Source organism: Pseudoxanthomonas composti, assembly GCF_004122095.1.
GTDB classification, from domain to species: Bacteria; Pseudomonadota; Gammaproteobacteria; order Xanthomonadales; family Xanthomonadaceae; genus Pseudoxanthomonas_A; species Pseudoxanthomonas_A composti.
The window spans coordinates 365,599-421,640 of sequence record NZ_SAWZ01000003.1 but is presented as its reverse complement, the minus strand read 5'-3'; the positions used below and the strand labels follow the sequence as shown (position 1 = coordinate 421,640).

Below are 56,042 nucleotides of genomic sequence, written 5' to 3'. Positions count from 1 at the left end.
CTGTGCTGCCTGCCGTTGATCGAGTTCGGGCCGACCGGGCTGCGTGGCTGGTCGCAGTTGCTGGTCTATCCAGAGGCCTTCCGCGTCCAGCGCAGCCATGTCGATGCCGCCGGCGTGCTGCACGAGTGGGAAGACGAGCTGATCGGCGAATCCTGGGACAGCGGGCCGCTGATCCTGTCCTGGGCTGACATCCAGGCCGATATCGCCGAGCCTGACGCCGGCTTCTGCGTGGCGGTGCATGAGATGGCGCACAAGCTGGACGCGCTCGACGGCGCGATCGATGGCACGCCGCCGCTGCCACGCCCCTGGCATGGGCAGTGGGCACGCGATTTCCAGCAGGCCTTCGATGCCTTCCAGGCCCAGGCCGATGGCGGCCATGAGACCGCGATCGATCCGTATGCGGCCGAGTCGCCCGAGGAGTTTTTCGCGGTGACCAGCGAGTACCACTGGTCCGATCCCCACACGCTGGCGCGGGCCATGCCGCAGGTGGCCGCCCACCTGGAACGGCTCTACGGTCCCTCGCCCATGGCTGGGGCGGTCCGCTGAGCGCGCCCCCGCGCCCTGCGCAGGTCAGCCCAGTCCGGGCGGCAGTTGCACTTCGAAGCGCGAGCCGCCCAGCTCCTGCGAGCGGCCGACGGTCAGCTCGCCGCGATAGCCCTTGACCAGGTCCTGCACGATCGCCAGGCCAATGCCGTGGCCCTGCACGCGCTCGTCGCCGCGCACGCCGCGCTGGAGGATGCGGGCCACGTCTTCCTCGGCGATGCCCGGGCCGTCATCGTCCACCGCAAGCAGCAGGCCGGCGCGCCGGTTGGCCGAACTGGGCAGCACCGCCACGGTCAGCAGCACGCGCGAGCGCGCCCACTTGAAGGCGTTCTCCAGCAGGTTACCCATCAGCTCCTGCAGGTCGCCGGGCTCGCCGTAGAAGCGCGCTTCCGGGTCCAGCTCGAACTCGCAGACCACGCCCTTGGAGGCGTAGACCTTCTCCAGCCCCAGCACGATCTCCTCGGCATGCGGCTCCACCGCGATCGGCGCGGCGAACAAGGCATGGCCGCTGGAGGCCGCCCGCGCCAGCTGGTAGGACACCAGGTCGTTCATGCGGCGCAGCTGGCGATCCAGCTCCTCGCGCAGCGCGTTGGCGTGCACGCCCTCCTCCAGCTGCGCACGCAGGACTGCCAGCGGGGTCTTCAGGCTGTGCGCCAGGTCGGCCAGCGTGTTGCGCTGGCGGTCCAGGTTCTCGCGCTCGGATTCGATGAAGGCGTTGATGCTTTCGGTCAGCGGCTCGAGCTCGGGCGGATGGCGCTCGCTCATGCGGCTGGCCTGGCCACGCTGGATCTTCTTGACCTCGTTGGTCACCCGCTGCAGCGGGCGCAGGCTCCAGTTGAGGATCAACCCTTGCAGCAGGGCCAGCACCAGGCCGGCGCCGCCCAGCGAAACCCACAGCGCGCGCCGGAACGTGGCCAGCTGGCTGTCCAGGATCTGCGTGTCTTCCAGGATGTAGATCGTGTAGGGGAACTCGCTCTCCGGGTCGCGTTCGGCCGCCCACACCGTGCCCAGGCCCAGGCGGTAGACCTCGCCCTCGGTGCCATCGATCTTGGTGATCGCGATGGGCCCGTCGAACTTCTCCTGCAGCGGGTCGAGCATGGGCTCGTCCGGCAGGCGCAGGCCCAAGGTGGAATCAGAGCTCCACGAGCCGTTGGGCAGCACGATTTCCGCGTACAGGCCACTGCCCGGCCCGCCGAAGCGCGGGTCCACCGGCGGCTCGGGCGGGATCAGGTTGCCGCCGCGGTCGAAGTCGACCTTGTTGGCATAGGCCATCGCAAAGCCCTGCAGGCGATGGCGCTGGTTCTCCTGCGCGGTGCGCACGAAGGCGATGTTCAGCGCATAGCCCGCCCCGGCCAGGAAGGCCAGCAGGAAAATGCTCGCCGCCAGCAGCTGCCGGGCCCGCAACGAGCGCGGGCGCAGCCGTCGGATGACGTTGCGCCCGCGTCGGGCCAGCCTGGAGGCGAAGGTCGGCTCCTTGGGCATCAACCTTCGTTGCGCGGAATGGCGAAGCGATAGCCGCGGCCGCGCACGGTCTCGATCGGCTTGAGCTCACCATCCGGGTCCAGCTTCTTGCGCAGGCGACCGATGAAGACCTCCAACACGTTGGAGTCGCGGTCGAAATCCTGCTGGTAGATGTGCTCGGTCAGGTCGGCCTTGGAGACCAGTTCGCCGGCATGCATCATCAGATACTCGAGCACCTTGTACTCGTAGCTGGTGAGGTCGACATTGCTGCCGCCGACGCTGACGGTCTGCGCCGCCAGGTCCAGCGCCACCGGGCCGCATTCCAGGGTCGGCTTGGACCAGCCGGCGGCGCGGCGCACCAGCGCGTTCACGCGGGCCAGCAGCTCCTCCACGTGGAAGGGCTTGACCAGGTAGTCGTCGGCGCCCTGCTTGAGGCCCTCGACCTTGTCCTGCCAGCTCGAACGCGCGGTCAGGATCAGCACCGGGAACTTCTTGCCCTCATCGCGCAGCGCCTTGATCAGCTCCATGCCCGACATCTTGGGCAGGCCCAGGTCGATGATGCCCACGTCGAAGGGGACTTCGCGACCCATGTACAGGCCTTCTTCGCCATCCTGGGCGGCATCGACGGCAAAGCCTTCGCGCTTGAGGCGCGCAGCCAGGGTCTCGCGCAGCGGCGCTTCGTCTTCGACAAGCAAAATACGCATGAAAACTCCGGTTAAGGCGGCGGCTGGGGCCGCACGAACCTGTTCAGATTACGGCCTGCCGGGGTTAGATGGGCGTGGACTCGGCGCTCGGAAATCGTTTCGTTCAGCTCCGCCACGACGGCGTGTACGCTCCCAAGGGTCGTCATCCACATAGCGCACGCGGCCCCGGTCATCCATCACCTTGACCCGGGTGATGTCGCGGCCATCGAACTGCACGCGCTCGGCCCCCAGGACCTGACCGCCGACGGAGCGCTGCACCCGACGCACCGACTCGGACATGGCCCGCACGCGCTGGGTCCGTGACGGGAAGGATTCGGCCTGCGGCGCGGCCTCCGGCATTCCCGGCGGCGGCGGGCCCTGCTGGGCCCAGGCAGTCGAAGGCCGCACCGCCACCAGGGCCAGTGCAGCCAAGGCCGCGGCCAGTGCCAGGGTCGGGATTGAAGTGCGCCAGGTCATAACAGAATCGTAACGGCTTGGTTGCCGGTGGTACTGAACGGCAGCCGACAGCCGAACGCGTTCCTCTTGAATGTCCCCGCAGTCTGACAGCAGGCATTGAATCGCCACTGAAACCGCAGAGCCCGCACGCGCTGACCTTCAGTGAGGTGAAGGCCCGCGGCCAGCCGCTCAGAAGATCTCGGCGACGCAGCAGCGCAACGAGCCCCCGCCGGCCTCCAGTGCCGACAGGTCCACCGCGCGCACGGCGAAGCCTGCGGCCTGCAGGCCCTGGCGGGTGGCGGGCGTCAAGGCGGACGCGGCCCGCTGGCTCATCCACACCGAATGCGGGCTCAGGCTGATGGCGTTGCCAGCGAAATCGGCATGCTCCTGGCGCGACAGGGCGATGGCATGCGGGCCGTACAGCGCCTGCAGCACCTCGGGCACCGCCGGGTCGGCAAAGCCCGCGGCGCTGAACAGCGCGGCGCGGCCGGCCAGCACGGCGAGCACGACGTTGGTGTGGTACTCGCCCGGCGCCAGATCGAACAGCAGGGTCGCGCGCAGGCCCAGGGCCTCGTGCATCAATGCCGCGCCCTGCGCGTCGCAGCGCTCTGACAGGCCGCAGAAGCCGATCCCGCGGGCGCGATCGATCACCAGGGCGCCGGTCAGTTCGCACACGTGCGGCTGGCCGCTCAGGTCGGTCTCGGCGTAACCCATCACCTGCGAGAAGAAGCCGCGGATGTCGGCGCGCTCGGCCTCGCGCTGCCGGACCGGATGGCGCATGCGCCCGATCACGGTGCGCCCGGCGACCGTGGCGAAGACATTGTTGGGAAACACCGCGTCCGGCGTTGCCGGTGCACCGGGAAAGCACAGCACCGGGCGTTCGCTGGATAAGGCGGCCTGCAGGTCGTGGTGCTGGGCCAGGGCCGTGCCCGCATCGAAATCGCCGGCGCCGGCCATGTAGCGGTTGTCCTGCGCCGATTCCTCGGCCCGGGCGAAGCCGTCGGGCGAGACCAGGAAGGCGGCCTTGGCCGTGGCCGGGCCGAAGTCGTGGGACAGCCCCTGCACGTGGGCCAGGAAGGCCTCCGGATCACGAGTGAGCATGCTCACGCCGCCCGCCGCGCGTTGGCGGTGACCGCCAGGGCCTGCTCGACCAGGGCCCAGTCCGCGCCGGCGCGATGCGCGCCTTCGCTGAGCACCTGGCGGAACGCGCGCCCGCCGGGGCGGCCGTGGAACAGGCCGAGCACGTGCCGGGTCAGATGCTTCAGCGCAACGCCCTGGGCCAGTTGCGTTTCCACGTAAGGCCGCCAGGCGCGCAGCAGTTCGGCGCGTTCGCGTTCGGCACCCCCGTACAGCGACACGTCGGCCCGATGCAGCAGGTATGGGTCGTGGTAGGCAGCGCGCCCGAGCATCACCCCATCGCCGTGGGCCAGCTGGGCGTGGATGGCCTCCAGCGTGGCGATGCCGCCGTTGATGGCGATCCGCAGCTGTGGGCGCTCGCGCTTGAGCCGGTGCGCCCACTCGTAGCGCAGCGGCGGGATCTCGCGGTTCTCCTTGGGCGACAGGCCCTGCAGCCAGGCCTTGCGCGCATGCACGATGAAGTCCGTGCAGCCGGTGGCTGCCACGGTATCGATGAAGGCCGCGAACAGCGCGTAGTCCTCCTGCTCGTCCACCCCCAGCCGGCACTTGACCGTCACCGGCACGGTCACCGCATCCCGCATGGCCGCGATGCACTCGGCCACCAGCGCCGGCTCTTTCATCAGGCAGGCGCCGAAGCGACCGGCCTGCACGCGGTCGGACGGGCAACCCACGTTGAGGTTGATCTCGTCATAGCCCCAGTCCTGCGCGATGAGGGCCGCCTGCGCCAGATGCGCCGGGTCCGCGCCCCCCAGCTGCAGCGCTACCGGATGCTCACTGGCATCGAAGCCCAGCAGCCGCTGCCGGTCGCCGTGGATCACCGCCTGCGCATGCACCATTTCGGTATACAGCCGCGCATGCGGCGCCAGCACGCGATGGAACGCCCGGCAATGGCGGTCGGTCCAGTCCATCATCGGCGCGACGGACAGGCGGAAGGAGTCTTCGAAGCGATCGGCGGCGGTCATGCGGCCATTATCGGCCATGGGCGGGGAGGCGATCAGCCTTTCGGCAGCGGGCGCGCCCAGTGGCGGTAGCTGCGCTCGGACAGTTCGCGCAGGGCCTGCTGCTGGCGGCGGTCCAGGGGCGCGTCCAGGGCTTGGGCGACCTCGCTCCAGTCGGCCTGCGGCAGGCGGCTGCGGGTGCGGACCACAGCGCGACAGGGCTGGCCGATGACCTTGCCCAGGGCGCAGGCGTACCAGATATCGCCGGCCTGCCAACCCTGCTGGTTCAGCAGGGCCTCGGCGTAGCCGCGCGGCACGTCGAGGTAGCGGCCGACTTCGTCGATGAAGGCCTGCGGATAGGTGCCTGCGTAGACGTCGATGTCCGCCAGCCGCGCATCCATCGCCTTGTCACCGGTGGCGCGCGTGTCCACGGGCGCCTGCATGTCGGCCTTGGCGCCGGCCGGTGCCCGCTGGGCCAGGGCAGGGGCGGCGATCAGCACACCGCACAGCATCGCCAGCCGTGGCCAGTGGCGCATCACGCCGCCGCCAGCTCGATGCGCGCCAGCGCCTCGGGCAAGGCGCTGGCCGTGGCCACCTGCAGCATGCGCGGGTGATCCTCGGCCAGGTCGTGCTCGGCTTCGTGCGCCCAGGTGATGTGGTAGGGCACGTGCACGCCCCAGCCGCCCAGGCCGACCACCGGGGCGATGTCCGAGCGCATGGAGTTGCCGACCATGGCGAACTGCGCCGGCTCGACGCCGAGCTCGCCGATGACGCGCGCATAGGTCTGGGTGTCCTTCTCCGAGACGATCTCGATGCGATGGAACAGATCGGACAGTCCGGATTGCTGGATCTTGGCTTCCTGGTGGAACAGATCGCCCTTGGTGACCAGCACGATCTCGTGCGTGGCGGCGATGGCTTCCACGGCCTGGCGCACGCCATCGATCAACTCCACCGGATGATCCAGCGTGGCCCGGCCAATCTCCAGGATACGCTGGATGTCCCGCGCGGAGATGCGGGCCTGGGTCAGCTCGATGGCCGCCTCGATCATCGACAGGGTCATGCCCTTGGCGCCATAGCCGAACACGCGCAGGTTGCGCCGCTCTACCGCCAGCAGATGCGCGCTGGTGCGCTGGTCGCTCAGGTCGATGTAGTGGCCCAGCACGGCCTCAAAAGACGACTCCGCGGCGCGGTAATAATCCTCGCTCTTCCAGAGCGTGTCGTCACCGTCGAAGCCGACCCAACGGATGGCATGCATGACTTGCGTCCACTTTGAGGAAGGTCGCCATTCTATCGTGGGCGCTCGACGCCAAAGAAAGACGGGACCGCCGAAGCGGTCCCGTCCTGTCTTGCACATGATGCAATCGATCAGCTGGCCGGCTTGCTACCGTCGGCGGGCGGCGTCTCCGCTGGCGGGGTTTCCGGCGGCGGCGACGGTGCTGCCGGATCGGTCGCCGGCGAATTCATCGGATCCGCGGCCGGCGGCGCTGCCGGGTCGGTCGGCGGCGGGGTCTGCGGTGGTGGCGTTTCAGCCGGTGTCGTCTCGCCTGCCGGCGGCGTCGCGGGCTCTTCGGGCTTGTTGCAGGCGCTCAGCACAAAGGGTGTTGCCAAGGCCAGGCACAGCGCAAACGGGGTTGCCAGGTATTTGTTCGACTTCATCGTACTCTCCTTGAATGGCGCATGCGTTCGGCACAGCAGTGGAGGAAATGCCGATAACGGGTGCGCGTTCTCACGAGCGGGAGCGAGAGGGATCTTCGCCGGGCGGCACGATTGCCGCCCATGTGTTCTACCTCAGTATCCGGCGCGCGTCATCAATTCTGGCTGCCGGGCTGGGTCTGCTGCTGCGGCTGGCCGGCACCTGCGCCCGCTGCACCGCCGTAGTTCTTGGAGATGAACGACTTGTACTCATCCGGCGTCAGTTCGCCGTTGGTGTCGGCATCAGCCTGATCGAAGATCTGCGTCAACCCGGCGTTCGCCGTGGCTTCCTGCTTGCTGATGGTGCCGTTGCCGTCGGTGTCCACATCCGCCCAGCCCTGCTGGCCCTGACCGGACGATGCGCCACTCTGCTGCGCGGCCTGGGTTGCAGCGCCGGTCGCCTGCGGGCTGGCGGCATTGCGCTGCTGCTCGGCGGCACGCGACTGCGCCTCGACCTGCGCCTGCTGCTGCATGGCCGACTGCTGCACCTCGTCCTGCGTGGCCATGGACGCGCTCTGGGCGAAGGCCAACGGCGTGGTCGCGGCGGCGGCCATGGCGATCAGGGCGATGACGGCGTTGCGCGGGGTCCGAGTGTTCATATCGAATTCTCCTTGCGTCGAAGGGTGGTCGTGCTGCTTTGCACGGGCTCACCCTGCGCGTCGCAGGCTGAATCGATCAGGGTGGGCAATCGCGCAGGCGACACGCGCTTAACCCACTTCGCAAGGCTTCGCGCTAGCTGCTTGTTAGCCGTCCATGAGAGCGCTGTAAGCGATCACTTCAATGCAGCAAAAAGGCGTTGGATCAGCGTTTCTTTTCCGTGGAAACGTGCGCTGCATCCCCGGGCTTTTCTTCAGAACGCAGGCTGAACCATGACGCTCCACAGCCCACAGCGGCACCGGCAGCCAGGGCTTCGCAAAAGGCGCGGATGGCCACCGAGTCCGCATCGTGGATGCGCTTGAGCGCAAGTCGCGCATACAGCGGCGACTCCAGCTTTATCACGCCCAGGTACAGCATGTTCCACAGATCCACCCCGGCGGAGATGGCGATGGCGATGATGGCAGCCCAGCCGATGACATGACCCGGGCTCCAGCCGTTGCGCGCGCCGATCCAGCGCAGCAGCAGATACACCAGCAGTCCGATCGCGAAAGCGATCGCCGAGGCTTCGAGCACGCCCAGCAGGCCGTAGTGCAACGGCAGATTCATCGGTCCACTCCATCAGGGAAGTCGCGCCACCAGCGATGCCGCGCGCTCCATGGTAGCGGTGCGGCGGCAGCAGCGGTCCCTGCCGGCCGAAAATCTCCGCTTCCTCGTCAGTCGTCCTGCGACCTGGCGCTCAGCTGGATCTCGCCGGTGTCAGGGTCCAGCGAAACGCTCATCCACATCGGCTTGCAGCAGATCTGGCAGTCCTCGAAATACTGCTGGTCGCCCGCGGTGTCGTCCACGGCCACGTCCTGCGGTTCGCCACAGTAGGGGCAATTCACGGTCAGGAACGGGAGCATGCCGGTATGGTCGCCCGGCACCCGTCGATGCGCCGTCACGGGTGAGTAACTGCCCCCCACTAAAGCTGCGCGCACACGCCCTGCGAGAGCTCCCGATGAAGAAGCGCCGCGTCTACCGCACCCACGATGTCACCAGCGCCCAGCGCGCCCTCCAGGCCGCACGCGCCGGAGGCATTCCCGACGACGACCTGTCCCTGATCGCCCGGTCGGATATCGAACTGGAAAACATTCCCGAGCATCGCAAGGACGCGGCCACCGACTTCAAGCCTGCAGCGCTGAAAGGCGCGCTGGGCGGTGGCGCTGCCGGCCTGTTGGCCGGACTGGTCGCCATTGCGGTGCCGCCGCTGGGGTTGACCCTGGCAGGTGCCGGCGTCACCGCCCTGGCCGGGGCCGCGGTAGGCGGTTGGGCCTCGGCGCTGGTGGGCTCGTCCATCCCCGACCCGGTGCGGCGTGCCTTCGAGGAGGAAATAGAGGCCGGCCGTATCCTGCTGGTGGTCGATGGCGAGGACGAGGCACTGGATCGGGTCGAGCCGGCGATCACCGGCGCCGGCGCCCAGCCGTTGCCGTTCGAGCAGCCCAGCGCGCTGAGCTGAGCCCGATAGAACCGATGACTCAGCCTGCCAGTGTAGAGGCGCGGCGCAGCGCGCGCATGCGCAGCCACAGACCCAGGGAATGGGTCAGCCCGTAGGCCAGCAGCGCCACCGCCAGCGCCATGGTGACCGGATCGAAATCATGGTGCGGCGCGGTCGGCACCACTGGCTTGCCGGCCGACACATGCCAGACCAGCTGTCCGATCATCAGGGCCGCCAGCAGGCCGCCGATCCAGGGGTTGGGGGTGTAATGGCCACCGCGGCTGTCCCAACGCGGCGCCGCGTGCCGCAGGTTGGCCAGTCCCAGGGCCACGCCGCCCAACGCGCCCACCAGCTCACCCATGCCCACGCTCCAGGGCAGGGCCGCGGTGGCGATTCCGAACAACAGCAGCACCAGCGCCAGCAGCACTACCCGGATCAGGTTCTGGCCGGGCTCCCACGCTTGTTGCGGTGCCTCGCTTCCCAGGCGCCGATAGAAGAAGTAGGCGATTCCGGCGACGCCGAGCACCGGACCGAGAAAGGCCAACTGGGCGGGGAACGGAGTCATGCAGCGGTGTTTCCGAAGGGCTGGCCCGCAGCGTAGCGCGAGCGCCGTCATGGCCGCATGCCGCACTGCGTCGTCATTTTATGCGCTGTGAACATTTGCCTGGCCGCAGTTGGGTACAAGGGCGTTCTCGCCATCGGCACCCTGGCCGTGGCCTATCTTTTCGGAGAGTAGCGATGCGCATGACGTCCCTGGCCATGGCCAGCCTGGCCTTGGTGTTGTCCGCGTGCGGCGGCGGATCTTCCTCTGCCGCGCCCGCACCGGCCCCGGCGCCGGCCGCGCCCACCCCACCCACCACGCCGCCGCCGCAGACCAACCAGCCGCCGGAGACCGGGCTGCCCTTCCTGGTCAAGCCCGTGGCGCAGTTCGACGAGCCATGGGCCATGACGTTCCTGCCCGATGGCCGGCTGCTGGTGACCGAGAAGAAAGGCAAGCTGAAGCTGTACGACTTCAAGACCTCGCGCGCCGGCGATATCGCCGGGGTGCCAGAGGTGGCCTTCGGCGGCCAGGGCGGCCTGGGCGATGTGGTGATCCATCCGAATTTCGCCAAGAACCAGTGGGTGTACCTCAGCTATGCCGAGGCGGGGCAGAACGGCACCTCGGGCGCTGCCATCGCCCGCGCCAAGCTGGTGCTGGACCAGGCCGGGGGCGGCAAGCTGGAGGACCTGAAGGTCATCTGGCGCCAGGAGCCCAAGGTCGAAGGGCAGGGCCACTACAGCCATCGCATGGCCTTTGGACAGGATGGGCACCTGTGGGTCAGCTCGGGCGAGCGCCAGAAATTCAACCCGGCGCAGGACATGAACACCAACCTGGGCAAGATCCTGCGCCTGCATGACGATGGCACCGCGCCCGCGGACAACCCTTTCGCCGATCGCGGCGGCGTGGCCGCACAGGTGTGGTCGCTGGGCCATCGCAGCATCCTGGGGCTGGCCTTCGATGCGCAGGGCCGGCTGTGGGAGCACGAGATGGGCCCCAAGGGCGGCGATGAGCTCAACCTGATCGAGCGCGGCGGCAACTACGGCTGGCCGATCGTGTCCAACGGCGACCACTACGATGGCCGCGACATTCCCGACCACCCGACCCAGCCGCAGTTCACCGCGCCGGTGATCACCTGGAATCCGGTGATCTCGCCTGCCGGGTTCGTGATCTACAGCGGGGACCGCTTTCCGGGCTGGAAGGGCAGCGGCTTCATCGGCGGGCTGTCCTCGCAGTCGCTGGTGCGGATCGAGTTCGACGGCGTGGGCGCGCGCGAAGCCGAGCGTTTCGACATGAAGCAGCGCATCCGCGAGGTCGAGCAGGGGCCGGAAGGCGACCTGTGGCTGCTGGAAGACGGGAGCCAGCCCGGTGGCCGCCTGCTGCACCTGGAACCGCGCGGCTGATTCACCCGCACGACCGCATGGCGCGGATTCACCCGCCGCGCCATGCCCCGATCACGAGGCCGTGGTCTGCAGGGTGACCACCTGCGGCGCGGGATGGTCCGAGCAGTCCTCCCGCGCGCACACGCCGCTGATCCAGACCTGGCCATCGCCCAGCATGATGCCCTGCTGATTCACCAAGGCCGCGTCGTAGTCCTGCCCGGCGATGGCACGCGTGATCTCCGGCACCATCAGCTGGGCGTACTGGGCCTGGAACTGCGCGGCATCCTTGACCTCGATCCGGGTCCCGCCGATACGCGCCTGCAGCGGGTAATGCACCATCGCCGCGACCGCGGCGGCATCCTCGGCCGCGACCGCGCGCTTGAGCGAGGCCACCATGGCCCGATACGCGGGTGCCTCACCCAGCACCCGCTCCACGCGCGCATCCATCTCGCGTGCCGCAGCCGGGTCTGCGTTGGCAGGGGCCTGGGCGCGATCGGCCGTATCGGCCGTGTCGGCCGCGGGCGCCTGCACGGGCGTCGCCGAGGCGAGCTGGGCCGTGGAGGCGGGCGCCGCCGCGGAACCGGCGGCCTCCGCGGCGGGCTGCGCCTGTTCGCTGCAGGCGGCAAGCGCCAGACACACCAGCACGGCAACGGACGGAAGGATGCGCATCGTGAGCTCCTGCTTGGGGTGGCCGGCAGTCTGACGCAGGGGACATGGCCGGCAGATGAGCGCTGTGCATGCGTCCCCGCCACGGCGAGCGGGCGATACTGCGCGCATGACCGATGCCTCCTTCCCTGCCCCCCTGCGCGTGGCCCTGGTCGGCTTCGGCCTGGCCGGCCGTGTCTTCCATGCGCCCTTGATCCAGTCCACGCCGGGCCTGCAGCTGGCCTGCGTGGTCTCCAGCGATCCGGCCAAGGTGCGCCAGGCCCTGGGTGAGGTCGAGGTGGTGCCGACGCTGGACCACGCCCTGCAGCGTCATGCGATCGACCTGGTGGCCATCGCCTCGCCCAACGACACCCACGTGGCGCTGGCCCGCCAGGCACTGGCGGCCGGCTGCCATGTCGTCATCGACAAGCCGATGGCGCCGACCCTGGCCGAAGCCGAGGCGCTGGCGGCCGAGGCAGCGCGATGTGGCCGACTGCTCAGCGTGTTCCACAACCGGCGCTGGGATGCGGATTTCCTGGCCTTGCGTGCCGCGATCGGCTCGGGCGCGCTGGGCGAGGTTGCCGAGCTGCACTCGCATTTCGATCGCTTTCGCCCGCAGGTGCAGGCGCGCTGGCGGGAACGCCCGGGCACGGCGACGGGGTTGTGGTTCGACCTGGGCCCGCATCTGGTGGACCAGGCGCTGCAGCTGTTCGGCCTGCCCGCATCAGTGTCGGCCGACATCCTTGCCCAGCGTGCCGGTGCCCAGGTCGATGATGCCTTCCACGTGATCCTGCGCTACGAGCGCCTGCGCGTGCATCTGCATGCCGGTTCGCTGGTGTGCAATGCGCCGCCGCGCTTTGCCGCCCACGGCAGCGGCGGCAGCTGGATCAAGCATGGGCTGGACGCGCAGGAGGCCCAGCTGCGCGATGGCCTGCGCCCGGGCGCCGACGGCTGGGCGCTGGATCCCTCGCCGGCGCTGTACCGCGCCGCCGATGCCGAACATACGATCGAAGCGCCGCTGCCGCCGGGGCGCTGGACCGATTACTACACCGGAATCGCAGGCGCGATCCGCGATGGAACCGCCGCCCCGGTCACCGCGGCTTCGGCCATCGAGACGATGTGGGTGCTGGAGGCTGCGCAGCGCAGCACTGCGCAAGGATGCGTTGTCGCGCTCTGAGCCGCAGCGACGTGCGTCGGCGCTGCTGAGCGCGATTGAAGCGCCTGAGGCATCTGCCGCCCTATACCCCTGGCGCGACTCGAAGCGATCTCGAATGCCCTGTGGAAGCGGCTTCAGCCGTGAAGGGGCTTGTCCGGCTAGGCGGAATCTGTCGGGAAGGCGCCTTCGCGGCTGAAGCCGCTCCCACAAGGGCATCGTCGGCTACGCCTTGCACGCGCTGAGCATCAGTCCAACCTTCCGCTCACTCCTCACTCCTCTCCGCTCACTCCTCGCTCTTCACCTCACTCCCGCACCAGCGTCACATACGCCCCCGTGCCCACCACCTGGAAAGTCTCGTTGTCCACGCGCAGCACCGGGCTGCCGTCCTCCAGGGCGTAGCGCTGCGGGCTGTGGCCGGGAGCGTCGGGGCCGCTGCCATCGGCATCGAGGATGCGCACGCGCTGGCGCTCGCCGGTGCTGTCCTGGGTCATGAAGAACTTGGTGTCCATGTGGACCTCCTGATCGGGAACGTGGCCGCGACCGTAGGCGCGGTGGCATTAAGCGCGTGCGCAGAGCGTCGCACTGGCATGGACCGCTCATCGGATCGGGCGCGCCCCTTTGACGCGCCCCTCTCATGACAGAAGCGTAAGGTAGCGGCGCCATTTTGTGATTCAGTCCTCGGAGATGTCCCCCATGAATGCTTCTTCCGCACCGCGTCGCGGCCGCTGGCCGCTGCTGGCGGTCGGCGCGCTGGTGCTGCTGCTCGGCCTGTACTTCACCATCGCCGGCGGCTGGCTGGCCGCCCTGGGCGGTAGCTGGTACTACCTGCCGGCCGGCCTGGGCCTGGTGATCGCCGGCGTGCAACTGGCCCGCGGCCGCAGCTCGGGCGCGTGGTGGTACGGCGCCGTGTTCGTGCTGACCGTGGTCTGGACCGCCTACGAGAGCGGCCTGGATTACTGGCGCTGGGTGCCGCGGCTGGGACTGATCCTGGCGCTGATGTTCGTCATCGCCCTGTTGCTGCCGCGCCTGGACCGCGGCGCTTCGCGCCGCCTGTCCTTCGGCATCGCCGCGGTGCTGGGGGTGTGCTTCGTGGTCGCCTTCGCGCTGGCGTTCAAGCCGTACTACGTCACAGCGCCAGACGGGCCGCTCCCCACCAGCGCCGGGACCACCCCCACCGGTGATTCGGCCAGCCAGGCCCCGGGCGACTGGGCCGCCTACGGACGCGGCTACGACGCCACGCGCTACTCGCCGCTGTCGCAGATCAACAAGGACAACGTCGGCCAGCTGGCCAAGGCCTGGACCTACCGCACCGGCGACCTGCCCGGCTACCGTTGGGGCGCGGAGACCACGCCGCTCAAGGTCGGCGACACCATATACCTGTGCACCGGCCGCAACGTGCTGATCGCGCTCGATGCGGCCAGCGGCAAGGAGCGGTGGCGCTTCGATCCGAAGGTGGACGAGGCCGCCATCCCCTACACCGCCGCCTGCCGCGGCGTGTCCTACTACGTGGTCCCGGCCGGCGCGCCCGCAACTGCCGCTGCTCCGACGCCGACGTCCGGCGAAGGCATGGCAGCGCCTGCCAGTGGCCCTGCACAGGCGGCGGTGGCCTCCACCGCATCCGCGTGCCGTACGCGCATCATCGAAGGCACGCTCGATGGCCGCGTCATCGCCGTCGATGCCGCCACCGGCAAGCCCTGCGCCGACTTCGGCCGCGATGGCCAGGTGCGCATCACCGACGACATGGGCGACACCTATCCGGGCATGGTCTCCATCACCTCGCCGCCGACCATCGTCCAGGGCGTGGTGGTCACCGGCCACCAGGTGCTCGATGGCCAGTACCGGTATGCGCCCTCGGGCGTGATCAAGGGCTATGACGCGGTCACCGGCGCGCTGCGCTGGGCCTGGGACCTGGCGCGTCCGGAGATCGACACGCGGCCGCCGCAGGGCGAGACCTATACGCGCGGCACGCCCAACATGTGGACCACGGCCTCAGGCGATGAAAAGCTGGGCTATGTCTACCTGCCGATGGGCAACTCGGGGGCGGACTACTTCAGCGGCTCACGCACCGAGGCGGAAAACCGCTACGCCACCTCGCTGGTGGCCATCGACGTCAACACCGGCAAGCCGGTGTGGAACTTCCAGACCACCCATATCGACGTGTGGGATTACGACCAGGGCTCGCAGGCCACGCTGGTGGACTTCCCGGTGGGCAACGGCGCGGTGCCGGCACTGGTGCTGCCGACCAAGCAGGGCGATGTCTACGTGCTCGACCGCGCCACCGGCAAGCCGCTGGTGGGCGTGGAGGAACGGCCCGCACCGGGCGGCGGCGTGGAGCCGGACAAGCGCGCCAGGACCCAGCCGCACTCGCTGTACAACACCCTGGCCAAGGCGCCGCTGACCGAGCGCGACATGTGGGGAATGACGCCGATCGATCAGCTGGTGTGCCGACTGCAGTTCAAGCGGGCCAGCTACGAGGGCATGTACACGCCGCCGAGCGCCGAACGGCATTCCATCGAGTACCCCGGCTACAACGGTGGATCGGACTGGGGCGGCATCGCGGTGGACACCCAGCGCGGCATCATCGTGGCCAACTACAACGACATGCCCAACTACAACCAGCTGGTGCCGCGCGCCGAAGCGAACAAGCTGGGCTGGCTGCCGCGCGACCAGATGAAGGGCAAGCCGAAGGGCAGCGCCGAAGGCGCGGGCGACCCGCAGATCGGCGTGCCCTACGCGGTGGACGTCAACGCCGGTTGGCGCCTGGCCTTCACCAAACTGCTGTGCAAGCAGCCGCCCTACGGTGGCATCCGCGCGATCGCGCTGAAGACCGGCAAGACGCTGTGGGACCGGCCTTTCGGCAGCGCGCGCGGCAATGGGCCCTTCGGTATCCGCTCGGGATTGCCGATCGAGATCGGGACGCCGAACAACGGCGGCGCCGCCGTGACCGCAGGCGGGCTGATCTTCATCGCCGCGGCCACCGACGACCTGATCCGCGCCATCGACATCGAGACGGGCGAGACGGTGTGGCACGACAAGCTTCCGGCCGGCGGCCAGGCCACGCCGATGGTGTACGAAGTCGGTGGGCGCCAGTTCCTGGTGATCATGGCCGGCGGGCATCACTTCCTGGAGACGCCGGAGGGCGACTACGTGGTGGCCTATGCCCTGCCGCAGGGCAAGGGCGCGTCGGCCAAGCCCTAGCGCTTGGATCGGTGCCGACCACCTGGCGTGGTCGGCACCGCACCGGCGACCCTGCGCACAGGATTGCAGATGACACAACGCCCGCTTGCGCGGGCGTTGTGCGTTGAGGCGATCAGGGATGGACGGATCGGCGTGCGATCACGGCGTGGCGGCATCCGGGGCAGCGGCCGGTGCCGGCTCCTGCACGCCAGCGGGTGCGCTAGGCGGCGTCGCTGCCTTCTGCGCCTGTTCCACTTCTTCCACGGTCGGCGCGTCCTTCATCGGCTCGGGCTGCAGGGGCGGCTCATCCTGAGCGTCCTGCATCTGCGGCTCGGGGGCCGGCGGCGGCGGCGGTGCAGGGGCCGGCTTGGCCTCGGCGCGGGCGACCGCTGCGGGCTTCTTGTCTTCCGGCTTGGGGGCCGGCGGCAGGTAGCGCTGGATGAGTGCGAAGAAATGCTTGTAGAAGGCGCCGTCCTGCACCGTGCGGCTGGCCACCTTCACCAGCGAATCATCGGTGCTGCCGAACGGCAGGGACACCGAACCCATCGGCGTGCCCACGCTGGCGGCGGTGGAACTCTTCTTCAGCCCGTAGCGGTCCTGCAGGGCGCTGGCAAAGGCCCAGGAACGCCCGTCGGCCTGCGAAACGCAGGACACGCGCAGTTGCACCTGTTCGTGGATGTCGGCCTCGGGCTGGAAACTCTTGGTGCCTTCCACCACCAGGCCGTCGGCGCGCTGGATCACGTAGCCCTGGCTCATCAGCGCCCGCCGACCGGCCTCGCAGACCTGGTCGGGACCGTTGTCGAAGACTTGGGTGTAGGTGTTGTCCGAATCGAAGGTCTCGCTGGCGCGCATCGGATCCTTGTTCTTGCCAATGGAACCACAGCCCGCCAGGGCGAGCAGGGCGGGGGCAAGAGCAATCAGAAGCGTGGAACGACGCATGAGCGGGACGATGGGTAGCGGCGGGCAAGCCCGAAGGATAGCGCCCTGGGCTGTTCAGGGAGCGTCGCCACCGCCCCTGTCGGGGACTCCGTTAAGGCAGTGGACGCAGCCCCACCCGGCGGCGGCGTACCGGCCCCGGACGCGTGTGGATGCGCGCGGCGCGGATCAGGGTGAGGTCTGCGGACAGGCGTCCGGGGTCTACCGGCAGCGGCGATACCGCAGGCGCCTGGGTGGGCGCCTTGGCCTGCTTGCGTGCGCGGGTGCGCGCGGCGGCCTGCGCCAACGGCCGGGTCAACCAACGCTGCCACCATGCCGCGAGTGGCGCGGTGGATTCTGCGTCCTGGCGGGTGGTGGTGGAGGCCTGGACCGGCACGTCGATCCCCTTTCGAAGCGGTATGGGGCCATCTTCGACACTGCGCCGTGACGCGACGGTGCAGGCTGCGTGCACGTGATGCATGCAATCTTGCGCCTATGCTTTCAGCTGTGTTCGCAACCGGGGTCAGCGCATGCAGGTATTGGTGACAGGCGGCAGTGGATTCGTCGGACAGGCGCTGTGCCCGGCGCTGATGGCCGCCGGCATGCATGTGACGGTGCTGACGCGCAACGCAGAGCGTATTGCCGGCACGCTGGCCGGCGTGCGCCTGATCGAGCGCCTGGACGACATGGCACGCGCCGATGCGGTGGTGAACCTTGCCGGCGCCTCCCTGGCCGGGCAACGCTGGACCGACCGTTACAAGCAGACCCTGCGCGAATCGCGGCTGCGCACCACCGAGGCGCTGCTGGCCTGGATGCAGAAGATGCCGCTGCGCCCACATGTGCTGGTGTCTGGGTCGGCCATCGGCTACTACGGGCCGCATGGCGATGAACCGCTGGTAGAAGACTCGGCCCCAGGCAATGACTTCGCCGCGCAGCTGTGCAGGGACTGGGAGGCCGCCGCCCTGCCCGCGCAGGAATTGGGCGTGCGCGTGTGCCTGCTGCGTACCGGCGTGGTGCTGGGCGCCGACGGCGGTGCGCTGGAACAGATGCTGCTGCCGTATCGGCTGGGCCTGGGCGGGCCGATCAGCGGCGGGGCGCAGTGGATGAGCTGGATCCACCGCCAGGATCTGGTGCGCATGATCCAGTGGCTGCTGCAGGATGCGGCCACGCAGGGGCCTTGCAATGCCACCGCGCCTGAGCCGGTGCGCCAGCGCGATTTCGCCACGCAGCTGGCCCAGGCCGTGCATCGTCCTGCGGTGCTTCCCACCCCTGCCCTGGCGCTGAAGCTGGCCGTGGGTGAGATGGCCGACATGCTGGTCCAGGGGCAGAAGGTGCTGCCGGCGTATGCGCAGCAGCGCGGGTTCCAGTTCCTGTATCCGCGGCTGGAAGATGCGCTGCGGCAGATCCTGCCGCAGGCTTGAGCTGGTGCGCGTTGGGCGCTCGGAGAAGCCTTGGGCCCTACCGCGAAAGTTCTGTAGGAGCGGCGTCAGCCGCGAAGGGGCTTTCCTGGTAAAGCCCCTTCGCGGCTGAAGCCGCTCCCACAAGAGCCCGCTCCCATAAGTGCTGGTCCCACAAGCGCCGCTCTCGGAGCCTCGCGCTCCTTAGATCACCGGCGCGGGTGAGCCAGTGGACGCGGCCACCGCAGCCACTGCGGTTTCGGCATCCTTCTCCAGCGCCAGCAGCGCCAGCGAGCGGCCCACCGCCAGCCACTGCCCGCCTCCCGGCACCACGCTCTGGCCATGGCGCTCGGAGGTATCCAGCAGCACGCGCCAGTGCTCACCCTGCACTTCTGGCAAGGCGAACTGGATCTCCTCCGGATCGGCGTTGACCAGCATCAACAGCGTGGTGTTGGACGCGGCCTCGCGCAGGCCGCTGGCCGGTGCGCGCCCGTCCATGCGCATCATCAGGGCACGCGCCTGCGGGTTGTGCCAGTCGGCATCGCGCATCTCGTGGCCTTCCGGCGCCAGCCAGGTGACATCCTTGATGCCCAGCTCCTGGTCGAACTTGCCGTCAAAGAAGCGCTTGCGATGCAGCAGCGGGTAATGCCGGCGCAACGCGGCCAGCTTGCGCACGAAATCGGTGAGCTCGCGTGCCTCCGGCCGTTGGGCGGCGTCCCAGTCCAGCCAGGTCAGGTCGTTGTCCTGGCAATAGGCGTTGTTGTTGCCCTGCTGGCTGCGGCTGAACTCATCGCCGGCCAGCAGCATCGGCGTGCCCTGGGAGAAGAACAGCGTGGCCAGGAAGTTGCGTTGCTGGCGCAGGCGCAGGTCGTTGATGACTGCATCGTCGGTGTCGCCTTCGGCACCGTAGTTGCAGGAGATGTTGTGGTCGCCACCGTCGCGGTTGCCCTCGCCGTTGGCCTGGTTGTGCTTGTGCTCGTAGCTGACCAGGTCGCGCAGGGTGAAGCCATCGTGCGCGGTCACGAAGTTGATCGAAGCGTTGGGCCGGCGCCCGCGATGGTTGAATAGGTCGGCCGAGCCGGTCAGGCGGGTGGCCAGTTCGGCCAGCTGGCCCTCATCGCCACGCCAGAACGCACGGGTGTTGTCGCGGAACTTGTCGTTCCACTCCGCCCAGCCCGGCGGGAAGCCGCCGACCTGATAACCACCCGGGCCGATGTCCCAGGGCTCGGCAATGAGCTTGGCCTGCGACATCAGCGCATCCTGGCGCACGGCATCGAGGAAGCCGCCGGACGGGTCGAAGCCGTGGTGCTCGCGCCCCAGGATGGTGGCCAGGTCGAAGCGGAAGCCGTCCACGTGCATCTGCGCCAGCCAGTAGCGCAGCGAGTCGTTGACCATGCGCAGGGCGCCGGCATTGGTCAGGTCGAAGGTGTTCCCGGTGCCGGTGTCGTTGATGTAGTAGCGGCGCTCGGGCGCCAGCCGGTAGTAGCTGCTGTTGTCGATGCCCTTGAAGGACAGCGTGGGGCCCAGCTCGTTGCCCTCGGCGGTGTGGTTGTAGACCACGTCCAGGATCACTTCCAGCCCGGCGTGGTGCAGCCGCGCGACCATCTGCTTGAACTCGTTGATCGAGCGGGTGGCCATGTAGCGCGGGTGCGGGGCGAAGAACGCCAGGGTGTTGTAGCCCCAGTAGTTGCGCAGGCCCTGGTCGAGCAGGTACTGGTCATCGACGAAGGCATGTACCGGCATCAGCTCGACCGCGGTCACGCCCAGGCTGCGGATGTGCTCGACCAGCGCATCGGTCTTCAGGCCGGAGAAGGTGCCGCGCATGGCTTCGGGCACATCGGGGTGGCGCATGCTCAGGCCCCGCACATGCGCTTCGTAGATCACCGTTTCGTTCCACGGGATCTGCGGGCGGCGGTCTTCGCCCCAGGTGAAGGCTGGATCGACCACCGCGCACTTGGGCATGTAGGCCGCGCTGTCGCGGCGGTCGAAGCTGAGGTCCTTGTCCTTGTGGCCGATGATGTAGCCGAACAGCTGCGGCGCCCATTTCAGTTCGCCGACCAGCTGCTTGGCGTAGGGGTCCAGCAGCAGCTTGTTGGGATTGAAGCGGTGGCCGGCATGGGGCTCGTACGGCCCGTGCACACGGTAGCCGTACAGCTGTCCAGGGCGCGCGTCGGGCAGGTAGCCGTGCCAGACCTCGTCGGTGTATTCGGGCAGGCTGATGCGCTCCTGCTCGCGGCCGCGCTCGTCGAACAGGCACAGCTCCACGCGCGTGGCGTTGGCCGAATACAGCGCGAAGTTGACGCCCAGGCCGTCCCAGGTGGCGCCCAGCGGGAACGGGCGACCCTCGCGGATGCGCGAGCGGCCGGTGTTGAGCCGATGCGACGCGGAGCGTGGGCGACGTGGGGGCGTGGCGTTCAAGTCGGCGGCGTCCTAGTGGGGATGACAGGCGCGCGGCTTATTCCGGCGCGGGCGGTGCGTCCTGCAGCAGCGACTGGCTGGCCTGGACCTCGGCCTCGACCAGGCGCTCGGCCATGGCCCAGTGCCGTTCGGCGTGGCCGTCGGGCCGCCCTTCTGCCTCCCAGATCTCGCGTGCCAGTTGTTCGATCCGCTGCTTGCGTTGTTCGTCGTCCATCGGGAAGCCGTCAGGCGGTGCCGACCAGCACCGCAATGGGAAACTCGGCCCAGTGCCGCGCCAGCGAGAACGCGCCATCGACCGGCCTGTCGCCGACGACATCGCGCCACGTTCCCGCGGGCAGCGTGACCTGGGTGTCCTGCCAGAACCCGGGCGCGGCCATCGGCATCGCACCGACCTCCGCGCCACGCAGGCCGCGTGGCGCCAGCACTATCAGCGTCTGGCCGTCATGTCGGCGTGTAAAGCCCAATACATGCCGTGCCTTCGCGCCGCGGGCCTGCAGCGGCGTGTAATCGCCGTGGGCGAACAGATCGGGGTGCGCGCGCCGGCACTGCAGCAGGCGCTGCAGCAGCGTCGCCTTGACCTGGCCGCTGCGCCAGTCCTGCAGGCAGGCGGCCGGGGCCGCATCGGCCTGCTGCCAGCGCTGGCGCAGTGCGTAATCCACCGGGCGCCGGTTGTCCGGGTCCACCAGCGACAGGTCCCAGCCCTCGCAGCCCTGGTAGGTGTCGGGCACGCCGGGCACGGTGAGGCGCAAGGTGGCCTGGGCCAGGCCATTGAGCGCACCGGCCGCGGCGATGTGCGCGGCCGCGTCGTGCAGGCGCTGCTGGAGCCCATCGGCGCGCGCGTCCTCCACCACCTGCATCAGCAGCGCCTGCGCCCGTGCTTCGTATTCCTCGTCCACCACCGTCCAGGACGAGCGCAGCTTGGCTTCGCGCAGGGCCTTCTGCTGCCACTGCGCCACGCGCTCGGCGTAGGCCTGCAGGTCCGGCTTGTCTTCCAGCGGCCAGGCACCGACGAGCATCTGCCACAGCATCAGCCGATCGCCGCCATCGACCTGGCCCGCCCAGTCCGGCAGCACGGCTTCGAATCCTTGCACCTGGCGCGTCCACCACTCGGCCTCGGCCGAAAGCACGGCCAGGCGCGCGCGCACGTCCTCGCCACGCTTGTGGTCGTGGGTGGCCGTGGCCAGCAGCGCGCGCCGGTGGCGTGCGGCGCTGGCGGCGTGGAAGTCCTCTGGCGACAGTGCCAGTTCCAGCGGATGGCTGCCGACCTCGTTGCGCGAGATCAGCACGCCGTGGCGATAGAAGGCGGTGTCTTCCACCGACTTGGCGTTGAGCGGCGCGGACAGCAGCTCCAGCCGCAGGCGCAGGCGCCGCCGCGCCGCGGCCTGCGAGGCCGGCAGGTCCTGCGGATCGACCAGCACGGCAAGCAGGGCTTCAATACCCGCGGCCAGGCGCGGATCGGCCTGTGCCTGCGCGCGGGCGGCGGCCTGCTGCCACAGGGCCAGGTCGCGCGCGTCCAGGCCCTGGCTGTGCGCGTAGGTGCGATAGACCGGGAACTGGCGCAGCACCGCGGCGATGGCCTGGGCCAGCAGCGGGACGCCCAGCTCGGCGGTGTCGGCCTGGGCCTGCAGCAGCTCGCTCGCCGCGCGCACGGCGCGATCGAACTCGGCGCGCAAGGGGCCTTCGAGCATCTGCCCGCGCGCCACCCACTCTTCCTGTGCGAAGTCGCCGCTGCGAGCGCTCAGCGCCTGCCACTGCGCGCGCAGCGTCGGCTCGCCCTCGGCCTGGTGCAGCACGCCACCGACCTGATCCATGAAGTCGTAGCCGCTGGTGCCATCGCAGGGCCAGCCCTCCGGCAGGGTTTCGCCCGGCGCCAGGATCTTCTCAAGCCACAGCCCGGCCTGGCCGGGCTTGAGCCCGCGGGTCTTGCCCGCCTTGTCCAGGGCGCGTCGCAGCCGCCGCACATAACCGGCCGGATCGGCCAGGCCGTCGACGTGGTCCACGCGCACGCCATCGATGTGACCCTGCTCCAGCAGGCGCAGCGGCAAGGCGTGCACGGCGTCGAAGACCTCGGCCCGCTCCATGCGCAGGCCGGCCAGCGAGGTGATGTCGAAGAAACGCCGATAGTTGACCTGATCGTTGCCCATGCGCCACCACACCAGGCGATAGGGCTGGGACAGCGCCACCTGCTGCAAGGCATCGGCATCGCCGCCGCGCGCGGCTTCCAGCAGCGCGGCGTCGGTGCCGGCATGCAGGGGATAGCGCGTGCCGTGATGATCCAGCTGCGGGCCTTGCTCGCCCTGCTCCAGGGTCAGCACGCCCTGCGCGATGGCCGCCTGCAGCGGACGGTCCAGGAAGGGCAGCCACAGCTGGCCCCCGTGCCCCGGCGCGCGCCAGTCGATGTCGAACCAGTCGGCATAAGCGCTCTTGCGGCCCTGCGCCAGCACGTCCCACCACCAGCGGTTGGCGGCATGGGTGGCCATGTGGTTGGGCACGATATCCAGCACCAGGCCCATCCCATGCGCCTGCGCACGCTCGGACAAGGCCAGCAGCGCGGCCTCGCCCCCGAGCTCCGGATTGACCTGGGTCGGATCGGTCTGGTCGTAGCCATGGGTCGAGCCGGGCACGGCCGTGCCGATCGGCGAGAGATACAGATGGCTGATGCCCAGCCGCACCAGGTAGGGCACCTGCGCGGCGGCATCGTGCAGGGTGAAGTCGGCGTGCAGCTGCAGGCGGTAGGTCGAACGGATCGGCGTCATACGTCTTGGTCGAGCGGGCGGTGGCGGGCGCGGTGGAAGGTGGCCAGGCGCGCGTCAAGGGCATCGTCCTGGGCGATGTCGGGCAGCCGGCGCCGCCAGTTCGGGTGGCCTTCCACGGTGCCCGGCAGGTTGGGTTGTTCTTCCAGTTGCATCGCGTCCTCGGCCGGCAGCAGCGCCAGCGGCGCAGGCGAGGCCGCAGTGAAGGCGCGCCAGGCCGCGGGCGTGTCGGGCAGGTCCAGGCCGGTGGCCTGAACCGCCTTGACCAGCGCGGCGACATCGGCCTGGCGCGCGGCCACGTCGGTGTCGTATTGCCCGGCCTTGAGCAGGCCCATGCGCTGGCGCCAGCCGGTATCGACCGAATCGCGCCAGCCCAGCAGCGTGGGCAGGTCGTGCGTGGTGGTCATGGCCACCGCATCGTTGCGCCATTGCGAGGGCGGCAGGAAGTGGCCGTCACGGTCGCGGGTGAACATCAGCACGTCCATGCCCATCACGCCCTGGCGCGAGAGTTCCTCGCGGATCCCCGGCGGCACCACGCCCAGGTCCTCGCCGATGACGATGGCGCGGTGGCGCCAGGACTCCAGCGCCAGCAGGCGCAGCAGGTCCTGCAGCGGATAGCGCAGGTAGGCGCCCTCGCCCTGGCGCGCGCCGCGCGGCACGGTCCACAGGCGTAGCAGGCCGAGGATGTGGTCGATGCGCACACCGCCGCGGTCGCGCATGACCGCGCGCAGCAGGGCGATGAAGGGCGCAAAGCCGGTCTGCACCAGGCCGGTGGGCGAATAGCCGGTGATGCCCCAGACCTGGCCGTCGGCGTTGAACGCATCCGGCGGCGCGCCCAGCTCCAGCCCCTGCAGCACCGCCTGCGGCCAGGCGGCGGCCTCGGCGCCCTGCGGGTCGAAGCCCACGGCCAGGTCGGCAATCAGGCCGATGCGCATGCCGTCCTGGCGCGCCTGCGTCTGAGCGGCCTGCCAGCTGCGCGCGGCCAGCCATTGCGCGAACAGGTGCAGGTCCGGGTTGCCGTCGCCGAAGTCGGCGGCGGCGAAGGCGCAATAGGCCTGCAGCGCCGCATCGCCCTGGCGCGCGAACTGCTGCAGGTCCTCCAGCAGGCCAGCGCCGAACGTATCGCGTCGGCCGTAGAGCGTCTGCAGCCATTGCCAGCGCACCGAGGAGGACGCACGCCAGTCCACCAGCGGCGCCTGGGCCAGGGCCTGCGCCAGCTCGCCCACGCCGGCCAGCTGCAAGCCGTGCCGGGCCTGGGCCTGGCCGAGCACCAGCGCCGGAGCGGCGTGCAACGGATCCAGAAAGCGGCGGTCGCTGGGCGAGTACGGACTGTAGTAACCGTGCAGCGGACGCGCCGCATGCACCGGGCTGAGCGCCAGCGCATCGCCGCCATTGGCCGCCACGCGCTGTGCCCAGCGCAGGGCCGCCTGCGCATCGCCGATGCCGGCATCGTCGCTGCCGCGCGCCGAGTACACCTGCAAGGCCACGCCCCAGCTGCGCGGGGCCGGCTCGCCGGTCAGGTCGGCCACACCGAAGCAGCGCGACGGCGCCACCGCCAGCGTGCAGGTGCCGTGGTCCTCTTCCAGGGTCCAGTAGCCGGTCTTCTCCGGGGCGCGCAGCGCACCCTGGGCGTCGAAGCGGCCTTCGCAGCTGTCGCCGTCTTCGTGGATCAGGCGGTAGTGCCCACCAGCACGGCGCGCGGCAGCGACTTCGCTGCCCGGCGTGGCGGTGAACAGTTTCGGTTCGGCCTGCGCCAGCTGCAGGTCGCGCAGGCTCTGCCGGCACTGGGCCTCGCTGTCGGCAGGCAATTGCAGCGCCGAGAGCACCGCGCGCAAGGTGTCCGGCCCCACACGCTGCGGCTTGCTGGCCGCATCCTCCCAATCGATGAGGATGCCAGCGGCCTGCGCCAGCGCATGCAGCGCCGTTTCGCTCACGCCGGTTCGACCCGGCGCGCGATGAAGCCCCCGGGCGCCAGCACCTCCGGCGCATCGCCGGCGTTCTCGCGCCAGAGCTCCTGGCCTGCCGGCAGCGCGATGGCCACCGGGGTATCGCCCAGGTTGAGCTGCACATGCCACTGCCCCTGCGCCAGCTGCCAGGCAGCGGCGATGGCCCCCGGCGCCAGGACCCGCGCGCCCAACGCGCGTGCCTGGGCCAGGTCGGGAACCAGGTGGGTGTGCCGGCACGCCATCAACGCGGTGAACCACTCGCGCCACTGCGCCCCTTCGCCCTGGCGGCTGTCGGCGATCTGCGCCATGGAGGCTTCGAAGGTGGACAGCGCGTTGGGGTCGGGAATGGCCTGGCGCTTTTCCGGATCGGAGAAGGCGGCGAAATGCGCGAACTCGCTGCGGCGCCCCTCGCGCACGGCCTCGTCCAGCGGCGGGCCATAGTGGGTGAAGAACTGGAACGGCGTGCGGCTGCCCCAGGGCTCGCCCATGAAGAACATCGGGATCATCGGCGTCAGCGCGGTCAGGGCCAGCGCCGCGCGCAGCGTGGCCTCCGGCACCTGGGTAGTGAGCCGGTCGCCCATGGCGCGGTTGCCGATCTGGTCGTGGTTCTGCGCGAAGATGACGAATTTCTGCGGCGGCAGGCCGGCACTGGGCTCGCCGCGCGCATGGCCGCGGTGGTCGCGCTGGCCCTGGTAGGCGAAGCCTTCGCCCAGCACCCGGGCCAGGTGCGCGGTCGGGTCGTCGGCAAAGCCCGCGTAATACCCCTCGCGCTCGCCGGTCAGCAGCACGTGCAGGGCGTTATGGAAGTCGTCGTCCCACTGCGCGCTGTAGCCACCGGCCAGCAGCGAGGCCTGGTTGGCCTCGTTTTCCAGCACCAGGTGCACATGGCGGCCGGGCGGAAGCGTGGCGTGAATGGCCTCGCGCAGCACCTGCAGGAAGGCGTTGGGGGTGATCGCGTGTACCGCATCCAGGCGCAACCCGTCGAAGCGGTACTCGTGCAGCCACATCAGGGCGTTGTCGATGAAGAAGCGTTGCACCGCTTCCTCGCGGAAGTCGATGGCCGCGCCCCACGGTGTAGGCGTGTCGGTGCGGAAGAATCCCGAGGCGTACTGGCCCAGGTAGTTTCCTTCCGGCCCGAAGTGGTTGTAGACCACGTCCAGGAACACCATCAGCCCCAGCGCGTGCGCCTGGTCGATCAGCGTCTTCAGTTCGTCCGGCGTGCCGTAGGCCGACTCGGGCGCATAAGGCTGCACGCCGTCATAGCCCCAGTTGCGTCGCCCCGGGAACTCATTGAGCGGCATCAGCTCGATGGCGGTGATGCCCATGGCCTTCAGTTCCGGCAGCTGCGCCATCACACCGGCATAGCCGCCGCAGGTGCCCACGTGCAGTTCGTACAGCACCACCTCGTCCCAGGGCCGCCCCTGCCAGTCGGCGGTCTGCCAGGCGAACTGGTCGGGGTAATACAGCTGGCTGTCGCCATGCACGCCGTCGGGCTGATAGCGCGAGGCCGGATCCGGCACCGGGGCGCCGCCATCGACGCGATAGTGATAGCGCGCGCCATCCTCGCAGGCGATGCAGCTGGTGAAGCTGCCATCCTCGGCGCGCTCCATGCGGTGTTGCGCGCTGCCACGCACTTCCAGCAGGACTTCTTTGGCATCCGGGGCCCACAACCGAAAGCGCACGTGCTCGTCCTCGACCGGCAGTGCACCCCACCACGCCCGCGGTAGGCTCATTCGACGAACTCCAGCCACAAGGTGGACAGCGGCGGCAGGGTCAGCAGCAGCGACTGCGCATGGCCATGCATGCCTTCGCCGTCGGTCATCAGCGCCCCGCCGTTGCCAAGATTGGACCCGCCGTAGTGCTGGCTGTCGGTATTGAGCAGCTCGCGCCAGCGACCGGCACGCGGCACCCCGACGCGATAGCCGAAGCGCGGCAGCGGGGTCATGTTGCTGACCGCCAGCACGGGCGGGGCCTGGCCTGCCGGGTCGTAGCGCAGGAAGGCGAAGACGCTGTTCTCATGGTCGTCGCCCACGCTCCAGTCGAAGCCTTCGTGGGTGTGGTCGCCCGCGAACAGTGCCGGCTGCTCGCGCAGGCGATGGTTCATGTCGCCGATCAGCAGATGCAGGCCCCGGTGCCCCGGGTCATCCAGCAGGTGCCACTCCAGCTGCGCGTCGTGGTTCCATTCGCCGTGCTGGCCGAACTCGCCGCCCATGAACAGCAGCTTGCGTCCCGGGTGCGCCCACATGAAGCCGAAATAGGCCCGCAGATTGGCCCGCTGCTGCCAGGCATCGCCCGGCATCTTGGCCAGCAGCGAGCCCTTGCCGTGCACCACCTCGTCGTGCGACAGCGGCAGCATGAAGCGCTCGGAGAACGCATAGACCATGCCGAAGGTCATCTCGCTATGGTGGTGCCGGCGATGGATCGGATCACGCTTCATGTATTCCAGCGTGTCGTGCATCCAGCCCATGTTCCACTTGTGGGTAAAGCCCAGGCCACCGTGCTCGACCGGCGCGGTCACGCCCTGCCATGCGGTGGATTCCTCGGCGATCACCATCACCCCGGGGAAGCGCTGGGTGATCTCGCGGTTGAGGCGCTTGAGGAACTCCACCGCCTCCAGGTTCTCGCGGCCGCCATGGGCATTGGGCACCCACTCGCCTTCGCCGCGGCTGTAGTCGCGATAGAGCATGGAGGCCACCGCGTCCACGCGCAGGCCGTCGATGTGATAGCGCTCGATCCACTCCAGCGCGCTGCCGATCAGGTAGGCGCTGACCTCGTAGCGGCCGTAGTTGTAGATCAGCGTGTTCCAGTCCTTGTGGAACCCCTCGCGCGGGTCGGCATGCTCGTACAGCGCGGTGCCATCGAAGCGCTGCAGGCCGTGCACATCGTTGGGGAAATGGGCGCTGACCCAGTCCAGGATCACGCCGATGCCGGCCTGGTGGCAGGCATCGACGAAACGGGCGAAGCCTTCCGGCGTGCCGTGGCGCGCAGTGGGCGCATACATGCCCAGGGGCTGGTAGCCCCAGGAGCCGCCGAAGGGATATTCGGTGATCGGCAGCAGCTCGATGTGGGTGAAGCCCAATCCCTTCACGTAGGGAATCAGCTGCTCGCGCAGGCCGTCCCAATCCAGCGAAGCACCCTGCCCGTCGCGGCGCCAGGACGGGGCATGGACCTCGTAGACCAGGGTGGGGCTGCGGTTGATGTCCTGGCTGGCGCGCTGGGACAGCCAGGCCAGATCGCTCCACTGGAACTCCTCGCCCACCGACACCAGCGAGGCCGTGGCCGGCGGCACCTCGGCCTGGCGCGCCAGCGGATCGGCCTTGTGCGGCAGGCGCACGCCATCGGCCAGCAGCTCGTACTTGTAGCGCGCCCCGGCGGGCACGCGCGGGATGAACAGCTCCCACACCCCGGCCGCGTGGCGCAGCCGCATCGGGTGGCGGCGGCCGTCCCAGGTATTGAAGTCGCCCACCACCGACACGCGCTGGGCATTGGGCGCCCACACCGAAAACCGCACGCCCGGCACGCCATCGACCTGCACGTGGTGCGCGCCCAATGCATGACGCAGCGCCTCGCCATCACCGTCGACGATGCCCCGGAGCTCGTCTTCGGCCAGCAGCGGGCCGAAGGCATAGACATCCTCGATGTCCTGGTTGCCGGACGGCCAGGCGATGCGCAGGCGATAGCGCATCGCCGTGCCCAGCGTGCCTTCGAACAGTCCGCGCTCATCGATCTCGCGCATCAGCCCGACCACCTTGCCGGTCTCATCCAGCAGGCACATGCCATCGGCGCCGGGCGCAAAGGCGCGCACCCGCAGGCTGCCATCGGCCGCCGGGTGCGCACCCAGCACGGCGAAGGCATCCACTGGCTGGCCCTGCAGCAAGGCCTCCAGGCGCGGATCGAGGGAAGGGGTCGGCGGCGAGTCGGGGGTCTCCATCAGCACCGGGGCGTGGTCACCAAAAGCATTGCGATCGCTCATGCGGCGGCGGCCACCTGCTCGTACAGGGCGCTGTACTTGCGACCGGCCACATCCCAGCCGCTGGGGGTGAGCATTGCGGCGCGACGCATCGCGGTCATCAGGCCGGGCATGCGATAGGTGCGGAAGGCGCGGCCAACGCAGCGGCGCAGGGCATCGGCCGAGGGTTCGTCGAACAGGAAGCCGGTCACGCCATCGTCCACCGTGTCGATCAGGCCGCCGGTGGCATGGGCGATGGGCAGGCTGCCGAAGCGCTGGGCATACATCTGGCTCAGGCCGCAGGGCTCGAACCGCGAGGGCATCAGCAGGAAGTCCGAGCCGGCGTAAATCTGCCGCGCCAGGCCTTCATCGAAACCGATATAGGCGCCGATATGGCCCGGATAGCGCCGGCACAGGGTGCGCACCGACTCTTCCAGGTGGCGCTCGCCCTCGCCGATGAACACGATCTGGCCACCGGCCGCGGCGACCTGGGGGGCGACGTCGCAAATCATGTCCAGGCCCTTCTGGTGCACCAGGCGCGAGACCACCGAGAACAGCGGGCCGCGGCTGTCGCGCAGCCCGAACTCGCGCCGCACCTGCTTGGCGTTGGCGTTCTTGCCGGCCCACTCGTTGACGCTGAAATGCACCGGCAGGTGCGCATCGGTGCGCGGGTCGTAGCTGGCGTCGATGCCGTTGAGGATGCCGCTCAGGCGCCCGGCGGCGGCACGGCGCGCCAGCAGCTCGTCCAGGCCGCAGCCCAGCGCGGGGCGGGTGATCTGGTCGGCGTAGCTGACGCTGACCGTGTTGACCTGCTGCGCATGCACGATGCCGCCCTGCAGGAAGGAGAGCTGGCCATAGAAGTTGAGGTCGCGGATGGCGGCGGCCGGAATGCCCAGCAGCGGCGCAACCGACAGCGGGAACAGGCCCTGGTAGGCCAGGTTGTGGATGGTCAGCAGCGACGGGGTGTCGCCGCCGGACCAGCGCACGTAGGCGGCAGCCATCGCGCACGGCCAGTCGTTGAGGTGCAACAGCTCCGGGCGCCATGCCAGGCCGGCACGGCCGGCGGCGATCTCGGCCGCCGCGTGCGACAGGGTGGCAAAACGCACGGCGTTGTCGTCCCAATCGCTGCCCGCGGCCGACACATACGGCGAGCCCTCGCGCTCGAACAGGGCCGGGTTCAGCAGCACGTAGACCGGCAGCCCGTCGGCCTGCCGGGTCATGCCGATATCGCAGGCGGGCAGCCCCGCGTAGCCGGCGACATGGCCAACCACGGTCACCTTGCCGGCCTTGGCCAGCACCGCGCTATAGCCGGGGATCAGCACGCGCACATCGAAGTGCCCACGCAGGGCGCGCGGCAGCGCCGCGGACACCTCGCCCAGGCCACCGGCCTTGATGAAGTCGCTCATCTCCGAGGTAACGAACAGCGAGGCGCGCCGGCTTGGCCACGACGGCGGCTCGGTCACCGGAGGCGGCGAGGCCGTCTTGCGCACGAAGCGTCCGCGCGCATCGCGCAGCACCTGGCGGACATCGGGCAGGTCGACGGACAAGCCGTCGCGCAGCTGGCCAGGGGAAAACACGAGCGACTCGGAAGCCATGGGAATATGTCCGTCGACAGGAGGGGGCCGGGGAAAAACGACGGTGACGCGACCACCACCGTCCGAACGCTCTCGGAAGGTGGGCGGCTGTAGCGGGAGCGATGAATCGGGGGAATCGTGCGAAGAGACCTTCCGCACCTTCGAGGCCAATCTAGGTATAGAGCGATAAAAGAGGCGTGAAGCACTGCAGCATTTTTCGTGACGTCACATGTCGATGCGTGCAAGCACTGCGTTGCGCCGGTCACAAGCGTGACTCGCATCCCATCGCCCACCGCCGCCAATGGAGCGCCGTGGTCAGGCTGGGGGCCGATGCAGGCGCGCCGCATCCACGACATGACGCCCCGGCAGCGCCTGGACCGCAGCGTCCACCAGCGCGGCGGCGACCTGTTCAGCCGGGTTGATCCGCCAGCGCCGCGGCAGCACGGGACTGGCCGCACCCAGGACAATCGCCGCGACCCGCTCGCCCAGCCGCGCCCGCCCGCGCTGGCCGCCGATCAGTCCGGGACGCACGAAGGTCAGGGAGGGGTAAGGCAGCTGCCGCAAGTCCTGCTCCAGCTCGCCCTTGACCCGGCTGTAGAACAGACGGGCGCCAGGGTCTGCGCCCAGGGCCGAGTTCAAGGCGAAGGCATAGGCACCGCCATGCAGGGCGCTGCGCGCGATCTGCAGCGGGTAGTCGTGATCCACGCGGCGGAAGCGCGCGCGCGAGCCTGCCTGCTTCATCGTGGTGCCGAGCGTGCAGATCACCGCATCGACGCGCCAGAGCGAGGCATCGGCGGGAGGCAGGCGCTCGAAGTCCAGCACCGGGTTGTCCAGCCGCGGGTGTCGGGTCGGCAGCGCCCGGCGGGTGGGGGCCACGACCTGCGCGACGCGGGCATCGGCCAGCAGTTGGGACAGCACGAAACCGCCCACCAGGCCGGACGCGCCGATGTGCAGGATTTTCACTCGGCTATCCTGCCGCGTCGGGGCTCGAACGGACCGGGCCGGCACTTCGGCAAGCGACAGCCCCGCCAATCACCCACGGCGCAGGCGCTTTCAGATGCAACCGCCAGGGCGAAGCCGCCCTCCCCCCGCGCCAACCACGTCAAGCCTGGCGCCACCGGCTCAAGCCTGCGCGCGCTCGGCAATGGCCTGCCCCAGCACTTTGACCAGCTGCGTGGCCGAATACGGCTTGGCCACCACTGGCGCGGCCTGCAGGCGCGCATCGCCCATGTCGGCGTTGCCGGTGGCCAGCACGTAGGGAATGCCCTGCGCCACCAGCGCATCGGCGACCGGCCAGGATTGTTGGCCGCGCAGGTTCAGATCGACCACGGCGGCATCGAAGCGCTCGGCCTCCAACGCCTTGAGCGCCTGCGGCACGTCGCGGGCGATGGTGGCGCGCGCGCCGGCCTGGTCCATGACCTCTTCCACCAGGATGGCCACCAGCGGCTCGTCTTCCACCACCAGCACCTTCAGGCCGGACAACACGCTATTCATGGGCTGGGCAACTCCGCGAGAACCTCTTCCAGGGGGGCCGTGACCCGGCAGCAAAATCCGTCCGGCGCATATTCCAGTGCCACCGTACCGCCAATTTCCGCGGCCAGCACCCGCTCCAGCATGAGCGAGCCGAAGCCGCGCCGCGAGGGCGCCTGCACCGCCGGGCCACCCCGCTCGCACCAGGACAGCTGGAGCTGGGGCGCGCTGCCTTCGCTCACGGCCCATTCGATCTCGACATGCCCCAGCTCGGGACCGGACAGCGCCCCATGGCGAACGGCGTTGGTGCACAGCTCGTGCGCGGCGATGGCCAGGGTCAGCGCCGCCTGCGCGCGCAGCGGCACGCTGGGACCGTGCAGGTGCACGCGCGCCGCGTCGTGGGACCAGGGCTCGAGCACCCGGTGCAGGACATCGCGCAAGGTCGCGCCGGCCCAGGCCTGGGCGATCAGCACATCGTGCGCGGCGGCCAGCGCCATCAGCCGGCCATTGAACGCCAGCAACGCCTCCGGGTCACCGGTCAGGGACTGGCGCGCGATCGCCTGCACCACCGAGAGCATGTTGCGCACGCGATGGTTGAGCTCGTCCACCATCGCCTGGTGGCGGCGCTCGGATTCGCGGCTGGCGTGGATGTCGGTGCAACTGCCGATATAGCCGGCGAACTCACCAGCCCGCTGGAAGGGACGTCCCTCGGACCTCACCCAGCGATACTGGCCGTCGTGTCGACGCAGCCTGAATTCCAGGGCGATCGATCTGCGACCGTCGAATGCGTGGTCATAAGCTTCTCGACACGGACCGCTGTCGTCGGGATGCACATCCTGCATCCAGCCTTGGTCGTCCTGATCTTCCAGCGAGCGCCCCGTGAATGCGAGCCAGCTCTGGTTGTACCAGTCGCGATGGAGGTCCGCGCCGGAATGCCAGATCGGAACCTGCACCGCATCCAGCGCGTCGCGCAGGTCGCGGTCCGGCGTTGCCGGAACCGGGGCGAACTCGTGTGCCATGACCTGTCGTGCCGATGCCCTGAACAAAAAAAACTCTACCATTCAGGACGCCTGTCACTGTTCACCCCCCGTTGACATCTTCAATGCAACCACAAGGCGCGGCGCCTTCTCCAACGATCCCTCCGGCTTCCAGCGTGCGCCTGGCCAACTTCGCCCTGGCCAGCCTGGCGGCATTCGTGCTGGCGAGCCTGGCCCTGCACGCGCTGCGGCCAGAGCTGGACCCGGTCCGCAGCCAGATGAGCCTGTACCTGATCGGCAAGGGCGGCCACCTGCTGCAGGCGGCGTACTGCGGGCTGAGCGTGGGGATGGTGGCGCTGGCCCTGGGGCTGTACCGCGCGCTGGCGCCGGCCGCGCGCAGCGCCGCCCCGCTGCTGCTGTTCGCCCTGGCGGGGCTGTCCTTGACCGTCACGGCCTTCGCCTGGATGGACATGCCGGGCGTGGACCGCACGGTGGAGGGACTGATCCACGGCGTCTCGGCGCAGGCGGCCTTTCTGTTCGCCACCACCGGCGCGATCCTGCAGGCGCTGCGCTTCGGCCACGATCCGGCCTGGCGCGGGCACCGGCGCTGGGCGCTGCCGTGGGCGCTGGCCTGCTTCGGCGCGGTCTGGGTCCTGGCCCTGTGGCGCGAGGCGCCGCGGGGGCTGGCGCAGAAGGCGGTGATCGGCCTGATCCTGGGCTGGATGGCCGTGGCCGCCTGGCAGCTGCGCACTCAAGCCCGCGCCGGCAACGCCGATATCCTGACCTGAGAACCTGCCCAGGCTCCGCGCCGCGCGCGCACGCCTGGATAGCGCCCTCGAATCCGCCGCGTCCACGCCGACGCCCCTGCCTGGAGAGCCGCCCCCATGTCCGAACCGCAAGACGAGCCTTCGGCGCCCGCCGGTCTGAGCCGTCTGCTGGCGCGGCGGCGCAACGCCGCGCCCGAGCCCGTGGTGGACGCGGTGATCGTCACCGGCCAGGTGCTGCCGCCGGGCAGCCCGTCGGGCATCCGCACGGCCCCGGCGGCGGACCCCAAGGCCCAGACCGCCGCGCTGACCCGGCTGTTCGCGCATGCGCACGAACCCCTGGAGCTGCTTCGCGCCTTCGGCAACGGCATGGCCAGCCTGCATGGCGAGCTGGGCGACATGGGCAGGCGCCTGCAGTCGGCCCACGCCGCCAAGGATTGGGAGGCCTACGCGCGCGCGCTGCGCCAGCTGATCGACAAGTACATCCGCACCATCGACGTGGACGACCCGCTGGCCGGCCCGACCGACGCGGAGAAGCTGCGCGACCTGCTGCGGCAGACCCTGGCCGGCGCACTGGCCTCGCTGCTGCACAGCGCCCCGGACCTGGCGGCCGAGGCCGAGGCCCTGGGCGGTGGACTTCGCCAATGGCGCCCGGGCCAGGACCTGTCGGGCCTGGCCCAGCGTCTGCGCGAGCTGTGCCACCAGATCGGCGTGCGCTCCGGCGACAGCCAGGAGCAGCAGGTGCTGCTGCTGGGCCTGTTCGACCTGCTGCTGGAGAACGTGGGCGAACTGCTGGACGACAGCAGCTGGCTGCAGGGCCAGATCTCGGTGGTGCGCGACCTGATCTCCGGGCCGCTGGACCAGCGCTCGATCGAGGATGCACGCCTGGGCCTGCGCGAGGTCATCTACAAGCAGGGCCTGCTCAAGCAGGGCATCGCCGAATCCAAGCTGGCGATGAAGCAGATGATGATGTCCTTCGTCGATGACCTCAACGGCATGGCGGTGACCACCGGCGAGTTCCACGACCGGGTCAGCGGCTACTCGCTGGCCATCCGCGATGCGCGCAGCATTTCCGACCTCAACAAGCTGATGCAGGACGTGTTGCAAGACACCGGCCGCATCCAGCAGCAGGCCGCGCGCGCGCGCGACCACCTGATCGCCGCGCGCGAGGAAGTTGACGCGGCCGAACGCCGCATCCAGTCGCTGGAAAAGGAGCTCAGCGACGTGGCGGGACTGGTCAGCGTCGACCAGCTCACCGGCGCGCTCAACCGGCGCGGCTTCGAGGAGCTGTTCCAGCGCGAGGCCGCCCGCACCGAACGCAGCAGCAATCCGCTGTGCGCGGCGCTGCTGGACCTGGACAACTTCCGCCTGATCAACGAGCACCACGGCCATCCCGGCGGCGATGCGGTCCTGCGCCACCTGGTGGATGTGAGCCGGCTGATGCTGCGCGCCACCGACGGCATCGCCCGCTTCGGCGGCGAGGAGTTCGTGATCCTGCTGCCCGATTCGAGCATGACCGAGTCGGTGTCGGCGATGAACCGCCTGCTGCGCGCGCTCTCGGTGCGCCCGCTGGTCTACGAGGACGCGCGCATCTTCGTCACCTTCAGCGCCGGCGTGGCGTTGCGTGCGCCTGGCGAAGGCGCCGACACGCTGATCAAGCGCGCGGACAAGGCCATGTACGAGGCCAAGAAGGCCGGCAAGAACCGGGTGGTCTCGGCCGGCTGAAGACCATGGCCGGGCTGTCGCGCCCGGCCAGCGGCGCCGCCGGCTCAGTGCCCCTTGCCGCGCGCCTTCTGCACCACGGTGACCACGCCCAGCACGATGGCGCCGGCGATGATGCCGACCACGGCGTTGGCAAGACTGGCCACGACTGTGCCGGCCAGGCCCTGCGGGGTGAAGCCTTCGATCAGGTGATGCAGCGCCGGGATGTTGTGCACCAGGATGCCGCCGCCGACCAGGAACATCGCCGCGGTGCCGACCACCGACAAGGCCTTCATCAACCACGGGGCGAAGGCCAGGATGCCGCGACCCAGCGCGGCCACGCCGCCGCCCTTGCCCGACATCCACAGGCCCAGATCGTCCAGCTTCACGATGCCGGCAACCAGGCCGTAGACGCCGACCGTCATCGCCAGCGCGATGCCCACCAGCACCAGCACCTGGGTCAGCATCGGCTGGCTGGACACCACGCCCAGGGACAGGACGATGATCTCGGCCGAGAGGATGAAGTCGGTGCGCACCGCGCCCTTGATCTTCTCCTTCTCCATGGCGACCACATCGGTTTTCTCATCGGCCAACGCCTGCATGCGCTGGGCGTGCTGGGCCTGGTCCTCGTCCTTGGAATGCAGGAACTTGTGCGCCAGCTTTTCCACGCCCTCGTAGCAGAGGAAGGCGCCGCCGATCATCATCAGGACCGTGATGACCCAGCCCGGCAGGAAGGCGCTGATGGCCAGCGCGGCCGGCACCAGGATCGCCTTGTTGATCAGCGAGCCCTTGGCTACGGCCCAGACCACCGGCAGTTCCCGGTCGGCCTTGACCCCGGTCACCTGCTGCGCATTCAGGGCCAGGTCGTCGCCGAGCACGCCAGCGGTCTTCTTCGCCGCGACCTTGGTCATCACCGACACGTCGTCGAGGATCGTGGCGATGTCGTCAAACAGGGTGAACAGGCTGGCACCGGCCATGGCGATTCCGTGTGGGTGGGGTGCGGCGATTGTCGCTGATTGCCCGTGCGCCGTGCGCAACCGCAAAGCCCCCCGCCCCCCCACTCCCTGTGTGATCGCCCCAGCCCCCGCTCACTCCTCACTCCTCTCCGCTCACTCCTTCGCGCACAACTACCGCCCCCGTCTAAGCTTCACCGTTCTTCCCGTCCTCACCCGGCGCGCCCCACAATCCGCTCCCGCCCCACCCACCAGGAGCCATCCATGTCCAGCTTCCGCGCCATCCAGATCGCCCGCAACGGCGGCCTTGTCCAGTCCAGCCTGGTGGAGATGGAGGAGCAGGCGCTGATGCCCGGCGATGTCACCGTCAAGGTCGACTACTCCACCGTCAACTACAAGGATGCGCTGGCGCTGACCGGCACCTCGCCGATCGCCCAGGTGTTTCCGCTGGTCGGCGGCATCGACCTGGCCGGCACGGTGGAGAGCTCCGAGCATCCGGACTACCAGCCGGGCGATGCGGTGCTCATCAACGGGTGGGAGCTGAGCCAGACCCATCACGGCGGCTACGCCCAGCGCGCGCGCGTACAGGGCAACTGGCTGGTGAAGACACCGGCGGCGTTCACCGCGCGCCAGGCCATGGCCATCGGCACGGCCGGCTACACCGCCATGCTGTGCGTGCTGGCGCTGGAGCACGCCGGCATCGCGCCCGAGCACGGCCATGTGCTGGTGACCGGCGCCAACGGCGGCGTCGGATCGGTGGCCATCGCGCTGCTGCACAAGCTGGGCTATCACGTCCTGGCCTCCACCGGACGCATGGAGGACGAGGCGCATCTGAAGGCCCTGGGGGCGGCCGAGCTGATCGACCGCAAGACCCTCAGTGCGCCGGGCAAGCCGCTGGGTCCGCCGCGCTGGGCCGCGGCGGTGGACACGGTGGGCAGCCACACCCTGGCCAACGTGCTGGCGCACACCGGCTATCGCGGCGCGGTGGCCGCCTGCGGCCTGGCGCAGGGCGCGGACCTGCCGGCCTCGGTGTTGCCCTTCATCCTGCGCAACGTGACCCTGGCGGGAATCGATTCGGTCAATGCGCCGCATGCCCTGCGCCAGCGCGCGTGGGATCGACTGGCCACCGACCTGGACCCCGGGTTGCTTGAACAGATGACCACGGAGATCGGCCTGGCCGATGTGCTGGAGCTGGCCCCACGCCTGTTGCAAGGGCAGGTACGCGGGCGGACCGTGGTGGACGTCAACCGCTGAGGCCTCGTCCGCAGGCCCGCGCGCAAAACGCACATGCCCCGGCGAACCGGGGCATGTGCGTTATCAAAGGTCGCTAAGCGAACTTATCGATAGACGCGTTCGCAGCGCTGCTCGACGATGCGGTCGCCCTTGGCCTCCTGGCGGTTGCCCTGCAAGGCACGGCCTGCGGCACCGCCGGCCACCGCGCCACCGACCGTGGCGATCTTGCGGCCGTTGCCGCCACCGATCTGGTTGCCCAGCACGCCACCGATCACTGCGCCCGCCGCAGTGCCGGCGATGCGGTTGGGATCCTTGCTGTTGCGCTGGACCTCGACATTGCGGCACTGGACCTTGCTGCCATCGCTGAAACGCCGACCTTCGTCCTGCGGGCCATAGTGCTGCGCCATCGCGCTCGCACTCAAGCTCATTGCACCGATCATCATCATGGTACGCAACATGATGCACCTCTCCACTCATGGGACATGGCGTCATGCTGTATGACGCCGCCACACCGTGGAGTGAAAAAGGGCCCTCTGCAGACTGAACGCCCAGGTGGGGTTCACGCAGGTCAATCCAGTGTGAGCACTCCACGCGCGCCGAAGAGCCACTTCAGGCGCGACAGACGCCGTCGTTATTTCAATGGCGCAGCGACAATCAGTTCGCTGAGGTCGTAGCCCCGGGCTTCGGTGCGCTTGCGCAACTCGTTGAACAGGCTGCGTTCCATCGTGGGGGTGCGCGAGAGGATCCACAGGTGTTCGCGGCTGCTGCCGCCCACCACCGCCCACTGGTAGTCCGGGTCGATCTCCACCACCCAGTAGTCGCCCCAGGCCACCGGTGCCCAGGACAGCCAGCGCGGTGCGAACCGCACCTCCAGCGCGCCCGAGCGCCCGGTCACGCTGCGCGCCGTCCCGGTCGCCGTTTCCACCTCGCCCTCCTTGTCGCGACAGCTGTTGACCACCTGCAAGGTCCCATCGGCCAAGGGCGTGTACTCGGCAGTGATGTCGCTGACGCACTTGCGTTGGAAGAACATCGGCAAGTGGGCGATTTCATGCCATTTCCCGGCATAGCGCGCCAGGTCCAGGCTGGGCACCGGCAAGTTGGACGTCGGGGTGTGCACCTGCGCAACGGCGGGCGCTGCCAGCAGGCAGGCGGAGACGAACAGCAACGGTCGCAGCATGGTGCATCTCATGGAACGGGTCACCGCCACAGCTTCGCCAAAGGTCCGTGGCCGAGGTGTGATGTTGCCGTCCGACAGCGGATCGCACAAGCCGGCAGGGCGCTCGGGCCCTACCGGGTCACCGCCGGGCCGATCAGTGCAGCGCGCGCTCGATCGCCTCTAGCGGGGCATTGGTCAGATCCTTGGCGATCTCGGCCAGCAGCCGCTCGGTGGTGGCCTTGTGCAGCATGGGCCGGATCTGGCCCAGGGTCTGGGGATCGGCCACCAGCACGGCGTGCGCATACTGGTTCTTCAGGGCACCAGCGTTCAGGCTCTTGGCCAGCTGCTTGGCGAAGGTGGCCTCATCGATCTGCGAGCCGGTGGATTCTGGCGGCATGGCGCCCGATGGCCCGTCGTCATTCATGTTCATCAGCTCGAGCAACTGCTCCTGCCGCAGGGTCAGCCCTCCCTCCTCGCCGACATTGCGGAACACACGTGCGCCACCGCCATCGGCCACGACCACCAAGGTACCTGCGGGAATTTTCATGAGAGCTCCTGATTGTGCTGTGGGCGACCCGACCGTGCTCGGCCTTGCGCGCAGGCTATGCACGCGGGCGTTATGGCCACGCGCAACGCGTCCGTTCGCTGCCTTCACCTCCGGGCGACGCTCAACTCCCGCCCGCGACGGCCGCTAACATGTACCGAAGGTCGGACTCCCGTTCCGTCTGGATCCGCATGGAAGGACATGGCCCGCTTTCAGCTAACACGCTACTGGCTCGGGCTGGTCCTGGCCGCCCTGCTGGTATCGGGCGTGGTCGCAGGGATCAGTGCAGGCGGGCCGGCGGGCGACTATGTGGTCACCGGCCAACCCGCGGCCCAGGGCGAGAAGACCCCTCAATGCGCGCCGCAGGATGACCGCAACCGCACCCGGCTGCTGCTGCCGGCACCTGAGAGCGGGTGGTCGGGGCATCCGCAGGCGGTGGTGGTGACCAATGTCCAGCGCGGCGAAGTCGCCATCCGCCACGGCACGCGCGAGCGCTGCGGCACGCTGCAGGACGCGCGCACCCTGGATTCGCGCTTCCTGTCCGGCATGGGCACGGTGCTGGTGCCACCGGTGGGCAACCGGGACCCGATCGAGGTGACGTTCGACCCGCCGCTGCTGCCGCTGTGGCGCCCGCTGATCACCTTGGGCGAACCGGCCCCCCTGCAGCGGCTGGATGCGGGCCGCTATTCGCTGCGGGTCGCCGCCATCGCCATCATGTTCGCGCTGCTGGTCTCGGCGATGCTGACCTGGGTCGGCACGCGCGAGCGCGCCTTCCTGACCTATGCCATCGAGTCGCTGGTGTTCGGCCTGTGGCTGGCCATGATGTCGGGTCTGTGGGCCAGGCCCCAGCCCTGGTTGCCGCTGGGCGACCTGGCGGTACCGCTGATGCTGGCGCTGCCGATCGGCCTGATCGGCGTCAGCCTGCGCCTGATCGTGATGCAGACCCGGCTGGTGCGCCAGGTGCGCTGGCTGGATCCGGCCACGCGCTGGCTGGTGCGGCTCTGCCCCGTGTTGGCCCTGGCGATGCTGCTGTTGCCGATGCAGGCCTGGGGCGCGGCCTCGGTGCTGGCCGAGGTCGCGTTCTACCTGCTGTGCCTGGTCGTGGCCGCCTGCGCGGTCAAGGGCGTGGCGCAGGGCGCGCGTGGCGGCATCGCCGCGATGTCCTCGCTGGCCCCCTTCCTGATCATTGCCCTGCTGGAACTGACCGCGCCGGCGTGGCTGGCCTCGTGGAAGGTCGAGCTGATGATGCTGGCCGGCTGCTGGATGAAACTGACCATGGGCATGGTGATCAACCTGCGCCTGGGCAGCCTGCGCCAGCAGCGCGACGAGATGCGGGTGCTGGCGCAGACCGATGCGCTGACCGGGCTGCCCAACCGGCGCGCGGCACTGGAGGCGCTGACCATGGCCCGTGGCGATGCGCAGCGGCGGGGCCGTCCGCTGTCGGTGGCCTTCCTGGACCTGGATCACTTCAAGGCGATCAACGACCGCTACGGGCACGAGGCCGGCGACCGCGTGCTGGAGTACTTCGCACAGACCCTGCGGACCGTGTTCCGCGGCACCGACTACGTGGCGCGCATGGGCGGCGAGGAGTTCCTGATCTTCCTGCCCGGCGCGCAACCGCGCTATGCGGTCATGCGCATCGAAATGCTGCGCACGCTGATGGCCACCGCGGCCGCCTCACTGGACATGCCCGACCTGCGGCTGACCGTCAGCGGCGGGGTCACCGGCCTGCTGCCGGGCGATGCCGACATCGTGCCGATCCTGCAGCGCGCCGATGCCGCCATGTATGCGGCCAAGCATGCCGGTCGCGACCGCGTGGAGCTGGCGCCCCCGCACCAGGACAAGACGCCTGCCGACCCGGCGAGCCCGGTGGCCACACAGGCCGACTGAGCGCGGTCGCCGGGAGAGGACGCGGTTTGCCATCGGAATGCGGGGATGCAGACCGGTGCAGCAACGGGAGCGTCCTTGGTGCACTGACTTCTGCGGCCCGGTGCACTGACTTCGCCAGACAGCCTGGTCCCGAGTCGGGGATGGCTCCTCGGCTCGGTCGGCCATCCATGGCTGACTCGCCGCCGCGGGCCATCCATGGCCCGCTTTCCGCCATCCCCGACTCAGGACCAGGCCCGCGACCTGATGGATCTGGATGCTTCAATCCGAAGCCTTTTAACCAAATGCGTGCAGCAGCGGTTTGGTGGTTGGTGGTCGGTGGTTGCGGCAAGCGAGGCAGTCAGCAGCGCGCCTCGAGGCTGGGCAGCATGCCCCGACCGGGGAAGCGCGGCTATCGGCCGCCGGAGCGCTGCCCAACCGAAGCCGCAACGCCCCGTGCCTCCATCCTGGGGTTGGGACAACAAAAAAACGCCCCGGGGGGAAACCGGGGCAATTGGGGAACCCGACCGGGCACGCCGCTGGCGCATCCTGCGCCGGCGGGTCCGTCCTGGACCGAACGCCGTGCCGGCCGGGTGGATTCAGGATGCAGGCGGGCGCTTGGCCGCGGCATCGGCCGACACCGTTCCGTGCTGTAGGAAAAAGCCTCAGGCCCACGGCCTGCGATGAGACGCGGCCGGCCGGCTGCGCATGTGGCAGAGAGATGAACGCCACGTTTCAGTGTGTCATCAAGCTGAAACATCACCGACATATCGTCTCGCCGCCCGTGTGGTAACGGCCTGGCGCCGGCCATGCAGCGGGCACTGACCAGGCCACTGTCCAGGACACCGGATGGCCGGACAGGCCCGCCCATCCTCGCCGAACCGAGTGCCCGATGAAGAAGAAAGTCCTTTCCTCCCTGGTCTGCGCCATGGCCGCCGCCACCGGCGCACCGCTCGAAGCGGCCGAGCTGGACCTGTACGTGGACCGCAAGACCAAGCAGATCTTTGCCGAACCCGGTCCGGGCCGCGACAAGCTGGGCACCTTCGTGCAGGTGGAGGGCCCGCAGGCCGGCGCGGCGCCCGCTAGCGCGACCGCCGCGGCCGCCCCGGCCCTGCAGACGGCGACAGCCGCGGGCACGGCGTCCAGCACCGAGCAGGCGCAGCCCGCGCCGGCCGCGCCAGCGCCCCAGGCCGCCACTCAGCTGGCGCAGATGCCGGTGGAGAAAGAGAAGAAGTGGTACGACAGGATTGGCCTGCGCGGCTATATCCAGATGCGCTACAACCAGGAGATCGGTGGCGATGCCGAGGACCTGCAGGCGCCGGGCGATCGCTTCATCGGCGCGGACCAGAGCATGGGCATCCGCCGCGCCAGACTGGTGCTCAGCGGCGATATCAACGACCACGTCTCGCTGTACTTCCAGCCCGACTTCGCCAGCACGCCGAGCGGCTCGTCCACCTCTAACTTCGCCCAGCTGCGCGATGCGTATGCGGACATCTACTTCGACGACAAGCGCGAGTACCGCCTGCGCGTGGGCCAGTCCAAGATGCCTTACGGCTGGGAAAACCTGCAGTCCAGCCAGAACCGGCTCTCGCCCGACCGCGCCGATGCGCTCAACTCCGGCCTGCGCGATGAGCGCGACATGGGCGCGGTGTTCTATTACACGCCGCAGACCGCACGCAAGCGCTTCGCCGAGCTGACCAAGCTGGGCCTGAAGGGCTCGGGCGACTACGGTGTGCTGGGCCTGGGCGTCTACAACGGCCAGGGCGCCAACCGCGCCGACCGCAACGACAGCCTGCACGTGGTGGCGCACGCGACCTATCCGTTCAAGCTGGCCAATGGCCAGTATGTCGAGGCCGGTGTCGATGCCTATTCGGGCCGTTTCGTCTCCAGCACCTCGGCCGTCACCCTGGATGGCCAGACCTTCACCCCGCAGCTGGAAGACGCCGAGGGCGTCAGGGACCAGCGCGTGGCCGCGCACTTCATCTGGTACCCGCAGCCCTTCGGCGTGCAGGCCGAGTGGACCGTGGGCAAGGGGCCGCAGCTGGACGTGGAGCAGCAGCGCATCCGCAGCACCACGCTCAAGGGCGGCTACATCCAGGCCATGTACAAGCTCGATGGCCGCTACGGCTCGCTGATGCCTTACGCGAAGTGGCAGACCTATCGCGGCGCCTCGAAGTTCGACACCAACGCACCGCGCATGCGCGTGGACGAGACCGAGGCCGGCGTGGAGTGGCAGCCGATGGAGGCGCTGGAAGTACTGTTCGCCTACTCGCACATGCGCCGCACCGATGTCAGCGCCGCTCCCTACCCGCTGGTGGACGGCGACCTGCTGCGCCTGCAGCTGCAGGTCAACTACTGAGTCGCGGCATCTTCGGATAACCCCCATAGAACAGCGTGGGAGCGGCTTTTAGCCGTGAAGCAGCGCTCCTTGGAAATCCGCTCCCACAGGGCAACCTGCACGCGGCTGGATCGTGGCGATGCGAGGTTGTTACGGATCCCCGAAGGGCGCCCGTCAGGCCAGGTACTTGCCGAACCACGCCAGGGTGCGCGACCAGGCCAGCTCGGCAGCGACCTTGTCGTAGCGCGGCGTGGAATCGTTGTGGAAGCCGTGGCTGGTGCCGGGATACACGTAGGCCTGGTAGGTCTTGCGCTGTTGCTTGAGCGCGGCCTCGTAGTCCGGCCAGCCGGCATTGATGCGCTCATCCTTCTCTGCATAGTGGATCAGCAGCGGCGCCTTGATCGCCGCGACTTCCTCCGCGCGCGGCTGCCGCCCGTAGAAAGGCACGGCCGCGGCCAGTTCCGGATAGGCCACCGCCGCGGCATTGGCCACGCCGCCGCCGTAGCAGAAACCGGTGATGCCGACCTTGCCGGTGGTGCGCGTCGGATCGAGCAGGTAGTCCACCGCGGCGAAGAAGTCGTTCATCAGTTTTTCCGGATCGACCTTGGCCTGCAGCTCGCGGCCCTTCTCGTCGTTGCCCGGATAGCCGCCCACCGAACTCAGGCCATCCGGCGCCAGCGCCAGGTAGCCGGCCTTGGCCACGCGCCGGGCCACGTCCTCGACGTAGGGATTGAGCCCGCGATTCTCGTGCACCACCACCACGCCGGGCACCGGCCCTGCGGCCTTGGCCGGCCGCACCAGATAACCGCGCACGTTGCCGTGGCCCTTGGGCGAGGGATAGGTGATGTACTCGGCCACGATGTCCGGGTCGGTGAACTCCACCTGCGTGGCCAACGCGTAGTCGGGACTGAGCGATGCCAGGATGCCGGCGGCGGTCAGCCCGCCGATGGCGTAGCGCGCGGCGCGGTCGAGGAACTGGCGGCGACTGATGTGCCCATGCACGTAGCCGTCGTACAGCTCCAGCAGTTCCGGGGCGAAATCCTTGGCGGTCAGGCGGGTCATCGTCGGCTCCAGCGCATCGGGTGTGCCGCACGATAGCAAGATCGCGATGCGCGACGGCGCAAACGCGGCGGCGAAATCGCCAAGGAAAATGCCGCGCGCCAGCGGATTTAACCCTGCAGTTGTGGGAGCGGCTTCAGCCGCGAAGGAGCTTTACCGGGAAAGCCCCTTCGCGGCTGAAGCCGCTCCCACCGACGTCTCGCTCGCTCCAATCCTCAGCAGCTGACTGCCCGCCTACCAGATCACCACGCGATCCTTGTCCGCGCGCACCATGGCATCGCCGGGCTTACAGGCGAAAGCCTGGGCGTAGGCGGGCATATTGGACGGAGCGGCGATGGCGCGGAAGTTGGCCGGGGCGTGCGGGTCGGTGTTCAGGCGCACCTTCAGCTCGCCATCGGTGAAGTTGCGGCGCCACACCGTGGCCCAGTTCATGAAGAAGCGCTGGTCCTGGGTGTGGCCGTCGATCTCCTTGTTGGCCTGCGGGTCGGCCTTGAGCGCCATCTGCAACGCGTCGTAGGCCACGGTCAGGCCGCCCAGGTCGCCGATGTTCTCGCCCAGGGTCAGCCTGCCCTTGACGTGCTGGCCGCCGATGGATTCGTAGCCGTCGAACTGCGCCACCAGCTGGTCGGTGCGCTCGGTGAACAGCCGGCGGTCATCATCGGTCCACCAGCTGTCGAAGTTGCCCTTGGCATCGAACTGGCTGCCCGCGTCGTCGTAGCCATGCATCATCTCGTGGCCGATCACCGCGCCGATGCCGCCGTAGTTGAGCGCCGGATCGGCCTTGGCGTCGAAGAACGGCGGCTGCAGGATCGCCGCGGGAAACACGATCTCGTTCTTGGTGCTGTTGTAGTAGGCGTTGACCGTCTGCGGGGTCATGCCCCACTCGGTCCGGTCCACCGGCTTGCCGATCTTGTCCAGGCGCCAGCGGTAGTTGAAGGCCTGCGCGGCCTGCATGTTGGCCAGGAAGCCATCGCCGCGCGTCTGCAGCCCACTCCAGTCGCGCCACTTGTCCGGGTAGCCGATCTTCGGCGTAAAGCTGGCCCACTTCTCCAGCGCGCGCTGCTTGGTGTCCTGGCTCATCCAGTCCAGGTTTTCCAGCCGCACCTTCAAGGCCGCCGACAGGTTCTGCACCAGCTGCTGCATCTGCGCCTTGGATTCGGCCGGGAAGGCGGCCTTGACGTACAACTGGCCCAACGCCTCGCCCATGGCGTCGTTGACCGCGCCCAGCGTGCGCTTCCAGCGCGGCAGCATCTCCTGCTGGCCACGCAGGGTCTTGGCGTAGAAGTCGAAGTTGGCCTGCTCGAACGGCTTGGCCAGGTACGGCGCGGCCTCATCGATGGTGTGGAAGCGCAGGTAGGCCTGCCAGGTGTCCACCGGCACCTCGGCCAGCATCGTGTCCAGCTCGCGGAAGAACGCCGGCTGGGACAGCGAGAACTTGTTGGCCGCCGGCACCTTCAGGGCGTCGAAGAAGGCGATCCAGTCGAAGTGCGGGGTGATGCCGTTGGCTTCCATCGCGTTGACCGGGTTGTAGCGCTTGGCCGGATCCCGCAGCTCGATCCGCGACAGCGAAGCCTTGGCCAGGCGCGTCTCGAATGCCAGCACCGCCTCGGCCTGGGCCTGCGCCTGGGCCGCATCGGTGCCGGAGAGCTGCAGCAGCTGGGCGATGTACTTCACGTAGTCCTGGCGGATCTGCGCCTTGTCCTCATCGAAGTAATAGCCCTTCTCCGGCAGCCCCAGGCCGCCCTGGCCGGCGTAGGCGATGACCTGCCCGGAGTCCTTGTAGTCGGCGTTGCCGCCGAAGGAGAACAGGAAGCCCTGGCCCTGGGCATAGCGCTCGCGCAGCCAAGCGACGACAGCCCCGGCATTCTTCAGGCCGGCGATGGCCTCCAGCTGCGGCTGCAGCGGGGCGATGCCGGCCGCGTCGATCGCCGCCTCGTCCATGCCCGTGCGCCAGACATCGCCCAGCTTGGCCTCGATGCTGCCGGCCGCCGGCTGGGCCTGAGCGATCTGCTCGACCAGCGCGTGCTGGATCGCCAGGGTGCGCTCGGCCAGCACCTCGAAGCTGCCCCAGGTGGTGCGATCGGCCGGCACCGGATTGGCCTTGAGCCACTTGCCATTGACGTAGGCGTTGAGGTCCTGGCACGCATTGGCCGAGGCATCCAGGTCGGCGGCCTTCAGCGACAGCGTCGGCGCGTCGATTCTGGACAGGTCCAGCGCCGGCATCTGCGGCGCGCTGGCGGCCTGCGGTGCCTGCTCCTGTTTGCCGCAAGCGGACATGGCAACGGCGATGGACGCGGCCAGGCACAGGGGGACAAGCGTGTTCAACGTCATGGGGTTCTCCGACTTGCAGGGAATACACGCCGTGACCGGCGCAGTCGGCAAGCCTAGGCTGAGAACACCGGCACCGGGTAGGCCATAAGTCATGCACCACCCGCCCGCGGCAAGCCTTGCCGAGCTTCGGTTTGCGTTGAAACCAATGACACAGCGACGCGTGCCGGACGCTGCCGATCACGTCCATCCCCTACTCCCTTGCGCCTTGGCCACCCGCAAACGCGGTCATGCCTCATCAAGCTGTCGGTGACGTCACTTTCGCGAAAGCCTAAGCGCAGCAAGGATCTCCTCGCGCGTGGATCGCGCGCATTCCGCGCCACCCCGATGCGGTGGACCTGCCCACCCTGATGCGCTCGACCTACCCGCCGGTCTGAGCACCAGTTCGCACTTGCATTGCTATATCTCGTTCCACAGCGGTGATGACTGGCGATGCAACGGCAAGTCGACACCTGCCATATGGCGCGGATGGGGATCCGCGCGGCAGGCCGGATGCACGCGCCAGCGCACACGCGACAGCAGGACACGGGCAGTGCCGGACGCCGGACCAGGGGGCGGCCGGCGCCACGGGGGCAGGCAAGGGTTGCGACGCTGATCGCTGCGGTCTTCGCGCGAACGCGGCGCGCCCACCTGCGACCTGCCAGCCCACGTCCTGCGACCGGCACGTCACAGGGGAAAGCCAGAGGTCCGATGCGCCAGCGCGCTGCAGCCCCGGAACAGGGGCCGGTGCGGGCCTGCACGCGGATGCATGGCACAGGAAGCAGACGTCTTCCCATCTCCCCCGCGCGCGCATCGGCAGCCAACGCTGCTTGTCTGGCCCTGCCCGCGCCTTGCGGCGGCGCCTCTCCTTCATTCGGCTTGGCGGGAAAAACGCCACGCCCCACGCAACCCCCCCACGGAGCGCAGCACATGTCAGGTGTCATCCAGTCAGGCAGTCACAAGCAGACCACCCGCATCAGGCGTCGCGTGCTGTGCGAGGCCATCGCAGTGTCGATGACCCTCGCGGCCGCCATCACCGGCACCGCCCAGGCCCAGGAGGCCACCGGCCCGGCCGCGGTCGATGCACCGGCCACCCTGGACAACGTCATCGTCACCGGCACCCGCCGCGTCGGCATGCAGGCCTCGGACAGCCCTGCGCCGATCCAGGTGGTGACGCCCGAAGCGCTGAGGGAATCCGGCGCGCCGGACTTGATGAACCAGCTGGCCACCCAAGTGCCCAGCATCAATGCCAGCCAGCAGGGCACGGACATGACCAGCGCCACGCTGGTGGCCAACATGCGCGCGCTCTCGCCCAACCACACCCTGGTGCTGGTCAACGGCAAGCGCCGCCACTTCACCTCCAACGTGGCCGTGCTCGGCACCTTTGCCGGCGCCGCGCCCACCGACCTGAGCTTCATCCCCACCAGCGCCATCGCCAGCACCGAGGTGCTGACCGACGGCGCCGCCGCGCTGTACGGCTCGGACGCCATCGCCGGCGTGATCAACTTCATTACCAAGAAGGACGCCAACGGCGGCAGCCTGCAGGCCATGGCCGGCGGCTACGACGATGGCGGCGGCTTCACCACCAACTACCAGGCCAACTTCGGCTTCGGTGGCGAGAACAGCTATTTCAACCTCGCGCTGGAACGCGAGCGCCGCGAAACCATCAGCCGCCCCGGTACCGAGTACGGCGCGGCCGCCTGCGTGGCCGATCGCCTGAAGGATCCGGCCAAGGGCTGCCCGGCGACCAACTCCGGCACCACCGCCAGCGGTTACCCCACCTCCACCGGTGCGGCCAATCTGGCGCGTGAGAACGAATACAACATGATCTACAACCCCTGGTTCCCCAACAACAGCCACCAGGGCGACTCCCCAGCCGTGCAGCGCGACATCGGCTTCATCAGCGCCGGGATGTTCCTGGACGATGTCACCGAGCTGTACGCGACCGGCAGCTTCGGCCAGAAGGCCACCCAGAGCTGGCAGAGCTACCGCCGCCCCTCGCAGGACGGTGGCTACGACGCCAACGGCGACGGCGACCGCACCGATCCGATCGGCGGCGTCGGCCCGCGCAGCGGCCGCCCGCTGACCGAGGCGGACATCAACAAGTACCCGCTCGGCTTCTCGCCCTCCATCGACTCCAAGGAGAAGGACTGGGAGCTCGGCGTGGGCATCACCGGCGAGCTGGCCGGCTGGACCTACGACCTGTCCAGCAACTACGGCAAGAACAAGATGGACATCCGCAACACCCACTCGATGAACTTCACCCTGTGGAATCGCTACGGCTTCTCGCCGGACAACTTCTACGTGGGTAGCTTCGAGGCCTCGCAGTGGGATACCAGCCTGGATGTCAGTCGCGACTTCGACTGGGGGCTGGCCGCGCCGGTCACCCTGGCCGCCGGCATCGAGTACCGCAAGGACACCTACGCCATCTTCGCCGGCGAAGAGGCCTCCTACACCGGTTCGGGCTCGGCCGCCTTCCCCGGGTACAACCCGCTGGCGGCAGGCGACTACTCGCGTAACAACAAGGCCGCCTTCGTCAACCTGATCCTCAACCCCACCGACAACTGGATCGTCGACCTGGCCGGCCGCTACGAGCGCTACAGCGATTTCGGCAGCAAGGCCATCGGCAAGCTGACCACGCGCTACGACTTCAACGACGCCGTCGCCGTGCGCGGTACCTTCAGCACCGGCTTCCGCGCCCCGACCATGGGCGAGAACTACTACACCGCCATCCAGGTCGGCCCGACCGCCGCCACCGCGACCATCGCCGCGGCCAACGTCGGTAACGGCCTGAGCCCGGAGACCAGCCAGAACATCAGCCTGGGCCTGGTGTTCAAGCCCTTGCCCAACCTGACCAGCACCGTCGACGCCTACCAGATCAAGATCGACGACCGCATCCGCATGGGCAGCACGCTGCTGTACTCCACCAGCCAGACCATCAACACCGTCACCGGTCGCAACGGCGGCGTGCCCGACCCGACCCTGCCCGACCCGGCCGATACCAATCGCGACGGCGTCCCGGACGACACCTATAACGCCACCCTCGGCGCGGCCCTGGTGGCCGGCGGCTTCCTCGGCAACCCCACCGATCCCACTGCCCCGGGCGGCAGCTTCGACCAGACCGCGCGCGCCAACATCGGCCTGAACTACTTCACCAACGCGCTGGACACCAAGACCACCGGCGTGGACTGGGTGACCAACTACACCACCGAGTTCGACTGGGGCCGGATCGACTGGCTGCTGGCGGCCAACTACAACAAGACCGAGGTCACCCGCGTGGGCAATGCCACGGCCGACCTGGGCGGCCTGCCGCTGCTGACCGACCAGGACATCGTGGCCATCGAGAAGAACAGCCCGCGCTATCGCGTCAACCTGGGCGCCACCTTCCACTTCAGCGACAAGGTCAGCCTGCTGCTGCGTGAGAACATCTACGGCCCGCAGTACACCCTGGCCACCACCGGCACCTACGCGGCCTATCCGCAGATCATGGACACGCTGGATCTGGTCACCATCAACGGGGTGACCTACTACAAGGCCGAGATCGGCACGCTGTTCACCACCAACGTCGAGCTGACCTACAAGCCGGTCAAGGGCCTGCGCGTGAGCGTGGGCGCGGACAACCTGTTCGGCGAATACCCGGACAAGACGCCCGCGGCCATCCTCAACTTCAACGAGGAGCGCTACGCCACCACCGGCGCGCGCGACTATCTGCTGGGCAGCCCGATCGGCTTCTTCGGTCCGCGCTACTACGCCCGGGTCTCCTACGAGTGGTGATCGGCCATCGGCGGCGGGCTGCAAGGCCCGCCCGCTGACGCTTCACGCGACGCCCCCGCCCCGTGCGGGGGCGTTCTCGTTTCGGCCGGGCTACTGCGCCATCGGCGTGACCAGCGCGGTCTGCACCGGCCGATGCGTGGCCAGGTATTCATGCTGGAACAGGCACATCCGGGTCACGTCGCGGTACTGGCCGTTGATGAAGAACTCGTGCCGCAGCTGGCCTTCCACCTGGAAGCCCAGCTGCTGGTAGATGTGCAGGGCCGGGTGGTTCTCGCGGTCCACCAGCAGGTAGATCTTGTAGAGGTTGAGCACGCTGAAGCCATAATCCATCGCCAGCCGCGTAGCCGCCGAGGCGATGCCCTGCCCCTGCTGCTCCGGGGCGATGATGATCTGGAACTCGGCGCGGCGGTGAACGTGGTCGATCTCCACCAGCTCCACCAGCCCGGCCTTGCGGCCCTGCGACTCGACCACGAAGCGGCGCTCGCGCTGGTCGTGGATGTGCTCGTCGTACAGCGTGGACAGCTCGGCGAAGGTCTCGTACGGCTCCTCGAACCAGTAGCGCATCACGCTGGCGTTGTTGTCCAGCTGGTGGACGAAATGCAGGTCTTCGCGCTCCAGCGGGCGCAACCTGACGGAACCTTCGGTGGACATGCGCGGCGCTCCTCTGGGACCTGCCGAGTATGGCCGAGCGAGATGACGGCCGGGCTGTCGCCATGCCTAGTGCACGGCGGACGCACCCAGCGCCGGCAAGGCCATCCACACCGCCATGCCGATCATCATCAGGTTCTCCAGCAGCGACACCCCACCCAGCGGCACGTTGCTGGCCCCGCCCACGCAGGCGCACTTGAGCTCACGCCTGTCCAGGTAGACCGCCTTGAACACCGAGACCGCGCCGATCCCGCCGATCAGCAGCGCCAGCGGAATGGACAGCCAGTCGAGCACCCCGGCGATCATCAGCACGCCGGCCAGGCCTTCGGCGAACGGATACAGATAGGCGTAAGGCACCCAGCGCCGGGCCAGCAGGTCGTAGTTGAGGAACATCGTGGCGAAGGTCTCGATGTTCTGCAGCTTGGTCATCGCCAGTGCCGCCATGCTGAAGGCGATGAACCACTGCGCGGCCTGCACGGTCAGCACCGTGCCGAAGGCCGCCTGGCTGGCAGCCAGCGCCATCAGCAGGGTCATGCCGAACAGGGCGGCGACCGGCTTGTAGCTGGTGCTGCCCGGCGCGGCGACCGGCTTGCCGAAGTAGCGGCGGGTGTCGTCGTAGCCGCCGATGCGCATGCCGTCGATGAACACCTGCGGGGTGGTCTTGACCCCGTGCTCGGCCTTGAAGGCATCGGTCGCCTCGCGCGTGGTGAGCCAGCGGTCGTCCACCTGGTAGCCCTGGCGCCGCAGCAGGTGGCGGGCCTTCAGGCCGTAGGGACAGGTGTGCTTGGGCATGACCATGCGGTAGAGCGTGGCCTGGCGCGTGGAGGCGGGGTGGCTGGACATGGGGCTTTCCGACGCTTGTGTGCGGGATCGGCCGCCACCATAGACCCCGTACCGTAGTACGGAGTCAAGCCATGACATGGACCATCGGCACCTTGGCCGCCGCCGGCGAGGTTGGGGTGGAAACCGTGCGCTTCTACCAGCGCAAGGGGCTGCTGGACACGCCCGAACGGGGCCAGGGCACGCGTCGCTACGGGCAGGCGCACCTGCACCGCCTGCGTTTCATCCGCAGGGCGCAGGCGGCTGGCTTCACGCTGGGGGAGATCGCCGAGCTGATCCAGCTGGATGCGGCCCAGGACCGGCACCGGGCCCATGCCCTGGCGCAGCAGCGCCTGCACCGGCTGGACGCGCAGATCGAGGAGCTCCAGCGCGCCCGCGACCGGCTCAGTCGCCTGGCGCAGGCCTGTGCCCAGGACCGCACGCCCTGCGCCTGCCCCATCCTGGCGGCGTTCGAGGACTGAGCGCACCTGCGCCGCGAGGAAGGTGCATAGACATTCGGCGCAGGTGCGCTTCCTGCGCCTCGTGTTCCGGCATGCGCGCGCGCTGGCCATTCGCCTGACCCGGCAGCAGGCTGCCAGCCCGGGGACTGGAGCGCGCTGCATTCGCGCGCCGCCACAGGCTCAAGCGGCGCGCCACCCCTGCACGTGCTCGGTTCCGAAGATCATCTGCGGCGGCAGCTGGAAGATGAAGTAAGGGTTCAAGGCCGGCGGCCGGCTGGCCGCGTCCAGACGCTGGCGCTGCTCCGGCGTGAACGCGACCTCCAGCGCGGCCAGGTTCTGCTGCAGCTGCTCGGCGCGGCTGGCACCGATCAGGGTGGAGGACACCCCCGGCTGCTGGCACACCCAGGCCAGGGCGACCTGCGCCATCGCATGTCCGGTCTCCTGCGCCACCGCCCGCACCACATCGACGATGTCGAAGTTGCGCTCGGTGAACAGCATGCCGCCGAAGGGGTTGTCGCCGTTCAGGCGCCCATCGCTGTCCTGCGACGGCGTCTGCGCCGCGCCGCCATCGCCCGGCAGGCGCGAGGCGCGCCCGGCCTGGGCCAGCATCTGCCGCCCGTACTTGCCGGTCAGCAGGCCGCCGCCCAGCGGGCTCCAGGGCACCAGCCCCAGGCCCAGCGCGTTGCCGGCGGGCAGCAGGTCCAGCTCCACTCCGCGGTCGATCAGCGAGTACTGGTACTGCAGGCCCACCGGCTGCGGCAGGCCATGGGCCTGGGCCAGCGTCGCCACCCGCGCCACGTACCAGGCCGGCGTGTTGGAGAAGCCGTAGTGCAGGATCTTGCCGGCGCGCACCTGGTCGGCCAGGGTCTGCAGCACTTCCTCCGGCGGGGTGACGCGGTCCCAGACGTGCATCCAGTACAGGTCGATGTAGTCCGTGCGCAAACGCTCGAGCGAGTGTTCCAGCGCGATGCGGATGTTCTTGGCGCCGTTGCCGCCGCCATGGGCCACGCCCTCGCGGCGCGGAAAGCCGGACTTGGTCGCCACCACCAGCGCATCGCGCACGCCGGCTTCCTGGATGAAGCGGCCCAGCAGCGTCTCGCTCTGCCCGCTGGCGTACAGGTCGGCGGTATCGACGAAGTTGCCGCCGGCTTGGATGTAGGCGTCGAACACCGCCCGCGAGGCGGCATCGCCCGAGCCCCAGCGCTGCGCGCCGAAGGTCATGGTGCCCAGGGCCAGCGGGCTCACCAGCAGGCCGGAGCGGCCCAGGCTGCGGTAATGCGTCAGATCCATGCGATGTCTCCTCTTGCGGGCCGCCGTTGCGGCGTTTGCGTACAGGCTAGGCGGGAGCGCGCGGCTTGATTAGCCATTGCCGGGCGCATGGGCTTGTGAGCACACTGCAGTAATGGAGCGCCGCGAACTCAACGATCTGCTTGCCTTCGCCACCGTCGCCCGCGAGCGCAGCTTCACCCGCGCCGCCGGCACGCTGGGCATGTCCGCCTCCGCGCTGAGCCATGCCATGCGCGGGTTGGAACAACGCCTGGGCGTGCGGCTGCTGGCGCGCACCACCCGCAGCGTGGCGCCGACCGATGCCGGCGAGCGCCTGCTGCAGTCGCTGGCCCCGGCGCTGGCGCATATCGAGGAGGGCCTCAACGCCCTGGATCACTGGCGCCAGTCCACCACCGGCAGCGTGCGCATCACCACCTTTGCCTACGCCGCACAGATGGTGCTGGAGCCCCGGCTGCCGGGCTTCCTGCGCGCCCATCCGGATGTCACGGTGGAAGTGTCCATCGACAACGGCCTGACCGACCTGGTGGCCGAGGGTTTCGATGCCGGGATCCGGTTCGGCGAGCATGTGGACAAGGACATGATCGCTGTGCGCGTGGGGCCGGACCTGCGCACGATCGTGGTCGGCACGCCGGAATACTTCAGCCGCCATCGGCCGCCGCAGACCCCGGCCGAGCTGGAGCGCCATGCCTGCATCGGCTACCGGCTCAAGAGCACCGGCGGCCTGCTGCCTTGGGAGTTCGAGCAGGACGGCCGGCCGCTCAACGTGCGCACGCGCGGCCCGCTGATCGCCGACGAAATGCCCCTGGCCCTGGCGGCCATCCGCGCCGGCGTTGGCCTGGGCTATGTGATGGAACACGAAGTCGCCGAGGACCTGGCCGCCGGCACGCTGGTACAGGTGCTGGATGCGTGGTGCCCGCGCTTCCCCGGTTATCACCTTTACCATCCGAGCCGGCGGCAGACGCCGCCGGCGCTGCGGGCCTTGATCGACTGGTTGAAGGTCGATGCGCAGCCTTCGGATTGATGACCCTAGTCCCCCACAGCCGCTCCCACAGCAGGAGCTCGACATTGTGTGAGGTGCTCTAATGTCGCCCTCACCTGGTCACTCTGTCGTCGTCATGCGTACGCTGCTGCTCTCCATCGCGCTGCTGTTCACCGCTGCCCTGCCTGCCCAGGCTGCCTCACCGAAGGTGCGGGATGGCGATCTGGTCTTCGTCACCGCCGTCGGCACGGGACTGAGCGGGGCCATCCAGGACGCCACGGGCAAGGTGGGCGAGCTGAACTACGACCACGTGGGGCTGGTGGCCAGCGACGGCGCAGCCCGCATCGTGCTGCATGCCGATGACGAAGGCTCGCGCCAGCAGACCCTGGCCGACTTCCTGGCCGAGGCCAAGGCCAAGCAGCGCACCGTGGTGCTGTACCGGCTCAAGCCCGGCGCGCGCCGGGCCATCCCCGCGGCGATCGCGCAGGCCCGCGGCATGCTCGGCAAGCCCTACAACTTCACCTACGTGCAGGCCGAGGACAGCTATTACTGCTCGGACTTCATCGAACGCGCCTTCCGCGCCGATCACGTCTTCGCGCTGCAGCCGATGAACTTCAAGAATCCGCAGACCGGGCAGATCTCGCAGTACTGGATCGACTTTTACCGCAGCAAGGGCATGCAGGTGCCACAGGACCAACCCGGCACCAATCCCAACGACATGGCGCGCGCCGATGTCCTCGACAAGATCGGCACCTTGGACTGACAGGCTGGCGCGCGCCCTATGGCGGGCGTCGACCTAGCGACAGCTGCCGCGTTCCAGCACGAAGCAGGACGCGCAGACGATCCGTGGGAGCGGCTTCAGCCGCGAAGGGGCT

General features: G+C 69.1%; 50 protein-coding genes (1 of these 50 running past the window's edge). 15 read left to right on the top strand and 35 right to left on the bottom strand.

Annotated elements, in window-relative coordinates; translation table 11 throughout:
• A protein-coding gene (locus EPA99_RS08310; protein WP_129470733.1) for a M90 family metallopeptidase crosses the window boundary here: on the top strand, positions 1-546 show its 3' portion. It extends 219 nt beyond the left edge of the window; only the last 546 of its 765 coding nucleotides appear in the window; its start codon lies beyond the left edge, outside the window; it ends in the stop codon at positions 544-546.
• Between the two features lie 24 nt (positions 547-570).
• Here EPA99_RS08310 and EPA99_RS08305 read toward each other — a convergent pair whose 3' ends face one another.
• The 11 genes from EPA99_RS08305 to EPA99_RS08255 form a co-directional block, all read right to left on the bottom strand.
• On the bottom strand, positions 571-2,025 hold the full coding sequence (locus EPA99_RS08305) for an ATP-binding protein (protein WP_129470732.1): 1,455 nt from the start codon (positions 2,023-2,025) through the stop codon (positions 571-573).
• The gene (locus tag EPA99_RS08300) at positions 2,025-2,708 is read right to left on the bottom strand and encodes a response regulator transcription factor (RefSeq protein ID WP_129470731.1); all 684 of its coding nucleotides are present in this window, start codon (positions 2,706-2,708) and stop codon (positions 2,025-2,027) included. Before EPA99_RS08300 ends, EPA99_RS08305 begins: the two co-directional genes overlap by 1 nt.
• A gap of 48 nt (positions 2,709-2,756) precedes the next feature.
• Complete coding sequence (locus EPA99_RS19115) at positions 2,757-3,164, bottom strand: PepSY domain-containing protein (RefSeq protein ID WP_425479183.1); 408 nt, start codon at positions 3,162-3,164, stop codon at positions 2,757-2,759.
• A gap of 168 nt (positions 3,165-3,332) precedes the next feature.
• Positions 3,333-4,244 carry an arginine deiminase-related protein gene (locus EPA99_RS08290; protein WP_129470730.1) on the bottom strand — a complete coding sequence of 304 codons (912 nt, stop codon included), beginning with the start codon at positions 4,242-4,244 and terminating at the stop codon, positions 3,333-3,335.
• A gap of 2 nt (positions 4,245-4,246) precedes the next feature.
• Positions 4,247-5,242: a tRNA dihydrouridine(20/20a) synthase DusA gene (dusA, locus tag EPA99_RS08285; protein WP_129470729.1), complete on the bottom strand. Its 996-nt coding sequence runs from the start codon at positions 5,240-5,242 to the stop codon at positions 4,247-4,249.
• Positions 5,243-5,274: 32 nt separating this feature from the next.
• Positions 5,275-5,754, bottom strand: coding sequence for an HAD family hydrolase (locus EPA99_RS08280; protein ID WP_241688319.1), 480 nt, complete (start codon positions 5,752-5,754; stop codon positions 5,275-5,277).
• A complete protein-coding gene (locus tag EPA99_RS08275; protein WP_129470728.1) occupies positions 5,754-6,473 on the bottom strand; it encodes an HAD family hydrolase in 720 nt (239 codons plus the stop codon). Before EPA99_RS08275 ends, EPA99_RS08280 begins: the two co-directional genes overlap by 1 nt.
• A 110-nt stretch (positions 6,474-6,583) precedes the next feature.
• Complete coding sequence (locus tag EPA99_RS08270) at positions 6,584-6,874, bottom strand: hypothetical protein (RefSeq protein ID WP_129470727.1); 291 nt, start codon at positions 6,872-6,874, stop codon at positions 6,584-6,586.
• A gap of 152 nt (positions 6,875-7,026) precedes the next feature.
• On the bottom strand, positions 7,027-7,509 hold the full coding sequence (locus tag EPA99_RS08265; protein WP_129470726.1) for an EF-hand domain-containing protein: 483 nt from the start codon (positions 7,507-7,509) through the stop codon (positions 7,027-7,029).
• A gap of 202 nt (positions 7,510-7,711) precedes the next feature.
• The gene (locus EPA99_RS08260; protein WP_129470725.1) at positions 7,712-8,113 is read right to left on the bottom strand and encodes a hypothetical protein; all 402 of its coding nucleotides are present in this window, start codon (positions 8,111-8,113) and stop codon (positions 7,712-7,714) included.
• A 107-nt stretch (positions 8,114-8,220) separates the two neighbouring features.
• Positions 8,221-8,409: a CPXCG motif-containing cysteine-rich protein gene (locus EPA99_RS08255; RefSeq protein WP_129470724.1), complete on the bottom strand. Its 189-nt coding sequence runs from the start codon at positions 8,407-8,409 to the stop codon at positions 8,221-8,223.
• Positions 8,410-8,504: 95 nt separating this feature from the next.
• Between EPA99_RS08255 and EPA99_RS08250 the strand changes: the two genes are divergently transcribed.
• Positions 8,505-9,002 carry a DUF1269 domain-containing protein gene (locus EPA99_RS08250; RefSeq protein WP_129470723.1) on the top strand — a complete coding sequence of 166 codons (498 nt, stop codon included), beginning with the start codon at positions 8,505-8,507 and terminating at the stop codon, positions 9,000-9,002.
• Between the two features lie 19 nt (positions 9,003-9,021).
• On the opposite strand, the gene EPA99_RS08245 is transcribed toward EPA99_RS08250, so the two are convergent.
• Positions 9,022-9,546 carry a CcdC protein domain-containing protein gene (locus EPA99_RS08245; protein WP_129470722.1) on the bottom strand — a complete coding sequence of 175 codons (525 nt, stop codon included), beginning with the start codon at positions 9,544-9,546 and terminating at the stop codon, positions 9,022-9,024.
• A 173-nt stretch (positions 9,547-9,719) separates the two neighbouring features.
• Between EPA99_RS08245 and EPA99_RS08240 the strand changes: the two genes are divergently transcribed.
• Positions 9,720-10,922: a PQQ-dependent sugar dehydrogenase gene (locus tag EPA99_RS08240; protein ID WP_129470721.1), complete on the top strand. Its 1,203-nt coding sequence runs from the start codon at positions 9,720-9,722 to the stop codon at positions 10,920-10,922.
• 51 nt (positions 10,923-10,973) lie between these two features.
• On the opposite strand, the gene EPA99_RS08235 is transcribed toward EPA99_RS08240, so the two are convergent.
• Complete coding sequence (locus EPA99_RS08235) at positions 10,974-11,570, bottom strand: hypothetical protein (RefSeq protein ID WP_129470720.1); 597 nt, start codon at positions 11,568-11,570, stop codon at positions 10,974-10,976.
• A 106-nt stretch (positions 11,571-11,676) separates the two neighbouring features.
• On the opposite strand from EPA99_RS08235, the gene EPA99_RS08230 reads away from it, so the two are divergent.
• The gene (locus EPA99_RS08230) at positions 11,677-12,723 is read left to right on the top strand and encodes an oxidoreductase (protein WP_129470719.1); all 1,047 of its coding nucleotides are present in this window, start codon (positions 11,677-11,679) and stop codon (positions 12,721-12,723) included.
• Between the two features lie 281 nt (positions 12,724-13,004).
• Here the strand turns inward: EPA99_RS08230 and EPA99_RS08225 are convergent, their stop codons facing one another.
• The gene (locus EPA99_RS08225) at positions 13,005-13,211 is read right to left on the bottom strand and encodes a hypothetical protein (protein ID WP_129470718.1); all 207 of its coding nucleotides are present in this window, start codon (positions 13,209-13,211) and stop codon (positions 13,005-13,007) included.
• A 184-nt stretch (positions 13,212-13,395) separates the two neighbouring features.
• Here EPA99_RS08225 and EPA99_RS08220 point away from each other — a divergent pair, with 184 nt between their 5' ends.
• Positions 13,396-15,900 carry a membrane-bound PQQ-dependent dehydrogenase, glucose/quinate/shikimate family gene (locus EPA99_RS08220; protein WP_129470717.1) on the top strand — a complete coding sequence of 835 codons (2,505 nt, stop codon included), beginning with the start codon at positions 13,396-13,398 and terminating at the stop codon, positions 15,898-15,900.
• Positions 15,901-16,038: 138 nt separating this feature from the next.
• Here EPA99_RS08220 and EPA99_RS08215 read toward each other — a convergent pair whose 3' ends face one another.
• Complete coding sequence (locus EPA99_RS08215) at positions 16,039-16,818, bottom strand: DUF2242 domain-containing protein (RefSeq protein ID WP_164978603.1); 780 nt, start codon at positions 16,816-16,818, stop codon at positions 16,039-16,041.
• Between the two features lie 91 nt (positions 16,819-16,909).
• On the bottom strand, positions 16,910-17,191 hold the full coding sequence (locus EPA99_RS08210) for a hypothetical protein (protein WP_129470716.1): 282 nt from the start codon (positions 17,189-17,191) through the stop codon (positions 16,910-16,912).
• A 133-nt stretch (positions 17,192-17,324) separates the two neighbouring features.
• Between EPA99_RS08210 and EPA99_RS08205 the strand changes: the two genes are divergently transcribed.
• Positions 17,325-18,215, top strand: coding sequence for a TIGR01777 family oxidoreductase (locus EPA99_RS08205; RefSeq protein WP_129470715.1), 891 nt, complete (start codon positions 17,325-17,327; stop codon positions 18,213-18,215).
• A 180-nt stretch (positions 18,216-18,395) separates the two neighbouring features.
• On the opposite strand, the gene glgX is transcribed toward EPA99_RS08205, so the two are convergent.
• From glgX to EPA99_RS08155, 10 genes are all read right to left on the bottom strand, one after another.
• The gene (gene glgX, locus EPA99_RS08200; protein WP_129470714.1) at positions 18,396-20,609 is read right to left on the bottom strand and encodes a glycogen debranching protein GlgX; all 2,214 of its coding nucleotides are present in this window, start codon (positions 20,607-20,609) and stop codon (positions 18,396-18,398) included.
• A gap of 37 nt (positions 20,610-20,646) precedes the next feature.
• On the bottom strand, positions 20,647-20,823 hold the full coding sequence (locus tag EPA99_RS08195; protein ID WP_129470713.1) for a DUF2934 domain-containing protein: 177 nt from the start codon (positions 20,821-20,823) through the stop codon (positions 20,647-20,649).
• A gap of 10 nt (positions 20,824-20,833) precedes the next feature.
• Positions 20,834-23,365: a malto-oligosyltrehalose synthase gene (treY, locus tag EPA99_RS08190; RefSeq protein ID WP_129470712.1), complete on the bottom strand. Its 2,532-nt coding sequence runs from the start codon at positions 23,363-23,365 to the stop codon at positions 20,834-20,836.
• The gene (gene malQ, locus EPA99_RS08185; protein ID WP_129470711.1) at positions 23,362-25,296 is read right to left on the bottom strand and encodes a 4-alpha-glucanotransferase; all 1,935 of its coding nucleotides are present in this window, start codon (positions 25,294-25,296) and stop codon (positions 23,362-23,364) included. Before malQ ends, treY begins: the two co-directional genes overlap by 4 nt.
• A complete protein-coding gene (treZ, locus tag EPA99_RS08180) occupies positions 25,293-27,041 on the bottom strand; it encodes a malto-oligosyltrehalose trehalohydrolase (protein ID WP_129470710.1) in 1,749 nt (582 codons plus the stop codon). The genes malQ and treZ overlap by 4 nt, the downstream gene beginning before the upstream one ends.
• On the bottom strand, positions 27,038-29,239 hold the full coding sequence (glgB, locus tag EPA99_RS08175; RefSeq protein ID WP_129470788.1) for a 1,4-alpha-glucan branching protein GlgB: 2,202 nt from the start codon (positions 29,237-29,239) through the stop codon (positions 27,038-27,040). The genes treZ and glgB overlap by 4 nt, the downstream gene beginning before the upstream one ends.
• Positions 29,240-29,277: 38 nt before the next feature.
• Positions 29,278-30,852, bottom strand: coding sequence for a glycogen synthase GlgA (gene glgA / locus EPA99_RS08170; protein ID WP_129470709.1), 1,575 nt, complete (start codon positions 30,850-30,852; stop codon positions 29,278-29,280).
• 294 nt (positions 30,853-31,146) lie between these two features.
• On the bottom strand, positions 31,147-31,794 hold the full coding sequence (locus EPA99_RS08165) for a Rossmann-fold NAD(P)-binding domain-containing protein (RefSeq protein WP_129470708.1): 648 nt from the start codon (positions 31,792-31,794) through the stop codon (positions 31,147-31,149).
• Between the two features lie 159 nt (positions 31,795-31,953).
• On the bottom strand, positions 31,954-32,325 hold the full coding sequence (locus tag EPA99_RS08160; protein ID WP_129470707.1) for a response regulator: 372 nt from the start codon (positions 32,323-32,325) through the stop codon (positions 31,954-31,956).
• Positions 32,322-33,320, bottom strand: coding sequence for a sensor histidine kinase (locus EPA99_RS08155; protein WP_164978602.1), 999 nt, complete (start codon positions 33,318-33,320; stop codon positions 32,322-32,324). Before EPA99_RS08155 ends, EPA99_RS08160 begins: the two co-directional genes overlap by 4 nt.
• A gap of 134 nt (positions 33,321-33,454) precedes the next feature.
• Here EPA99_RS08155 and EPA99_RS08150 point away from each other — a divergent pair, with 134 nt between their 5' ends.
• Both EPA99_RS08150 and EPA99_RS08145 read left to right on the top strand, forming a co-directional pair.
• Positions 33,455-34,066 carry a DUF998 domain-containing protein gene (locus tag EPA99_RS08150; RefSeq protein WP_164978601.1) on the top strand — a complete coding sequence of 204 codons (612 nt, stop codon included), beginning with the start codon at positions 33,455-33,457 and terminating at the stop codon, positions 34,064-34,066.
• A gap of 96 nt (positions 34,067-34,162) precedes the next feature.
• Complete coding sequence (locus tag EPA99_RS08145) at positions 34,163-35,767, top strand: GGDEF domain-containing protein (RefSeq protein WP_129470704.1); 1,605 nt, start codon at positions 34,163-34,165, stop codon at positions 35,765-35,767.
• Between the two features lie 44 nt (positions 35,768-35,811).
• On the opposite strand, the gene EPA99_RS08140 is transcribed toward EPA99_RS08145, so the two are convergent.
• The gene (locus EPA99_RS08140) at positions 35,812-36,720 is read right to left on the bottom strand and encodes a DUF808 domain-containing protein (RefSeq protein WP_129470703.1); all 909 of its coding nucleotides are present in this window, start codon (positions 36,718-36,720) and stop codon (positions 35,812-35,814) included.
• Between the two features lie 240 nt (positions 36,721-36,960).
• Here EPA99_RS08140 and acuI point away from each other — a divergent pair, with 240 nt between their 5' ends.
• Positions 36,961-37,950 (top strand): acrylyl-CoA reductase (NADPH), encoded by a 990-nt coding sequence (gene acuI / locus EPA99_RS08135; RefSeq protein ID WP_129470702.1) that lies wholly within the window; start codon positions 36,961-36,963, stop codon positions 37,948-37,950.
• 83 nt (positions 37,951-38,033) lie between these two features.
• Here acuI and EPA99_RS08130 read toward each other — a convergent pair whose 3' ends face one another.
• From EPA99_RS08130 to EPA99_RS08120, 3 genes are all read right to left on the bottom strand, one after another.
• A complete protein-coding gene (locus EPA99_RS08130) occupies positions 38,034-38,387 on the bottom strand; it encodes a glycine zipper 2TM domain-containing protein (protein ID WP_241688318.1) in 354 nt (117 codons plus the stop codon).
• A gap of 173 nt (positions 38,388-38,560) precedes the next feature.
• Positions 38,561-39,106 (bottom strand): lipocalin family protein, encoded by a 546-nt coding sequence (locus EPA99_RS08125; protein WP_129470701.1) that lies wholly within the window; start codon positions 39,104-39,106, stop codon positions 38,561-38,563.
• Positions 39,107-39,239: 133 nt separating this feature from the next.
• Positions 39,240-39,632 (bottom strand): host attachment family protein, encoded by a 393-nt coding sequence (locus EPA99_RS08120; RefSeq protein WP_129470700.1) that lies wholly within the window; start codon positions 39,630-39,632, stop codon positions 39,240-39,242.
• Between the two features lie 198 nt (positions 39,633-39,830).
• On the opposite strand from EPA99_RS08120, the gene EPA99_RS08115 reads away from it, so the two are divergent.
• The gene (locus tag EPA99_RS08115) at positions 39,831-41,519 is read left to right on the top strand and encodes a GGDEF domain-containing protein (protein WP_129470699.1); all 1,689 of its coding nucleotides are present in this window, start codon (positions 39,831-39,833) and stop codon (positions 41,517-41,519) included.
• 868 nt (positions 41,520-42,387) lie between these two features.
• Complete coding sequence (locus EPA99_RS08110; RefSeq protein WP_129470698.1) at positions 42,388-43,854, top strand: porin; 1,467 nt, start codon at positions 42,388-42,390, stop codon at positions 43,852-43,854.
• Between the two features lie 153 nt (positions 43,855-44,007).
• Here EPA99_RS08110 and yghX read toward each other — a convergent pair whose 3' ends face one another.
• Positions 44,008-44,895, bottom strand: a complete 888-nt coding sequence (gene yghX, locus EPA99_RS08105; protein ID WP_129470697.1) for a YghX family hydrolase — start codon at positions 44,893-44,895, stop codon at positions 44,008-44,010.
• Between the two features lie 231 nt (positions 44,896-45,126).
• Positions 45,127-47,223, bottom strand: a complete 2,097-nt coding sequence (locus EPA99_RS08100; RefSeq protein WP_129470696.1) for a M13 family metallopeptidase — start codon at positions 47,221-47,223, stop codon at positions 45,127-45,129.
• 906 nt (positions 47,224-48,129) lie between these two features.
• Between EPA99_RS08100 and EPA99_RS08095 the strand changes: the two genes are divergently transcribed.
• The gene (locus EPA99_RS08095; RefSeq protein ID WP_129470695.1) at positions 48,130-50,973 is read left to right on the top strand and encodes a TonB-dependent receptor plug domain-containing protein; all 2,844 of its coding nucleotides are present in this window, start codon (positions 48,130-48,132) and stop codon (positions 50,971-50,973) included.
• 90 nt (positions 50,974-51,063) lie between these two features.
• On the opposite strand, the gene speG is transcribed toward EPA99_RS08095, so the two are convergent.
• Together speG and EPA99_RS08085 are read right to left on the bottom strand one after the other, a co-directional pair.
• Positions 51,064-51,624: a spermidine N1-acetyltransferase gene (gene speG / locus EPA99_RS08090; RefSeq protein ID WP_129470694.1), complete on the bottom strand. Its 561-nt coding sequence runs from the start codon at positions 51,622-51,624 to the stop codon at positions 51,064-51,066.
• 66 nt (positions 51,625-51,690) lie between these two features.
• Positions 51,691-52,464 carry a MauE/DoxX family redox-associated membrane protein gene (locus EPA99_RS08085; protein WP_129470693.1) on the bottom strand — a complete coding sequence of 258 codons (774 nt, stop codon included), beginning with the start codon at positions 52,462-52,464 and terminating at the stop codon, positions 51,691-51,693.
• Positions 52,465-52,535: 71 nt separating this feature from the next.
• Between EPA99_RS08085 and EPA99_RS08080 the strand changes: the two genes are divergently transcribed.
• On the top strand, positions 52,536-52,922 hold the full coding sequence (locus EPA99_RS08080) for a MerR family transcriptional regulator (protein ID WP_129470692.1): 387 nt from the start codon (positions 52,536-52,538) through the stop codon (positions 52,920-52,922).
• 159 nt (positions 52,923-53,081) lie between these two features.
• Here the strand turns inward: EPA99_RS08080 and EPA99_RS08075 are convergent, their stop codons facing one another.
• Entirely contained in the window at positions 53,082-54,191 is a 1,110-nt protein-coding gene (locus EPA99_RS08075; RefSeq protein WP_129470691.1) for an aldo/keto reductase, read from the bottom strand.
• A 112-nt stretch (positions 54,192-54,303) separates the two neighbouring features.
• Here EPA99_RS08075 and EPA99_RS08070 point away from each other — a divergent pair, with 112 nt between their 5' ends.
• Both EPA99_RS08070 and EPA99_RS08065 read left to right on the top strand, forming a co-directional pair.
• A complete protein-coding gene (locus tag EPA99_RS08070; protein WP_129470690.1) occupies positions 54,304-55,209 on the top strand; it encodes a LysR family transcriptional regulator in 906 nt (301 codons plus the stop codon).
• A 94-nt stretch (positions 55,210-55,303) separates the two neighbouring features.
• The gene (locus tag EPA99_RS08065) at positions 55,304-55,930 is read left to right on the top strand and encodes a YiiX/YebB-like N1pC/P60 family cysteine hydrolase (RefSeq protein ID WP_129470689.1); all 627 of its coding nucleotides are present in this window, start codon (positions 55,304-55,306) and stop codon (positions 55,928-55,930) included.
• Positions 55,931-56,042: the final 112 nt, after the last annotated feature.

Excerpts from the sequence above, each read along its gene's own strand:
- EPA99_RS08305 (WP_129470732.1), bottom strand. The coding sequence starts at position 2,025 with ATGCCCAAGGAGCCGACCTTCGCCTCCAGGCTGGCCCGACGCGGGCGC.
- EPA99_RS08300 (WP_129470731.1), bottom strand. The coding sequence starts at position 2,708 with ATGCGTATTTTGCTTGTCGAAGACGAAGCGCCGCTGCGCGAGACCCTG.
- EPA99_RS19115 (WP_425479183.1), bottom strand. The coding sequence starts at position 3,164 with ATGACCTGGCGCACTTCAATCCCGACCCTGGCACTGGCCGCGGCCTTG.
- EPA99_RS08290 (WP_129470730.1), bottom strand. The coding sequence starts at position 4,244 with ATGCTCACTCGTGATCCGGAGGCCTTCCTGGCCCACGTGCAGGGGCTG.
- dusA (WP_129470729.1), bottom strand. The coding sequence starts at position 5,242 with ATGACCGCCGCCGATCGCTTCGAAGACTCCTTCCGCCTGTCCGTCGCG.
- EPA99_RS08280 (WP_241688319.1), bottom strand. The coding sequence starts at position 5,754 with ATGCGCCACTGGCCACGGCTGGCGATGCTGTGCGGTGTGCTGATCGCC.
- EPA99_RS08275 (WP_129470728.1), bottom strand. The coding sequence starts at position 6,473 with ATGCATGCCATCCGTTGGGTCGGCTTCGACGGTGACGACACGCTCTGG.
- EPA99_RS08270 (WP_129470727.1), bottom strand. The coding sequence starts at position 6,874 with ATGAAGTCGAACAAATACCTGGCAACCCCGTTTGCGCTGTGCCTGGCC.
- EPA99_RS08265 (WP_129470726.1), bottom strand. The coding sequence starts at position 7,509 with ATGAACACTCGGACCCCGCGCAACGCCGTCATCGCCCTGATCGCCATG.
- EPA99_RS08260 (WP_129470725.1), bottom strand. The coding sequence starts at position 8,113 with ATGAATCTGCCGTTGCACTACGGCCTGCTGGGCGTGCTCGAAGCCTCG.
- EPA99_RS08255 (WP_129470724.1), bottom strand. The coding sequence starts at position 8,409 with ATGCTCCCGTTCCTGACCGTGAATTGCCCCTACTGTGGCGAACCGCAG.
- EPA99_RS08250 (WP_129470723.1), top strand. The coding sequence starts at position 8,505 with ATGAAGAAGCGCCGCGTCTACCGCACCCACGATGTCACCAGCGCCCAG.
- EPA99_RS08245 (WP_129470722.1), bottom strand. The coding sequence starts at position 9,546 with ATGACTCCGTTCCCCGCCCAGTTGGCCTTTCTCGGTCCGGTGCTCGGC.
- EPA99_RS08240 (WP_129470721.1), top strand. The coding sequence starts at position 9,720 with ATGCGCATGACGTCCCTGGCCATGGCCAGCCTGGCCTTGGTGTTGTCC.
- EPA99_RS08235 (WP_129470720.1), bottom strand. The coding sequence starts at position 11,570 with ATGCGCATCCTTCCGTCCGTTGCCGTGCTGGTGTGTCTGGCGCTTGCC.
- EPA99_RS08230 (WP_129470719.1), top strand. The coding sequence starts at position 11,677 with ATGACCGATGCCTCCTTCCCTGCCCCCCTGCGCGTGGCCCTGGTCGGC.
- EPA99_RS08225 (WP_129470718.1), bottom strand. The coding sequence starts at position 13,211 with ATGGACACCAAGTTCTTCATGACCCAGGACAGCACCGGCGAGCGCCAG.
- EPA99_RS08220 (WP_129470717.1), top strand. The coding sequence starts at position 13,396 with ATGAATGCTTCTTCCGCACCGCGTCGCGGCCGCTGGCCGCTGCTGGCG.
- EPA99_RS08215 (WP_164978603.1), bottom strand. The coding sequence starts at position 16,818 with ATGCGTCGTTCCACGCTTCTGATTGCTCTTGCCCCCGCCCTGCTCGCC.
- EPA99_RS08205 (WP_129470715.1), top strand. The coding sequence starts at position 17,325 with ATGCAGGTATTGGTGACAGGCGGCAGTGGATTCGTCGGACAGGCGCTG.
- EPA99_RS08195 (WP_129470713.1), bottom strand. The coding sequence starts at position 20,823 with ATGGACGACGAACAACGCAAGCAGCGGATCGAACAACTGGCACGCGAG.
- treY (WP_129470712.1), bottom strand. The coding sequence starts at position 23,365 with ATGACGCCGATCCGTTCGACCTACCGCCTGCAGCTGCACGCCGACTTC.
- treZ (WP_129470710.1), bottom strand. The coding sequence starts at position 27,041 with ATGAGCCTACCGCGGGCGTGGTGGGGTGCACTGCCGGTCGAGGACGAG.
- glgB (WP_129470788.1), bottom strand. The coding sequence starts at position 29,239 with ATGGAGACCCCCGACTCGCCGCCGACCCCTTCCCTCGATCCGCGCCTG.
- glgA (WP_129470709.1), bottom strand. The coding sequence starts at position 30,852 with ATGGCTTCCGAGTCGCTCGTGTTTTCCCCTGGCCAGCTGCGCGACGGC.
- EPA99_RS08160 (WP_129470707.1), bottom strand. The coding sequence starts at position 32,325 with ATGAATAGCGTGTTGTCCGGCCTGAAGGTGCTGGTGGTGGAAGACGAG.
- EPA99_RS08155 (WP_164978602.1), bottom strand. The coding sequence starts at position 33,320 with ATGGCACACGAGTTCGCCCCGGTTCCGGCAACGCCGGACCGCGACCTG.
- EPA99_RS08145 (WP_129470704.1), top strand. The coding sequence starts at position 34,163 with ATGTCCGAACCGCAAGACGAGCCTTCGGCGCCCGCCGGTCTGAGCCGT.
- EPA99_RS08140 (WP_129470703.1), bottom strand. The coding sequence starts at position 36,720 with ATGGCCGGTGCCAGCCTGTTCACCCTGTTTGACGACATCGCCACGATC.
- acuI (WP_129470702.1), top strand. The coding sequence starts at position 36,961 with ATGTCCAGCTTCCGCGCCATCCAGATCGCCCGCAACGGCGGCCTTGTC.
- EPA99_RS08130 (WP_241688318.1), bottom strand. The coding sequence starts at position 38,387 with ATGTTGCGTACCATGATGATGATCGGTGCAATGAGCTTGAGTGCGAGC.
- EPA99_RS08125 (WP_129470701.1), bottom strand. The coding sequence starts at position 39,106 with ATGCTGCGACCGTTGCTGTTCGTCTCCGCCTGCCTGCTGGCAGCGCCC.
- EPA99_RS08120 (WP_129470700.1), bottom strand. The coding sequence starts at position 39,632 with ATGAAAATTCCCGCAGGTACCTTGGTGGTCGTGGCCGATGGCGGTGGC.
- EPA99_RS08115 (WP_129470699.1), top strand. The coding sequence starts at position 39,831 with ATGGCCCGCTTTCAGCTAACACGCTACTGGCTCGGGCTGGTCCTGGCC.
- EPA99_RS08110 (WP_129470698.1), top strand. The coding sequence starts at position 42,388 with ATGAAGAAGAAAGTCCTTTCCTCCCTGGTCTGCGCCATGGCCGCCGCC.
- yghX (WP_129470697.1), bottom strand. The coding sequence starts at position 44,895 with ATGACCCGCCTGACCGCCAAGGATTTCGCCCCGGAACTGCTGGAGCTG.
- EPA99_RS08100 (WP_129470696.1), bottom strand. The coding sequence starts at position 47,223 with ATGACGTTGAACACGCTTGTCCCCCTGTGCCTGGCCGCGTCCATCGCC.
- EPA99_RS08095 (WP_129470695.1), top strand. The coding sequence starts at position 48,130 with ATGTCAGGTGTCATCCAGTCAGGCAGTCACAAGCAGACCACCCGCATC.
- speG (WP_129470694.1), bottom strand. The coding sequence starts at position 51,624 with ATGTCCACCGAAGGTTCCGTCAGGTTGCGCCCGCTGGAGCGCGAAGAC.
- EPA99_RS08085 (WP_129470693.1), bottom strand. The coding sequence starts at position 52,464 with ATGTCCAGCCACCCCGCCTCCACGCGCCAGGCCACGCTCTACCGCATG.
- EPA99_RS08080 (WP_129470692.1), top strand. The coding sequence starts at position 52,536 with ATGACATGGACCATCGGCACCTTGGCCGCCGCCGGCGAGGTTGGGGTG.
- EPA99_RS08075 (WP_129470691.1), bottom strand. The coding sequence starts at position 54,191 with ATGGATCTGACGCATTACCGCAGCCTGGGCCGCTCCGGCCTGCTGGTG.
- EPA99_RS08070 (WP_129470690.1), top strand. The coding sequence starts at position 54,304 with ATGGAGCGCCGCGAACTCAACGATCTGCTTGCCTTCGCCACCGTCGCC.
- EPA99_RS08065 (WP_129470689.1), top strand. The coding sequence starts at position 55,304 with ATGCGTACGCTGCTGCTCTCCATCGCGCTGCTGTTCACCGCTGCCCTG.